This window comes from Novilysobacter longmucuonensis (genome assembly GCF_046600735.1).
Taxonomy (GTDB): domain Bacteria; phylum Pseudomonadota; class Gammaproteobacteria; order Xanthomonadales; family Xanthomonadaceae; genus Novilysobacter_A; species Novilysobacter_A longmucuonensis.
The window spans coordinates 113,419-171,089 of sequence record NZ_JBJMAW010000005.1 but is presented as its reverse complement, the minus strand read 5'-3'; the positions used below and the strand labels follow the sequence as shown (position 1 = coordinate 171,089).

47 protein-coding genes and 1 riboswitch (2 of these 48 only partly in view) are annotated in these 57,671 nt (G+C 68.0%); of the genes, 22 read left to right on the top strand and 25 right to left on the bottom strand.

The window, feature by feature from the left end; genetic code table 11:
* The 3 genes from treZ to treY all read left to right on the top strand — a co-directional run.
* Window positions 1-1,601, top strand: the 3' portion of a protein-coding gene (gene treZ, locus ACJQWM_RS07495) for a malto-oligosyltrehalose trehalohydrolase (protein WP_332702671.1). 193 nt of this gene lie to the left of the window's left edge; 1,601 of the gene's 1,794 nt are visible here — the last part of the coding sequence; its start codon lies beyond the left edge, outside the window; it ends in the stop codon at window positions 1,599-1,601.
* A gap of 157 nt (window positions 1,602-1,758) precedes the next feature.
* On the top strand, window positions 1,759-3,876 hold the full coding sequence (malQ, locus tag ACJQWM_RS07490) for a 4-alpha-glucanotransferase (protein WP_332702669.1): 2,118 nt from the start codon (window positions 1,759-1,761) through the stop codon (window positions 3,874-3,876).
* Between the two features lie 268 nt (window positions 3,877-4,144).
* Window positions 4,145-6,997: a malto-oligosyltrehalose synthase gene (gene treY / locus ACJQWM_RS07485; RefSeq protein WP_332702667.1), complete on the top strand. Its 2,853-nt coding sequence runs from the start codon at window positions 4,145-4,147 to the stop codon at window positions 6,995-6,997.
* Between the two features lie 191 nt (window positions 6,998-7,188).
* Here treY and ACJQWM_RS07480 read toward each other — a convergent pair whose 3' ends face one another.
* The 5 genes from ACJQWM_RS07480 to ACJQWM_RS07460 form a co-directional block, all read right to left on the bottom strand.
* Window positions 7,189-9,942 (bottom strand): MSCRAMM family protein, encoded by a 2,754-nt coding sequence (locus ACJQWM_RS07480; protein ID WP_332702665.1) that lies wholly within the window; start codon window positions 9,940-9,942, stop codon window positions 7,189-7,191.
* Between the two features lie 68 nt (window positions 9,943-10,010).
* Window positions 10,011-10,919: a fimbrial biogenesis chaperone gene (locus ACJQWM_RS07475; protein WP_332702663.1), complete on the bottom strand. Its 909-nt coding sequence runs from the start codon at window positions 10,917-10,919 to the stop codon at window positions 10,011-10,013.
* A gap of 55 nt (window positions 10,920-10,974) precedes the next feature.
* The gene (locus ACJQWM_RS07470; RefSeq protein ID WP_332702661.1) at window positions 10,975-11,439 is read right to left on the bottom strand and encodes a DUF4402 domain-containing protein; all 465 of its coding nucleotides are present in this window, start codon (window positions 11,437-11,439) and stop codon (window positions 10,975-10,977) included.
* Between the two features lie 130 nt (window positions 11,440-11,569).
* Window positions 11,570-12,097 carry a DUF4402 domain-containing protein gene (locus tag ACJQWM_RS07465; RefSeq protein ID WP_332702659.1) on the bottom strand — a complete coding sequence of 176 codons (528 nt, stop codon included), beginning with the start codon at window positions 12,095-12,097 and terminating at the stop codon, window positions 11,570-11,572.
* Between the two features lie 111 nt (window positions 12,098-12,208).
* Window positions 12,209-12,295, bottom strand: a riboswitch (cyclic di-GMP riboswitch).
* 89 nt (window positions 12,296-12,384) lie between these two features.
* Window positions 12,385-12,660, bottom strand: a complete 276-nt coding sequence (locus ACJQWM_RS07460; RefSeq protein WP_411306748.1) for an ATP-binding protein — start codon at window positions 12,658-12,660, stop codon at window positions 12,385-12,387.
* Here ACJQWM_RS07460 and ACJQWM_RS07455 point away from each other — a divergent pair.
* Window positions 12,650-12,904: an MgtC/SapB family protein gene (locus ACJQWM_RS07455; protein WP_411306747.1), complete on the top strand. Its 255-nt coding sequence runs from the start codon at window positions 12,650-12,652 to the stop codon at window positions 12,902-12,904. The genes ACJQWM_RS07460 and ACJQWM_RS07455 overlap by 11 nt on opposite strands.
* Window positions 12,905-12,984: 80 nt before the next feature.
* On the opposite strand, the gene ACJQWM_RS07450 is transcribed toward ACJQWM_RS07455, so the two are convergent.
* The 10 genes from ACJQWM_RS07450 to ACJQWM_RS07405 form a co-directional block, all read right to left on the bottom strand.
* Window positions 12,985-13,692 carry a YiaD family glycine zipper/OmpA-like lipoprotein gene (locus ACJQWM_RS07450; RefSeq protein WP_332702655.1) on the bottom strand — a complete coding sequence of 236 codons (708 nt, stop codon included), beginning with the start codon at window positions 13,690-13,692 and terminating at the stop codon, window positions 12,985-12,987.
* Window positions 13,693-14,013: 321 nt separating this feature from the next.
* Window positions 14,014-15,780, bottom strand: a complete 1,767-nt coding sequence (locus tag ACJQWM_RS07445) for a S8 family serine peptidase (RefSeq protein ID WP_332702653.1) — start codon at window positions 15,778-15,780, stop codon at window positions 14,014-14,016.
* A gap of 280 nt (window positions 15,781-16,060) precedes the next feature.
* Window positions 16,061-17,524: a cryptochrome/photolyase family protein gene (locus ACJQWM_RS07440; RefSeq protein ID WP_332702651.1), complete on the bottom strand. Its 1,464-nt coding sequence runs from the start codon at window positions 17,522-17,524 to the stop codon at window positions 16,061-16,063.
* Between the two features lie 26 nt (window positions 17,525-17,550).
* Entirely contained in the window at window positions 17,551-18,642 is a 1,092-nt protein-coding gene (alr, locus tag ACJQWM_RS07435; RefSeq protein WP_332702649.1) for an alanine racemase, read from the bottom strand.
* Window positions 18,643-18,829: 187 nt separating this feature from the next.
* Window positions 18,830-20,254, bottom strand: a complete 1,425-nt coding sequence (locus tag ACJQWM_RS07430; protein WP_332702647.1) for a replicative DNA helicase — start codon at window positions 20,252-20,254, stop codon at window positions 18,830-18,832.
* Between the two features lie 395 nt (window positions 20,255-20,649).
* Window positions 20,650-21,102, bottom strand: coding sequence for a 50S ribosomal protein L9 (gene rplI / locus ACJQWM_RS07425; protein WP_332702645.1), 453 nt, complete (start codon window positions 21,100-21,102; stop codon window positions 20,650-20,652).
* A gap of 156 nt (window positions 21,103-21,258) precedes the next feature.
* Complete coding sequence (gene rpsR, locus ACJQWM_RS07420; RefSeq protein ID WP_055899483.1) at window positions 21,259-21,489, bottom strand: 30S ribosomal protein S18; 231 nt, start codon at window positions 21,487-21,489, stop codon at window positions 21,259-21,261.
* A 12-nt stretch (window positions 21,490-21,501) separates the two neighbouring features.
* The gene (gene rpsF, locus ACJQWM_RS07415; protein ID WP_332702637.1) at window positions 21,502-21,981 is read right to left on the bottom strand and encodes a 30S ribosomal protein S6; all 480 of its coding nucleotides are present in this window, start codon (window positions 21,979-21,981) and stop codon (window positions 21,502-21,504) included.
* Window positions 21,982-22,328: 347 nt separating this feature from the next.
* Complete coding sequence (locus ACJQWM_RS07410) at window positions 22,329-24,128, bottom strand: DUF885 domain-containing protein (protein WP_332702635.1); 1,800 nt, start codon at window positions 24,126-24,128, stop codon at window positions 22,329-22,331.
* Window positions 24,129-24,347: 219 nt separating this feature from the next.
* The gene (locus ACJQWM_RS07405; RefSeq protein ID WP_332702633.1) at window positions 24,348-24,686 is read right to left on the bottom strand and encodes a HesB/IscA family protein; all 339 of its coding nucleotides are present in this window, start codon (window positions 24,684-24,686) and stop codon (window positions 24,348-24,350) included.
* A gap of 193 nt (window positions 24,687-24,879) precedes the next feature.
* On the opposite strand from ACJQWM_RS07405, the gene asnS reads away from it, so the two are divergent.
* From asnS to ACJQWM_RS07330, 15 genes are all read left to right on the top strand, one after another.
* Window positions 24,880-26,280, top strand: a complete 1,401-nt coding sequence (gene asnS / locus ACJQWM_RS07400; RefSeq protein ID WP_332702631.1) for an asparagine--tRNA ligase — start codon at window positions 24,880-24,882, stop codon at window positions 26,278-26,280.
* Window positions 26,281-26,374: 94 nt separating this feature from the next.
* On the top strand, window positions 26,375-26,680 hold the full coding sequence (locus tag ACJQWM_RS07395; RefSeq protein ID WP_332702629.1) for a hypothetical protein: 306 nt from the start codon (window positions 26,375-26,377) through the stop codon (window positions 26,678-26,680).
* Window positions 26,677-26,985: a hypothetical protein gene (locus tag ACJQWM_RS07390; protein WP_332702627.1), complete on the top strand. Its 309-nt coding sequence runs from the start codon at window positions 26,677-26,679 to the stop codon at window positions 26,983-26,985. Before ACJQWM_RS07395 ends, ACJQWM_RS07390 begins: the two co-directional genes overlap by 4 nt.
* Before the next feature lie 61 nt (window positions 26,986-27,046).
* On the top strand, window positions 27,047-27,832 hold the full coding sequence (locus ACJQWM_RS07385; protein ID WP_332702625.1) for an SDR family oxidoreductase: 786 nt from the start codon (window positions 27,047-27,049) through the stop codon (window positions 27,830-27,832).
* Between the two features lie 121 nt (window positions 27,833-27,953).
* Window positions 27,954-29,381, top strand: coding sequence for an aldehyde dehydrogenase (locus ACJQWM_RS07380; protein WP_332702623.1), 1,428 nt, complete (start codon window positions 27,954-27,956; stop codon window positions 29,379-29,381).
* Complete coding sequence (locus ACJQWM_RS07375) at window positions 29,382-29,621, top strand: hypothetical protein (RefSeq protein WP_332702621.1); 240 nt, start codon at window positions 29,382-29,384, stop codon at window positions 29,619-29,621.
* 7 nt (window positions 29,622-29,628) lie between these two features.
* Complete coding sequence (gene can, locus ACJQWM_RS07370) at window positions 29,629-30,291, top strand: carbonate dehydratase (RefSeq protein WP_332702619.1); 663 nt, start codon at window positions 29,629-29,631, stop codon at window positions 30,289-30,291.
* Window positions 30,292-30,336: 45 nt separating this feature from the next.
* Window positions 30,337-30,762, top strand: coding sequence for a RidA family protein (locus tag ACJQWM_RS07365; RefSeq protein ID WP_332702617.1), 426 nt, complete (start codon window positions 30,337-30,339; stop codon window positions 30,760-30,762).
* Window positions 30,763-30,866: 104 nt separating this feature from the next.
* Window positions 30,867-31,400 carry a 3-hydroxyanthranilate 3,4-dioxygenase gene (locus ACJQWM_RS07360; RefSeq protein WP_332702615.1) on the top strand — a complete coding sequence of 178 codons (534 nt, stop codon included), beginning with the start codon at window positions 30,867-30,869 and terminating at the stop codon, window positions 31,398-31,400.
* 166 nt (window positions 31,401-31,566) lie between these two features.
* Complete coding sequence (locus tag ACJQWM_RS07355) at window positions 31,567-32,577, top strand: amidohydrolase family protein (RefSeq protein WP_332702613.1); 1,011 nt, start codon at window positions 31,567-31,569, stop codon at window positions 32,575-32,577.
* A gap of 76 nt (window positions 32,578-32,653) precedes the next feature.
* Entirely contained in the window at window positions 32,654-33,931 is a 1,278-nt protein-coding gene (kynU, locus tag ACJQWM_RS07350; protein WP_332702611.1) for a kynureninase, read from the top strand.
* Window positions 33,932-34,066: 135 nt separating this feature from the next.
* On the top strand, window positions 34,067-35,446 hold the full coding sequence (locus tag ACJQWM_RS07345) for an FAD-dependent oxidoreductase (protein WP_332702608.1): 1,380 nt from the start codon (window positions 34,067-34,069) through the stop codon (window positions 35,444-35,446).
* A gap of 102 nt (window positions 35,447-35,548) precedes the next feature.
* The gene (gene sbcB / locus ACJQWM_RS07340) at window positions 35,549-36,997 is read left to right on the top strand and encodes an exodeoxyribonuclease I (protein ID WP_332702606.1); all 1,449 of its coding nucleotides are present in this window, start codon (window positions 35,549-35,551) and stop codon (window positions 36,995-36,997) included.
* Between the two features lie 226 nt (window positions 36,998-37,223).
* Window positions 37,224-37,910, top strand: a complete 687-nt coding sequence (locus ACJQWM_RS07335; RefSeq protein WP_332702604.1) for a DUF2461 domain-containing protein — start codon at window positions 37,224-37,226, stop codon at window positions 37,908-37,910.
* A gap of 156 nt (window positions 37,911-38,066) precedes the next feature.
* A complete protein-coding gene (locus ACJQWM_RS07330) occupies window positions 38,067-38,627 on the top strand; it encodes a DUF2939 domain-containing protein (RefSeq protein ID WP_332702602.1) in 561 nt (186 codons plus the stop codon).
* 14 nt (window positions 38,628-38,641) lie between these two features.
* Here the strand turns inward: ACJQWM_RS07330 and ACJQWM_RS07325 are convergent, their stop codons facing one another.
* The 4 genes from ACJQWM_RS07325 to ACJQWM_RS07310 form a co-directional block, all read right to left on the bottom strand.
* Window positions 38,642-39,565: a 5'-nucleotidase gene (locus ACJQWM_RS07325; protein ID WP_332702600.1), complete on the bottom strand. Its 924-nt coding sequence runs from the start codon at window positions 39,563-39,565 to the stop codon at window positions 38,642-38,644.
* 164 nt (window positions 39,566-39,729) lie between these two features.
* On the bottom strand, window positions 39,730-40,503 hold the full coding sequence (locus ACJQWM_RS07320; protein WP_332702598.1) for an NAD kinase: 774 nt from the start codon (window positions 40,501-40,503) through the stop codon (window positions 39,730-39,732).
* A gap of 180 nt (window positions 40,504-40,683) precedes the next feature.
* Entirely contained in the window at window positions 40,684-45,723 is a 5,040-nt protein-coding gene (locus tag ACJQWM_RS07315) for an NAD-glutamate dehydrogenase (protein ID WP_411306746.1), read from the bottom strand.
* 168 nt (window positions 45,724-45,891) lie between these two features.
* Entirely contained in the window at window positions 45,892-47,109 is a 1,218-nt protein-coding gene (locus ACJQWM_RS07310; RefSeq protein ID WP_411306750.1) for an acyl-CoA dehydrogenase family protein, read from the bottom strand.
* A gap of 190 nt (window positions 47,110-47,299) precedes the next feature.
* Between ACJQWM_RS07310 and ACJQWM_RS07305 the strand changes: the two genes are divergently transcribed.
* The 3 genes from ACJQWM_RS07305 to metH all read left to right on the top strand — a co-directional run bounded on the left by ACJQWM_RS07305 (window position 47,300) and on the right by metH (window position 52,574).
* Window positions 47,300-48,247: an ArsR/SmtB family transcription factor gene (locus ACJQWM_RS07305; RefSeq protein WP_332702596.1), complete on the top strand. Its 948-nt coding sequence runs from the start codon at window positions 47,300-47,302 to the stop codon at window positions 48,245-48,247.
* A gap of 153 nt (window positions 48,248-48,400) precedes the next feature.
* Window positions 48,401-49,498: a homocysteine S-methyltransferase family protein gene (locus ACJQWM_RS07300; protein WP_332702594.1), complete on the top strand. Its 1,098-nt coding sequence runs from the start codon at window positions 48,401-48,403 to the stop codon at window positions 49,496-49,498.
* A gap of 262 nt (window positions 49,499-49,760) precedes the next feature.
* Window positions 49,761-52,574 carry a methionine synthase gene (gene metH, locus ACJQWM_RS07295; RefSeq protein WP_332702592.1) on the top strand — a complete coding sequence of 938 codons (2,814 nt, stop codon included), beginning with the start codon at window positions 49,761-49,763 and terminating at the stop codon, window positions 52,572-52,574.
* On the opposite strand, the gene ACJQWM_RS07290 is transcribed toward metH, so the two are convergent.
* From ACJQWM_RS07290 to ACJQWM_RS07265, 6 genes are all read right to left on the bottom strand, one after another.
* Window positions 52,571-53,713 carry a glycosyltransferase family 9 protein gene (locus tag ACJQWM_RS07290; protein ID WP_332702590.1) on the bottom strand — a complete coding sequence of 381 codons (1,143 nt, stop codon included), beginning with the start codon at window positions 53,711-53,713 and terminating at the stop codon, window positions 52,571-52,573. The two genes, metH and ACJQWM_RS07290, sit on opposite strands and share 4 nt — an antisense overlap.
* 81 nt (window positions 53,714-53,794) lie before the next feature.
* Window positions 53,795-54,493, bottom strand: a complete 699-nt coding sequence (locus tag ACJQWM_RS07285; RefSeq protein WP_411306745.1) for a DUF2058 domain-containing protein — start codon at window positions 54,491-54,493, stop codon at window positions 53,795-53,797.
* Between the two features lie 8 nt (window positions 54,494-54,501).
* Window positions 54,502-54,732: a SlyX family protein gene (locus ACJQWM_RS07280; protein ID WP_332703187.1), complete on the bottom strand. Its 231-nt coding sequence runs from the start codon at window positions 54,730-54,732 to the stop codon at window positions 54,502-54,504.
* Window positions 54,729-56,075: a UDP-glucose dehydrogenase family protein gene (locus ACJQWM_RS07275; RefSeq protein ID WP_332703189.1), complete on the bottom strand. Its 1,347-nt coding sequence runs from the start codon at window positions 56,073-56,075 to the stop codon at window positions 54,729-54,731. Before ACJQWM_RS07275 ends, ACJQWM_RS07280 begins: the two co-directional genes overlap by 4 nt.
* Window positions 56,076-56,213: 138 nt before the next feature.
* Window positions 56,214-57,002, bottom strand: coding sequence for an FKBP-type peptidyl-prolyl cis-trans isomerase (locus ACJQWM_RS07270; RefSeq protein ID WP_332703191.1), 789 nt, complete (start codon window positions 57,000-57,002; stop codon window positions 56,214-56,216).
* A 166-nt stretch (window positions 57,003-57,168) separates the two neighbouring features.
* Window positions 57,169-57,671: the 3' portion of an FKBP-type peptidyl-prolyl cis-trans isomerase gene (locus ACJQWM_RS07265; protein WP_332703193.1), read on the bottom strand. It continues 445 nt past the right edge of the window; only the last 503 of its 948 coding nucleotides appear in the window; the start codon falls outside the window, past its right edge; its stop codon occupies window positions 57,169-57,171.

The window sequence follows — 57,671 nt, the reverse complement described above, 5'->3', positions numbered from 1 at the left end:
ACGTACTCGAGGATGGCAGCGCCGTGGCCGATCCGGCCGCGCGTGCGCAGGACGGCGGCGTGGACGCTGCAAGCCTGGTGGTGGATCCGGCGCACTACTCGTGGCAACACGCCGACTGGCGCGGGCGGCCGTGGGCGGAGGCGGTGATCTACGAGCTCCACGTCGGCGCGTTCGGCGGCTTCGCCGGCGTGCAGGCCCGGCTGCAGGAGTTAGCCGCGCTGGGCGTGACGGCCATCGAGCTGATGCCGATCGCGCAGTTCCCCGGCGAGCGAAACTGGGGCTACGACGGTGTGCTGCCGTTCGCCCCGGCCGCGTGCTACGGCACGCCAGACGAGCTCAAGGCGCTGGTCGACGCTGCCCACGGCCACGGGCTGATGGTGCTGCTGGACGTGGTCTACAACCACTTCGGCCCCGACGGCAACGTCATGCCGCGCCTGGCGGCACCATTTTTCAGGGATGACGTCGACACGCCCTGGGGTCCGGCGATCGACTTCCGGCGCCCGCAGGTACGCGACTTCTTCGCCCAAAATGCGCTGTATTGGCTGATGGAGTACCGCTTCGACGGCCTGCGCCTGGACGCGGTGCATGCGATCACCGAGCGCGACTGGCTGCCCGAGCTCGCCGCGAAGATCCGCGCCACCGTGGAGCCCGGCCGACACGTGCACCTGGTGCTGGAGAACGAGCACAACGACGCCGGGCTGCTGCAGCAGGGTTTCGATGCACAGTGGAACGACGACGCCCACCACGTCCTGCACGTGCTGCTGACCGGCGAGCGCGACGCCTACTACGCGGACTACGCCGACGACCCGACCGCCGGCCTGGCCCATTGGCTGGGCGAGGGTTTCGTCTACCAGGGACAGCCCTGCGCGTACCGCGACGACGCCCCGCGCGGCCAGCCCAGCGCCCACCTGCCGACCAGCGCGTTCGTGAATTGCCTGCAAAACCACGACCAGATCGGCAACCGAGCGCTCGGCGAGCGACTGTCGACACTGGCCGATCCGGCCGCCCTGCGCGCGGCGACCGCGCTGTTGCTGCTGACACCGCAGATCCCGATGCTGTTCATGGGCGAGGAATGGAATTCGCGGCAGCCGTTTTTGTATTTCACCGATCACCACGGCGAGTTGGCCGAAGCCGTGCGCGAAGGCCGCCGACGCGAGTTCACTCGGTTCCCGGCGTTCCGCGATCCGGCGCGTCGCGAGGCGATTCCCGATCCCAATGCGCCACGGACGTTCGCAAGCTCGATCCCGGACTTCGAGCAGTCGCGGTCGGATGAGGACTCGGCGCATCGTGCGTTCGTCCAGCACCTGCTTCGGCTGCGGCGCGAGGAGATCGTCCCGCGCCTGCCGGGAACCCGTTCAATCGGCGTCGATGTCCTGGCTCAAGGCGCGGTGCACGCGCGCTGGCGCATGGGCGATGGCAGCGTCCTGTCGGTGCTGGTCAACCTGGGCGCCGGGTCGATTTCGCACGCGCCGCCCGGCACGGGGCGCGTGCTGTATGAAACCACCGCCGGCGCCACCGATGACGCCCGGCGCGGCGAGCTTGCTGCGCACACTGTGGTGGCGTGGCTGGCGCCGGACGGCACAGCCGAGGTGACGCCGTGAGAATCGTTCCGACGCCGTCCCCGCAAAGGCCGTCATCCCTCCGTAGGGTGGGCACGCTTCTGGTGCCCTCCGTCACCGGCTGCGGTGGGCACAAACAACGTGCCCACCCTACGGCGGCTTGCCCTCCGGCCGCGAACAAAGCCAGCGCGAAATCGCCATGAGCAACGCCACGCAAGCCGATCTTGACGACCTGGCAAAGCGCGCCGGCATCTCACCGCGTTGGGACGACTTCCGCGGCAAGACCCACGAGGTCGCGTCCGACACGCTACGCCACCTGCTGTCGGCGCTCGAGCTGCCCTGCGACAGCGCCGGCCAGCTCGCCGACAGCCGCGCACGCCGGGAGGCCGCCTCGCAGTCGCGCGAGCTGCCGCCGCTGATCACCGCTGCCTGCGGCGAGCCGACCGTGCTGGCCGGGCAGAAGCTCGGCAGCAACGCCGCTTTCGAGTTGACGCTGGAACGCGGCGGCCGCCTCGGCGGCCGCCTGCACGAACGCGACGGCGATGCCGTGCTGCCGGCCATCGACACGCCCGGCTACCACCACCTGCTCATCGGCGATACCCGCACGACCGTGGCGGTGGCGCCGCGGCAATGCATCGGCGTGCCCGAGCTGTGCGGCCCGTCATCGGATCCGTCGCGGCCGCCCCGCCCCTGGGGCCTGGCCGCGCAGTTGTACGGGCTCAACATGCCGGGCGATGGCGGCATCGGCACTTACGGCGCACTGGGCCATCTTGCCGCCCGCTTGGCGCACGACGGCGCCGCGGCGCTGGCGGTCAGTCCAGTGCACGCAATGTTCTCGGCCGAGCCGGCGCATTGCAGTCCGTATTCGCCCTCCAGCCGGCTGCTGCTCAATGCACTGCACGTCGATCCGCGCGAAGCCTTCGGCGATGCGGCAGCGCATGCACGCGAAGCGCTCGGGCTGGGCTCCGCGATCGCGCGTCTGGAGGCCGATCCGTTGATCGACTGGAAGGCGGCCGGTGCTGCGCGACTCGCGGTGCTGCGGCGGCTGTTCGATGAGGCGCTGGCGATGGAGCCGGCACTGGTCGCCGCGTTCGAGCAGCATCGTCGCGACGCCGATGCCGCGCTTGAAGACCATGCACGCTTCGAGACCCTGCACGCGCACTTCTTGAGCGAGGGCATCTGGAGCTGGCGCGACTGGCCCGAACCCTATCGCGACCCGCGCAGCGCGGCGGTCGAGCGTTTCGCGCATGAGCATGTCGGCACGGTGCGCTTCCACGCGTTCCTGCAATGGCTCGCCGCGCGCGGGCTGGGCAAGGCGCAACGCGACGCACGCAGCGCCGGCATGCCGATCGGCCTGCTCGCCGACCTTGCGATCGGTTCGGACCCCAACGGCAGCCATGTCTGGTCGCGCCAGCGCGAAACCCTGGTCGGACTCTCGATCGGCGCCCCGCCGGACGAGCTGGCGATGCGCGGCCAGGTCTGGGGCCTGGCGACGCTGTCGCCTACCGCGATGCGCGAGACCGGCTTCAGCGCCTTCATCGAACTGCTGCGCGCCTGCATGCGCCACGCCGGCGGCATCCGCATCGATCACGTGATGGGGCTGATGCGGCTGTGGCTGGTGCCAGAGGGCGCCTCGCCGCTGGACGGTGCTTACCTGGCCTACCCCAAGCAGGACCTGCTGCGGCTGATCGCACTGGAGTCGTGGAGGCACCGCTGCCTGGTGGTCGGCGAGGACCTGGGCACGGTCCCGGCCGGCTTTGGCGACACCCTGGCGGAGGCCGGCGTGCTCGGCATGAGCGTGCTGTGGTTCGAGCGTGATGCCCGCGGCGGTTTCGCGCCGGCGGCGGCATGGCGCAGTCAGGCGATCGCGATGACCACCACCCACGACCTGCCGACCGCGGCCGGCTGGTGGCTCGGGCGTGACATCGAGGTGCGGCGCGAGCTCGGCCTGGCCGATCCCGGGGAGCTCGACGAGCAGCTGGCGCAACGCGAGGACGACCGCGACCGGATGTGGCGCACGATCCACGCCGATAGGCGCGGCGACGGCGACAGCGAACCGCCGCAGCCGGAGAGCGCCGCCACCGCGGAATTCGTCAACGCCGCGGTTGCGCATGTCGGACGCACCCCGGCGGCGCTGACGCTGGTGCCGGTCGAGGACGTGCTCGGCCTGACCGACACGCCCAACGTACCCGGCACCCGCGACGAGCACCCGAACTGGCGACGACGCCTGCCGGCCGATATCGACACGGTGTTCGACTCGCAGCCGGCGCGGCAACGGCTGTCGGCGCTCGATGTGGCCCGCCGGGGGACGCCATGACAGCCGCTGCGGTTGCTTTGAAGCCCTCCTCTTCAAGGGGAGGGTTGGGTGGGGATGGGTTGGCCCTCAAGCGCCAAGTCGACGTCAAACCCAACAGCCAACCCATCCCCATCCCGGCCTTCCCCTTGAAGGGGAAGGAGACAAGCCCTGAAGCCCTCCCCTTCAAGGGGAGGGTTGGGTGGGGATGGGTCGGGCGGGGACGGATCGGCGCTCGACGGCAACAGCAGACTCCCAACAACCCGCTGTCGAGGGGTGCCCAGGGTTCACCATGACCGTACCCGACCCACCCCGCGCCACTGCGCGCCTGCAGTTCAATGCCGGCTTTACCTTGGACGATGCCGCCGCCACCGTCCCCTACTACGCCGCGCTCGGCATCAGCCATATCTACGCCTCCCCACTGCTGGCCGCACGCGCCGGTTCAAGCCACGGCTACGACGTAATCGACCCGGGCCGCATCAATCCCGAGCTCGGCGGTTTAGAGGCGCTGCGGCGGCTGGTCGCCGCACTGCGCGCGCACGGCATGGGCCTGGTGCTGGACATCGTGCCCAACCACATGGCCGCGAGCATCGAGAACCCGTGGTGGCGCGACGTGCTCGAGTGGGGCCGCGACAGCGACTACGCCGACTATTTCGACATCGACTGGAACTCGCCGGACGCCGACCTGCACGGCCGGGTGCTGGTACCGACGTTGGGCCGCGAGCGAGACGACATTCTGGCCGAGGGTGGGTTCCATCTGCAGCTCGATGCAGACGATGCGCAAGCCGGCGCACGCGCAGACCTCATCGCCTCCGCATCCCCTACCGCCCCCGCGCAGCCGCAATCCACGGCGCAGGTGCAGCCACGCCACGGCGGCAGCACCGCCCGGATATACCTCGTCACCGCCGACCAGCGCTTCCCGCTTGCGGCAAGGGCGTATGCGAGGGTGCTCGGCGGAGTCGACGAACTGGTCGGACTCGCACGCCTGTTCGACAGCGCCGCACCCGGCGAGCCCTTCGAGCGGGCGCTCGCCGCGTTGCACGTGCACGCGCGGACCGGCCATGGACGCGCCGCGCTCGATGCCGCGCTCGCGCGCTACGCGTCGGCATCGCCCAGCGGCCGCGAGCGCGTCGACGCGCTGCTCTCGCGCCAGCCCTACCTGCTTGCGCACTGGACCGACGCCTGGCGCCGGATCAACTGGCGCCGGTTCTTCGATATCAACGAGCTGGTCGCGATCCGTCCCGATCGCGAGCACGTGTTCGAGGCCAGCCACGCACTGGTGCTGCAGCTCTACGCGCAGGGGTTGGTCGACGGCCTGCGCATCGACCACATCGACGGCCTGGTCGACCCGCGTGGTTACTGCCGGCGGCTGCGCGAGCGCCTGCATGCAGTGCAGCATCAGCGTCCGGCCGAGGCCGCGCGCGGGCCGGCCTGGCTCATCGTCGAGAAGATCCTCGCGCCCGACGAAACGCTGCGCGGAGACTGGCCGGTCGATGGCACCACTGGTTACGAGTTCATGGATCAGGTCGGCGCGTTGCTGCACGACCTCGATGGCGCGGCGCCAATGGCCCAGCTGTGGCAAGAGCTGGCCGGGCCGGCCGACTACGCGACGCAGGCATTGGCCGCGCGGCGCCAGATGACGCTGCAGAACTTCGCCGCCGATCTCGACGCCACCGTCCGCGCCCTGCAGGCGCTGTCCGGACGCGCCGATGCACCGATCGCCCCGGAGGCGCTGCGCATGGCGCTGGTTGAGTTGATCGTGCACTTCCCGGTGTACCGCACCTACGTGGATGCGGCCGGATGCGATCGGCTGGACGTGCAGATACTGGCCCGGGCCGCGCGATCGGCCCGCGTGTCCGGCGCCGAATTCGACGACGCTACGATGGCGCTGCTGCTGCGTTGGCTGTCGGGCGATGCCCCGCCCGGCGCCGCGGACGAAACCGCGTACGCGATCACCTGCTTCCAGCGCCTGACCCCGCCGGTCGCGGCCAAGGCGATCGAGGACACCACCTTCTACCGCTACGGCCGGCTGCTCTCGCGCAACGAAGTCGGCGCCGAGCCGGACCACTTCGCGCTGTCGGTCGATGCTTTCCACGAGGCTTGTCGGCAACGGCAGCGCACCACGCCGTACACCCTGCTGGCCACCGCCACCCACGACCACAAACGCGGCGAGGATACGCGGGCGCGGCTGGCGGTGCTCAGCGAACTGCCGCAGGTGTGGTCGACCCGGGTGCATGCCTGGCGCGCACGCAATGTGGGCCTGCGCAGCGACGTGGATGGCGCGCCCGCGCCCGATGCCGCTGACGAGCTGATGCTGTACCAGATGCTGGTCGGCGCCTGGCCGCTCGGGCTCGCAGCGGACGACGGCGGCGGCGCGGACGCGTTTGCCGCACGCATTGGCGGCTGGCAGCAGAAATCGCTGCGCGAGGCCAAACGCCATTCCGGCTGGGCGCAACCCAACGAACCCTACGAAGCGGCTTGCCAGAGGTTCCTGCACGCCTGCCTATCATGCGAACCGGGCAACGGGTTCGTTAGCGAGCTGGCGCACTTCGCACAGTCGATCGCCGCAGCCGGCGCTCTCAACAGCCTGACCCAGTCCGTGCTGCGCCTGACCACGCCGGGTGTGCCGGACCTGTATCAGGGCACCGAGTTCTGGGACTTCTCGCTGGTCGATCCGGACAACCGTGCCGCGGTCGACTACCCAGCGCGCGAGGCTGGCCTGCGCGAGCAGCCGCCGCTTGAGCAGTTGTTCCATCAGTGGCGCGACGGGCGCCTGAAACAGCGGCTGATCGGGCGCGTGCTGGCCACACGCCGCGAATGCCCCGCGCTGTTCGCCGACGGCGACTACCACCCGCTGACGCTGCGTGGTGCGCGCGCGACCCACGCGATCGCGTTCCAGCGACGGCACCGCGACGAGGTCGCGGTAGTCATCGCACCGCGCCTGGGCTGGCCGCTGCTGGGACCGGACGCGCAGACGCCCCGGATTGACCCGCAGCGCTGGGAAGATACGACGCTCGACCTGCCGCCGGGCCAGTGGCGTGAAGCCCTGACCGGACACACGCGCCGCCTCGCAGGCGCCACATTGGTGCGGGAACTGCTCGATCCTTGGCCGATGAGCGTGCTGATTGGACAAGCTCGCGGCTGAAGCCGCTCCTATAAATGGTTCCCGGTCCTGTAAGGTGGCCGGGGCTTCACCGCGACCTGCATCGCGCCCATGGGGCGCTCCTACAAAGGCCCGCGTTATTGTAGGAGCGGGCCATGCCCGCGATGTGGAGTGACGCGGCCGCGTGCGTAGCGCCCATGCGGCTCTCCTACAAAGCGCACACCCCGGCCCGCTCAATCGGACGCGGTGGCGCGCACCTCGACATCGACCCCACTGACGAACCAGCCGTCGCGGGTCACCGACACCTCCTGAGTGCCGACGCTGGCCATGCCCAGGCGCTGCATCTGCCCGGGGGAGACCCTCACCCGGTACTCGCCGACCGGCACGCCGGTCACCACGTAGTAGCCGTCGGCGGCGCTGGTGCCGGTAGCCACCACGCGTCCGGCGCCGTCCACCACTTCGATCACCAGGTTGCCGATCTCGCGCCGGCGCTGGTCCTCGAGCAGATAGACGGTGCCGTCGACCTCGCTGGTCATGATCACCGGAAACTGCAGCTGCGCGACTGCGCCCGGCCGCGGTACCACGCGCACGCCTTCGCGGGTGGGCAGCCACTGCGGGTCCTCGAGAGTGTCGGTCAGCACCGCCACATCGGCGTGCCGCAGCACCGGCAGGCGCTCCAGGTAGGCAATGCCCTGCGCGTTCGTCGCAACCGCCTGCCTGCCGTCGTTGATGGAAAAACCGGCGCCTTCAATCGGCTGTTCGCCACGATCAATGCGGCCGTTCATGTTGTCGTCGAGGAACGCCAGTGCCGACACCGCCCCGGTGTTGGCCATCGGCAGCGCATCGAGGTGCCAGTGGCCGGTCCTGGGCTCCCTGCCCATCGCCAGGAACAGGCGCAGGCCGATGCTGAGGTCGCCGCTGGAAGAATAGCCGGCGTTGATGCCCAGCCCGAAGCTGCCGAGACTCTTGGTCAGGCCGGTGGTGTAGAGCGTTTCGGAGGAATCGAACAGGCGGGTCGCCCCGAAGCTCTGCAGGTAGCCGGCGCCAAGGCGCCGATCGGCGGCGATCGCCACGGAAGTCAGGCGGCTGTCGGGCGCGATGGCGTAGTTGAGTTGGCTGCGTACGCTGAACCCATGCACTCGCCGACTCAGCTGCACGGTTGCGTCGGCCAGCTCCTGCGCGTTTGCTCCCTGGCCGTCAAACTCCCGCCAGCGCAATTGCCCGGTCACCGCGGTGCCGCGCACGTTCGCCGACAGTCTGCCGGCAAGATCGATTTGGCTTGCACCGGACTCGCGCACTTCGTGGCCGAGATCGATCGTGAGCGGCAGCCGGACCGAGCCCGACGGCCACGGCAGCCGGCCGTCGGCGCGCAGCGTGGTGCTGGAGCGCACCGGGTCGCCGGCCGGCAGGAACCATTCGCTGGTGAAATCATCGAGCCGCGCATGGCCGGCATTGATCGCCCACCTGCCCAGCCGGGTGCGCAGCGTCGCCTGGACCAGCGAACCGCCATCGCCCGAGCGGGCCAGTTCGGCGCCGACGATCAGCGACCGCCAGTGCGCACGCAGCCCCACGTTCGCGTAGTCCTGCACGATTCCGGCCACGGGTGTCCGCACGATGCCGCCGGTCGCGCCGAGGTGTTCGGTCAGCCCCCAGTCGAACTGCGCCAGTGCGCGCGCGTGGCCATCTTCGTCGCGCTGCTGGGCCACGCTGTAGAAGAACTCGCCGGGCCGGGTCAGCGACTGCTCCAGCAGGAAGGTCTCGCGTTCGACCCGCACCTCGCCCAGTGGGCCGTGAAACACCAGGCGGAACTCGTTGGGCCCGAACAGCAGTTGCAGGTCGTCGAAATGGTAACGCCCGTCGGTGCCGGAGGCCTGGAAACCGACCAGGGCCTCGTTGAAGTACAGCTCCACGTCCCAGCCCGGCGGCAACGGCCCCTGCAAGCTGTGCTGGCCGAAGCTGTCGGGCTGCGACAGCAGCCGGTTGCTGATCACGTAGCCCTCGCCCAGCGCACTGCTGCGGGAGATGTGGGCGACCGCGGGCACCGGCACGCTGCCGACCAGGGCCGTGCGCGCGCGCAGCGGTCCCAGCAGCGCCGCGTCCGGATCCTGCCGCCCCAGCGTGAAGCGGGCGCCGGGCGCGTCGCCACCCGAGGCGGCACTGACGTAGAGCGCGCCCTGCATCCCGAGCACGTCGCCGGTGGCATACGCGGTATAGCGGCTGTCTAGGCTGTTGCGGCCGTTTCCGCCGCGATAGTCCAGGCTCAGGGTCTGATCGATGAAAGGGGTGCCGACCAGCCGGTACGGAATCTCGTGGCGCGGATAGCCCGGATCGGGTCGAGAATCGCGCCCGCCTGCGCGCGCGCCCCTGGCTTCGCGCTCCAGCCGGAACTGCAGCGGCAGCCGTTCGCGCGGCCGCACCTCCAGCGACAACCGCGACAGGTCGACTTCCACGTCGATCGGCAGCCAACGCGCCAGCAGGCGGGTGGAAACGTAGATGTCGTCGGTTCGCAGCTCTACCTGCGCCGGATCGAAGGTTTCGCTCTGCCCCGCCAGCACCACTGTGGCGCGCGCGAGGTCGAGGCCGAAGCTGCGGCCCTGCTCGAGCACGAAGCCACTCGCGGTGCCGCGCCCTGGGTCGGTGGTGATCGCCAGGGTGAGCAGGCGCGACAGTTCGCCCAGCGGCAGCAGGATGTGCTCGCCGGACTGGTAGGCGACGACTGCCTCGGAGACCAGTTGCCGATCGACCCGCACCTCCAGCAGCAGCATGTCCGATTCGCTCGCCGCCTGCTGCGCGGGCGCGGGCGCGGGCGCGGGCGCGGGACGGGCCGGTGCAGGTGCCACGGGTTGGGGTTGGGGCTGGGGCTGGGTTTTAGCCTGCGCCTGGGCGTGCCCGGTCTGCGCCACCAGCAACCCCAGCGCGAGCGCCAACGCACCGCGCCTCAGCGCCACGGCCACACGCGCGCGCGGTGCGAAGTCCGTCCGGTGCATGTGTCGGGCTTCGAGGCTCCTCGCAGCAGGACGACCCGCACCGGCATGAGATCCATCGAGGATGCGGCTCAGGGGAGCCGCAGCGAGGCCTCGGCCAGCAGTGCCCCGCCCTGCTCGGGTTTCTCGCGATAGCGCACCGTGAGCACGCCATCAGCCAGGACCAGGCCGTCCGGCGGGTCCAGCAGCAGCTTGACCTGCCGCACCGCGTTGGGCGTGTACACCGCCACGCCGCCTGCACGTCCGACCACCTGCGCCGCGCCGCCCGTCGGCGCAAAGCTGACAGTGAGGTCGCCGTATACCGATTGGTTGCCGCTGCGCTGCATGTCCAGCGACAGCATTGGTGGCTGGCCGGCGACGGCGCCCTGCAGAGCCAGATCGGTCAGCGACACCTCGGCCGCCGTCTCGCCGTGGCGCACGATCACCGGAATCGATACGCCGATCAGCGCGGTAAGGGCGACGCCGATCTCCTCGGTCTGGCCGGCATCGGTGGTCCCGGCATCGCGCGTTCCGATCGGATCGGGCTGCTGGGCGAACAACAGGTGCGAGCGGTATTCGTCCGGTGCGAGCCCGGCCGGTTTCCTCGCCATGATGCGGATCACCTGTCCCGCACCGGGCGCGAGCCTCACCCGCCGCGGCGAATAGCGCAGCATCGGGTCGGCGAACAGCTCGCCGGCGGCGGGCTCATCGACCTCCGAAAACCCGCCGTGCTCGTCCATCCGCCGGTTGACCAGCGTGATCAGGTAGGTCGCGGCCTCGTCGCTGTTGTTGATGATCTCCATCTGTGCCGAGCGCTGGTTCTGCTCCAGCACGATGCGGGTCGGATGCACCATCAACTGCGCCGATGCCGGAGCGGCGAACAGCGACAGCAGTGCGAGTAGTGCCGTCACTGCCGGCCAGCGCCGCTGGATGCGGGTCATCGGGCCCGCGCCCTGCATGGTGGCTGCGGTCGTGGTTACGGGGTCCATCAAGGACGGCATGGCGTCTTCCTGTTGGCGGGGCTGACACGCCAGACCATAGGCGCATCCGGGTGAATCAGTTGTAGTTGACGACCACCGTGAAGCTGCCTGAGTAGCCGCCGGCGGACTGACCGGCGGCGACCTCGAGTGTGGCGCCTACGTTCAAGGTCAGGCTGCCGCCACCGGACAACACACCGGTGGATGCGGGGCTGCTGGTGAAAGCGTTCACCGGCATGTTCAGGCTGCCATTGCCGAGCGTCACCACACCGTCGGCGGGCAGCGTCACCGCAAAGCTGGTGTTGGCATCGCCGGTGACGACGAACTGCGCTGCCTGGCCGGGGTCGGTGCCAAGCACCACCACGTTGCCCGATGTCACGCGGGCACCATCGGCACCCACGGTGACCGAACCGGGGCCGGCGGTGAAGCTGCCAAAGGCCAATGGCTGGACGTTGCTGATGACTACCTCGGCGGCGGCCGCAGGCCCAAGAGCCGCAGCACATGCCAGTGCGATCAGGAGACGATGCGGATTCGCGGAATGCATCACACCGATCTCGTCAGCAACCGGGATTCACTGCTCGCCAGTCTAAAGAAACAAGGCGGGACATGCCCGCCTTGCTCCGCCAGATCGCGCGGCATCAATGCCGCGCCATTTTCGCTGTCGTGCCGAACGCTCAGTTGTACTCGACGGTGACCTTGACGTTGCCGCTGTAGGTGCCGGCGGCCTGGGTTGCACCGACGGTCAACTTGCCGCCGACATAGATCGACTGCGCACCGGCAGTCAGGGTGCCGGTCGCGACGTTACCGGTGACCGCGTTGCCAGCGGTCAGGTCGCTGAAGGTTTCCAGCGCCATCGTGTTCGGCGTGGTGGCGGTATCCGCCAGGTTGGCGGACGGGGCGATCGCGATGCTGTAGGTGGCATCGGCCTCGCCGGTGACGTCGAACTTGGCTGCGGTAGGCGAGCTGCCGACGGTCGAGAGGATGGCGCCGGTCGCGGTGCGCGCACCGCTGGTGCTGACGGTGACACTGCCGCCTGCACCCGGCGCGAACTCACCAAAAACGAGGTCGACCGCCTTGACGATGGCGATCGGCTTGATGACGGTACCGGTGCCACTGGCGGTGGCCTCGGCCGCGATGCTGGTGGACGCAAACGCGGCAGCACTCAGCGCGATGGCGCTGACGACGATGGTTTTCATGCTCATGGGAATAGCCCCTGGTTAATTGCGAAGTGGTACTCGCGTGGTAGCGAGGCACGGCAACCTGGGCTCATCGGTGCAGGCCGGTGCGGCCTGTCGAGGAATCGCTGAGTTGCATTCGGTAGCCCCGCTGCCATGGGCGAATCGCCTGTAGGCCGGTAGCTTTGCGTCCCGTTCTTTCGAACCGGTATGCCGTTATCGTGCAGGCGCATCATCGGCGCATTCGACGGCCGGTACTGTGTCGAATGTCAAGTTTTCGTTATCTGGTGGTCGGCCCGATGCAATCGGCCGGTTCAAGGCGGCTCAGCGCTCTTTGTAGGAGCGGCTTCAGCCGCGAAGCTGTACATGGCTGCCCGCAGGCGGAAATTTTCGCCGGCCGGATCGAAGAGCTCGCGGCTGAAGCCGCTCCTACAAGGGCGGCGTGCGCGGCTGATGCGGCTCCTACAGGTGCTTGTTGATGCTGGCGAAACCTCGGCCTGCTGAAAGGACTGGAACAGGTGCGCCCGCGCCGCCTGCGGGATTCCGACGCCGTTGTCGGTAGAGGCGGTGGTCGCCGGGGTGTCGTTCATCGGCGCCGGCACCATCTTCGCGCGCCGCGGCAGCGGCACCATCGCCGGCATCACCACCGCCGCCTCGCTGCTCATGGTGGCGGTCATCGGCGTGGCCACCGGTTTCGGCCACTATGTGCTGGCCATGGCAGCGACCGCCCTGACCTTGATCGTGTTGACGCTGTTGAATGCGTTCGAGCGCCTCAAGCTCGGCAAGGATGCGCGCGACGAGCCGGAGGATGGAATCCGCCAACGCGACCGGTAAACGCCGCGGTCCGTCACGTGCGCCAAAAAGAACGGGCCGCTGCGTGCGGCCCGTTCGATGCAATCCATGACTCGCCAGGATCAGCTGCGGATCGGCACCAGGGTGATCTCGACCCGGCGGTTCTGCGCCCGGCCGGCCTCGGTGTCGTTGCTGGCGACCGGGCGGGTCTCGCCGGCACCTATCAGGATGAAACGGTCGCGCATCAGCCCCTGCCCCATCAGGTGGTTGCCGACAGCGGCGGCGCGGCGCTCGGACAACTGCTGGTTGTAGGCATCGGTACCGACGCTGTCGGTATGGCCGGCGACCTCGACGATAGTTTGGTTGTATTCCTGCAGGGTGCCGGCGACGCCGTCGAGCACGTTGTGGAACTGCGGCTGCAGGCTGGCGCTGTCGAAGCCGAAGGTGATGTTGTTGGGCATGTTCAGGGTGATGTTGTCGCCCTGGCGCACGACGTCGACACCGGTGCCCTGCATGCGTTCGCGCAGGGCGCGCTCCTGGCGGTCCTGGTAGTTGCCGATCGCACCGCCGGCCAAGCCGCCGACGCCGACGCCGACCAGTGCACGCTGGCGTCGTTCGGTGGCATCGTCGCCGCTGAGCAGCCCGGCCACCGCCCCGACCGCCGCGCCGATCAGGGCGCCGCGCTGCGTGCGGTTCATGCCGTCCTGTTCCTCCTGCGGTGGATACTGTTGCGGCTGTCCGCCGTAGTAGCCGCCGCCGGTGGTGGCACAGCCGGCCAGCATCGTGGTCATGGCGGCTGCGGCGAGCGCAAGTCTGGTGTGTTTGATCATCGGATTTTTCCCTGACGGTTGGCTGCGGTACTGAATGCGGCACAAGCTAAGCACGCGACCGTAACGGGCGGGTGACGACGCGCTCGCTTCATTCAGATCAACGTTCGAGCAGGGCGAAATACGGCGCCCCATGTGCTGGAGCCTATGTGCCTTTGTAGGAGCGGCTTCAGCCGCGATCCGGGCCCACCAAGCCCACCGGTGCTCCGATCGCGGCTGAAGCCGCTCCTACAGAATTTCGGCACGCGACGGTGCGGACCAAAAGAGAAAGGGCCCGGATTCCGGGCCCTTCCAATGCATCAGGCGTGATGCTTCGACAGTGCTTTAGTTGACGGTGATCGTCGCGGTGCAGGTCGTGGTGCCGGCTTCGCACACCTGGTACTGCAAGTTGACGCTGCCCTTCATACCGGTGTTGTCGGTGTAGCTGGAACCGCCCACGGTCGCGATCTGGCCGCCATCGCGGTAGACGTCAAAGCTGGTGGCGGTCGAGCCGGCCCAGCTGAGGTCCACGTGGATGACGCCCTTCACCTTGTACGAACTGCCGCTCAGGGTGAACGTCGGATCGGGCTCCGGCTCCGGCTCGGTGGTCCCGCCGCCGCTCTGCAACTCCGCCAGCGCGGCATCGGCCTGGATCAGGCCCCAGCCGTAGGAGTCGTCCCGACCGGCATCGCCCAGGTCCTCGGCGGTGACGGCCAGGGCGTTGCGCACTTCCTGGTTGGTCCAGGCCGGGTTGGCGCTCCACACCAGCGCGGCGACGCCGGCCACGTGCGGGGTCGCCATCGAGGTGCCGTCGTAGTAGGCGTAGCCGTTGCCCTGGTTGTCCGGAATAGTGCTGACCGAGGCGCTTGCGCCGATCTTGTTGGCCACCAGGTACTGGCCGTCTTCCTGGCTCATGCTGACCGCCGGGATCGCAGGGCCGGCCGTACCCAGGGTGCCGCTGAAGCCACCGGGCGCGTTGTTGTAGACTACCGCCGCGGCGCCACCGCCGGCGAAGACATTGTTGACCTTGTCGGCGAAGGAAATTGAACCGCGCTCGCACAGCACCACCTGGCCGGTCCAGCTGCCGGCGCTGTCGCACAGACCGCCGTTGACCGTCGCGCCGCTGGCGCTGCCTTCATGGGTGAACTCGAGCGACGAGACGATGTAGGAAATCCCGTCGACCGATGCACTGGCCGAGATCTGCGGCACGGTGCTGAGCACGCCCACGCCCGGCGCCGCCAGTTCGACCTGGTTGGTGCGCTGGGAGAACGTCGCAAGCTGCTTGGTGCTGTCCAGCGCCGCGACCGACACCACGCTGTCGTACGAGGCCGGGTAGCTGTGCGAGGTGTTGCCGTCGTTGCCCGCGGCCGCCACGTGCAGCACGCCGGCGTCGTAGAGCGACTGGAAACCGTTCTCCTCGGTCACGCTGGCGCGACCACCGCCCAGGCTCATGTTGATGACCTTGGCACCGGCCTCGGCGCAGCGGTTGGCCGCATCGATCAGGGTCGAGCTGTAGCTCCAGCCGCAGGTCTCGCCATCGAACACCTTGAGCGTGTACAGCGAAATGGCGCCGGTGTTGACGCCGACCACGCCGACCTGGTTGTTCTTGGCCGCGATCGTGCCGGCCACGTGCGAGCCGTGGCCGCAGGTGTCGTTGTCCCAACCGGTCGGATAGCCGCCGGCCAGGTTGACACCCTGAAAATCCTCGTGGGCGGAATGGATGCCCGAATCGATCACGCAGACGGTGATGCCATCGCCGGTGACGCCCTGCGACCAGACCTGCGGCGCACGCACCATGTCGATGCCGTAGGGCTGCAGCTGCGCCATCGGGTAGCGCGGGGCATCGGATTCGACGTACTCGACGTTTGGATTGTTGCTGATGCCCTGCAATGCCTGCGGCGGCAGGCTGACCGCGAATGCGCGCAGGTTGTCGAAACTGTGGTGGACCGTGCCGCCGGCGCTGCGCAATGCAATTTGCACCTGCGCCTTGCTGCCGGGTTTGAACTTGACCCACACCCGGTCCGGGTCGGGTCCGTCGGCCATCGCCGCGCCGCTGCCAATTGCCATCGTTAAGCCCAGCGCAAGCGCGCTGACGAGTTTCGTGTGCTTCATCGTTTTTATGACTCCCCGCAGAAAATAAAAGTGATGCACGTCTCTAATCTGATGTGCCCGGTCGCTCCCGCGACCTGCACGAACATAGCACCGGATGGGCGCAGCCCCGTGCTGCGCTGCAATATGCGGCGCCGTGCGACAGTGCTGAAAGTACCGGAAACGCGGGTTTCAACGGGTCACTTTGCGGGTTTGCGCCACAACTAAGCCAAGCAGCGCAGCTGCAATTGGCGCGGCAGGCAGCACATTGGACGGACCGGTCGCCCGCGAGCGGCCCGGAGCTTCAGCCACGCGACCGCGCGTAGGCCGCCAACGCAGCCGCTCGCCCCTGCCCCAGATCGACCAGCGGCCGCGGCGGATAGCCGGGCGCAGCCTGGCGCAGTGCGTCGACATCGCGCCACGGGGCGAAGCGCAACGGCACCGGCAGCGACGCGAGCTCCGGCACCCATCGGGCGATGTAGCGGCCATCGCGGTCGAACCGCTCGGCCTGGGTGACCGGATTGAATATGCGGAAGTACGGCGCGGCATCGGCGCCGGTGCCAGCGACCCACTGCCAGCCAAGCGTATTGCTGGCGAGGTCGGCGTCCACCAGGGTGTCCCAGAACCAGCGCGCACCGTGCAGCCAGTGATAGCGCAGGTGCTTGGTGAGATAGCTGGCGACGATCATGCGCACGCGGTTGTGCATCCAGCCGGTGGCCCACAGCTGGCGCATGCCGGCGTCGACGATCGGCACGCCGGTGCGGCCGCTGCACCAGGCATCGAGTGCGTGCTGGCCGACCTGCGCCCAGTCGAAGGTGGCGAACCGCGGGTTGAGGTGTTCTTCGGCCGAGTGCGGGAAGTGGTGCAGCAGGTAATGCGCGAATTCGCGCCAGCCCAGCTCCTTGATCGCGACGTCGATGTCGCCGCCACTGCCGCGGCCACGCTCGGCTTCGAGCATGGTGACCACGCGCCACGGGGCGATCTCGCCGAAGTGCAGGTGCGGCGACAAACGCGAGGTGCCGGTGCGGTCGGGTCGGTCGCGCTGGCCGGCATACCCGCGCAGGGCACCGTCGGTAAAGGCGTCCAGCGCCGCGTGCGCGCCGGCCTCGCCGGGCTGCCACTCGTCCCAGAACTGCTGGTCCCAGCCGCGCAGCGGTGCGAGCTTGAGCGCTTCCAGCGGCACGCCCTTGAGGTCGATCTCGGCGGTGGGCAGGCGCGCCGGCGCCTCATGCGTCTGCGCCAGCCGCCATGAAGCCAGCGCGCTGCGCCAGAACGGGCCGAACACCTTGAACGGCGTGTCCTGCTTGGTCTTGAGCTCCCACGGCTCAAACAGCAGCGCGCCGTTGAAGCTCTCCGCGCGCACGCCGCTGCCGCGCAAGGCGCGCTTGATGCGGATGTCTCGTTGCTGGATCCGCGGTTCGTAGCGCCGGTTCCAGAACACCGCCTCGGCGCCGGTGGCGGCCACCAGCGTCTGCAGGCTCGCCATGCTCGGCCCGAAGAACCGGCGCAGGCGAGAGCCGCGTGCGACCAGGTCGGCATCGAGCGCCGCCAGCGAGCGGTGGCGCCAGGCGTTGGAGGCCGCGCCCGGCGCCCAGGTGCCGTGCTCTTCGGGGGCATGGATATAGACCGGGACCGGCACATAGCCACCCTCCAGCGCCGCCTGCAGCGCCGGGTTGTCGGCCAGTCGCAGGTCGTTGCGGAACCAGACCAGCGCGAGTGGGCGGCTGTCGCGGCGCGTGTGCCCAGCGGTGGTGGGGGTGGTCGGCATCCGAGGCGCCCGGATCGCAGCGCGACCTATCGCTCGACCAACCGGACGCGCCGTGTGAGCGCGCAGGTCAACTCGTAGCCGATCGTGCCCGCCGCCAGTGCCACCCGCTCGACCGGCAGCTCCGGCCCCCACAGCGTGACCGGCGCGCCGACCTGCGCGCCTTCGATGCCGCGCAGGTCAACCGTCATGAGGTCCATCGACACCCGGCCGATAACCTGCGACGACTGTCCGCACACCAGCACCGGGGTGCCGGCGGGCGCGGCACGCGGATAGCCGTCGCCGTAGCCGGCCGCCGCCACGCCCACCGGCATGTCCTCCGGGCACTCCCAGGTGGCCGAGTAGCCGATCCGTTCACCCTTGCACACGCGCTTCACTGCGATCAGCCGCGTCGACAGCGTCATCGCCGCGCGCAGGCCGAAGTCGGCGCCGACCGTACCATCCACCAGTGACATGCCGTACAGGGCACCGCCGGGGCGGATCCAGTCGGCATGCGCGGCGGGCCAGCCGAGCACCGCGGCCGAGTTGGCCAGCGAACGCGCGCCGTCCAGCCCGGCGGTCGCCTCGGCGAACACGCGCAGTTGCGCGCGCGTCTGCTCGCCACTGGAGCCCTCGCGGTCCAACGCGTCGGAGCTGGCGAAGTGGTTCATCAGCACGATGCCGGGGGCGACGTTCGGCGATGCCGACAGCCGCGCATGCGCCTGGTGCACTTCGTCGGGGGCGAAGCCGAGCCGGTGCATGCCGGTGTCGAGCTTGAGCCAGCAGCGGATCGGCTCGCCCGCATCGGCTTGCTCGAGCATCTCGAGCTGGCTGGCGTGGTGGATCACGGCGTCGGCATTCAACGCACGCAGGCGGGCGATGTCGACCGGCTCATTGATGCCCGGCAGCAGCAGGACCGGCTGCGACATGCCGATGGCGCGCAGGCGCTCGACCTCCGACAGGTCCGCGACGCCGAAAGCGTCGGCGCCGGCCAACGCGCGCGCGACGCGCTCCAGCCCGTGGCCGTAGCCGTCGGCCTTGACCATCGCCATGACCCGGCTGTTCGGTGCGCGCTGGCGCATCTGGCCGAGGTTGTGGCGCAGGGCGTCGGTATGGATGGTCGCGCAGATGGGTCGGGCCATGGACCGATTCTAGCGGGCCCGCCCCTGTAGGAGCGGCCATGCCCGCGAGCTTTCCGATCCGAGCACGGGAAGCTACCGACGTCCAGGCAAATCTGGCGCTTCCCTGATCTGGACCATGGCTTCGGCGACCGGTTCTGGATCGCGGCTGAAGCCGCTCCTACACGTTGGGCCTGATGTCTCCGCCGGGTTATTCGAAGCTGCCGATCGAATCGTGTGAAAGGTTGTCGAAGCGGGTGTACTCGCCGAAGAACTTCAGCTTGATCGAGCCGGTGGGGCCGTTGCGCTGCTTGCCGATGATGACTTCGGCCAGGCCCTTGTCGGGCGAGTTTTCCTTGTTGTAGTAGTCGTCGCGGTAGATGAAAACGATCACGTCGGCGTCCTGCTCGATCGCGCCGGACTCGCGCAGGTCGGCCATCACCGGGCGCTTGTCGGCGCGGCTTTCCAGCGAGCGGTTGAGCTGGCTCAGCGCGATCACCGGCACGTTGAGTTCCTTGGCCAGGTGCTTGAGCGAGCGCGAGATCTCGGAAATCTCGGTGGCGCGGTTCTCGTTGTTGCCCGGCACCGCCATCAGCTGCAGGTAGTCGATCACGATCAGGCCGACGTCGTGCTCGCGCTTGAGCCGGCGCGCCTTGGCGCGCAGCACGTCGGGCGACAGGCCCGGGGTGTCGTCGATGAAGATCTTGGCGTCGCGCAGCATGCGGATCGCGCTGGTCACGCGGCTCCAGTCCTCGTCCTCGAGCTGTCCGCTGCGCAGGCGCTGCGCGTTGACCCGGCCGTTGGAGGAGATCAGGCGCAGCGCGAGCTGGCTGGCCGACATTTCCATCGAGAACACCGCCACCGCCTTCTTGGTGCGGATCGCGGCATGCTCGGCCATGTTGAGCGCGAGCGTGGTTTTGCCCATCGCCGGACGCGCCGCGAGGATCAGCAGGTCGGTCGGCTGCAGGCCGGCGGTCATCTCGTCGAACTCGGTGTAGCCGGTCGGCAGCCCGGTGACGCTGCCGCCGGCGGCGAAGCGCGTCTGCAGCACGTCGAAGGCCTCGGTCAGCGCCTTGTTGACCGGCACGAAATCGGTGCGTCCGCGCGCGCCGGCCTCGGCGATCGCGAACACCTGCTGCTCGGCGCTCGACAGGATCTCGCTGCTGTCGCGGCCGTCGGGCTGGAAGCCGTCGTTGACGATGCCGGTGCCGACCTCGATCAGCTGCCGCAGCACCGCCTTGTCACGCACGATCTCGGCGTAGGCGACGATATTTGCCGCCGACGGCGTGGTGCTGGCCAGCTCGATCAGGTACGCGCCGCCGGCGACCTGCTCGGCCTCGCCGATCGACTCGAACCACTCGCCCAGCGTGACCGCATCGAACGGCTTGTTCTTCTCGGCCAGTTCGCGGATCGCGCGGTAGATCAGCTGGTGATCGCGGCGGTAGAAATCCTGTTCGGTGAGCTGATCGGCGACGCGGTCGTAGGCGTCGGGCGCGAGCATCAGTCCGCCGAGCACCGCCTGTTCGGCTTCCACCGATTGCGGCGGTACCCGGAGCTGGTCGACGCGCTGCTCGGCGCGGGTCTCGAAGCGTTTGTCACCACGAAACTCACCACGCAGACCCGGACGTACGTTCATCGGTAGCTTGACTCCCCTGGGCGGCCGGGTCCGTGGCCATGAACTCGACAGCGAGGCTGCATCCTAGGGACTCCGGCTGTGGGTACGCGACGGAACATCCTGTGGATAACCCGGATTTTTATCGGTTCTGCGTCTCAGCCGTTCAGAACGGACGTGTACCTCGCCAAAGTCGCTCGGTCCCCTAAGCCGTCATCCCCGCGAAGGCGGGGATGACGGCATAAAAACGGGGGTTATGACTCATAAAAGCGGGGTTGCCCGCGGCAAAGCGGGTTGACGGCATAAGAGCGGGAACGACGGCTAGGAGCGCGGGGGAACGGCGAATGCCTGGGACCGGGCGCGCCAAAAACGAAGGGCGCCTTGCGGCGCCCTCGTTCAAACCCTGCAATGGACCCGGATCAGGCCGCTTCCGGCGCCACGGTGACCTTGACGGTGGTCTCGATGTCGGCGTGCAGGTGGACGACGACGTCGTACTCACCGGTGCGTCGGATCGCACCCTCGCCCATGATGACCTCGGACTTCTCCACCGGGTGGCCGGCCTTGGTCAGGGCTTCGGCGATGTCGCGCGTGCTGACCGAGCCGTACAGCTTGCCCTCGGCTGCTGCGTTGACGTGGATCGTCACCGCGGCGCCTTCGAGCTTGCCCTGGCGGGCTTCGGCGTCGTCATGCGCGGCCTTGGCCCTGGCTTCGTAGTCGGCGCGCTTGGCCTCGAACTCCGCCAGGTTGGCTTCGGTCGCCGGCGCGGCCTTGCCCTGCGGGACCAGGAAGTTGCGGCCGTAACCGGGCTTGACGGTGACCTTGTCGCCAAGGTTGCCGAGGTTCTGCACTTTCTGCAGGAGGATCAGTTGCATGGTGTTGCTCCGTATTCGTTAGCGACGCCGATGCGCCGCAGCGGGTTGCGCTGTCCGAAAAGTGGCCGCGCTCGAAGTGGCGCTGCCCTCACCCCTGCCCTCTCCCGCAGGCGGGAGAGGGGGAGGTGGTGTCGTCCTGGCGGACGACAGCTTTACTCAAGCATTGTGGTTATCCGTGTACGGGATCAGCGCGAGGAAACGCGCGCGCTTGACGGCCGTCGAGAGCTGGCGCTGGTACTTGGACTTGGTGCCGGTCACACGGCTCGGCACGATCTTGCCGGTCTCGGTGAGGTACTGGCGCAGGGTGTTGAGATCCTTGTAGTCGATCTCCTTGACACCCTCGGCGGTGAACTTGCAGAACTTGCGGCGGCGGAAAAACTTGGACATGGGGGGCGTTCCTTATGCGGCTTCGGCGTCGTCGTCGGCAGGCTTGGCGGTGTCGCCTGCGTTGCCGCCTTCGCTATCTTCGTCACGGCGGCGGCGCTCGCCGCGCTCGGGGCGGTCGCCCCGATCACCGCGATCACCGCGATCACCGCGGTCGGGCTTGTCGCCCTTCTCGTCCTTGAACTTCATGATCAGCGACTGCTCGGTGTCGGCATCGTCGCGCTTCATGACCAGATGACGCAGGATCGCGTCGTTGAAGCGGAACCCGTCGACCAGCTCGGTCAGCACGGCCTGGCTGCACTCGATGTTCAGCAGCACGTAGTGGGCCTTGACCAGGTTGGCGATCGGATAGGCCAACTGGCGGCGGCCCCAGTCCTCGAGCCGGTGGATCTTGCCCTCGCCCGCTTCGATCAAGCCCTTGTAGCGCTCGATCATGGCCGGCACTTGCTCGCTCTGGTCCGGATGGACCAGGAACACGACTTCGTAATGACGCATGGCGTTTTCCTTATGGATATCGGCCGGATCAACGCGATCCCGGGCCGGGTCAGCCCCCCGCCACCCCATCTAAACGGTTCCAGCGGGCGCGGTGGGGCAAGGTTCCCTCGACCGGAGCCGAAGGAAGCCGCGAATTATGGCAGAGTCGACACCTCAGAGGCAATGTGTCTCGAGCAGGTGTAGGAGCGGCGTCAGCCGCGATCGCGAAACCGATCGCCTGGACGGCTTCCATTCGCAGGCCTGTAGGCGGGTTTCAACCCGCCAGCGACAGCCCGCCGCAGGGCGGCGGCGGGTCAAGACCCGCCCTGCCCGTCTGGCGGTGGATATCCGGCTGGCCCAAGTGCCCGTCAGCCGTCCGCAGCTTCGGCCTTCCGCGCCGCGATCCACGCCCGCATATGCGTCTCCAGCGTCTGCAGCGGCACCGACCCGGTCACCAGCACCGCATCGTTGAACGCGCGCAGGTCGAAGTCCTCGCCCAGTTCGCGGCTGGCAAGCTCGCGCAGCTCGGAGATCTTCAGCTGGCCGACCTTGTAGGCCAGCGCCTGGCCGGGCCAGCCGATGTAGCGGTCGATCTCGTTGACCACGTCCTGTTCGGTCTTGGGCGCGTTGGCCATGAAGTAGTCGATCGCCTGCTGGCGGCTCCAGCCCTTGCTGTGCATGCCGGTGTCGACCACCAGCCGCACCGCGCGCCACATGTCGTAGGCGAGCTGGCCCATGCGATCAAAGGGGTCGTCGTACAGGCCCATGTCGTAGCCCAGGCGCTCGGCGTACAGACCCCAACCCTCGCCATAAGCGGTGAAATAGCCGACCCGGCGGAACATCGGCACGTCCGGCAGCTCCATGCCGCGGGCGAACTGGAAGTGGTGCCCCGGCACCGCCTCATGCAACGACAGCGCCATCATTTCCCACTTCGGCCGGACTTCGGGCTTGTACAGGTTGACGTAGTAGTAGCCCGCGCGGCTGCCGTCGACCGCACCGGGCTGGTAGTACGCGGTGGTGGTGTCGGGCGCGATGTTGTCTGGGATCGCCCGCACGCCGTACGGCAGGCGCGGGATCATCCTGGAGATCTTCACCAGCTCCGGGTCGATGCGCTTGGACATCGCCTGGTAGGCCTCGAGCAGCTCCTCGGGGGTCTCGTAGAAGAACTCCGGCGCGGTCCGCAGGTGCTCGAAGAACTCGTTCAGGCTGCCGTCGAAGCCGACCTCGGCCTTGACCTGCTCCATCTCGGCGCGGATGCGCGCGACCTCGCCCAGGCCGATTTGATGGATTTCGTCGGCGGTCAGGTCGGTGGTGGTGAAGTGGCCGGCGAGGAAGTCGTAGTACTCGGCGCCATCGGGCAGATCCGCCGCGGCGATGGTCTGGCGCGATCCCGGCAGGTAGTCGTCCTCGAAAAACACGGCGAAGTCGCGATACGCCGGCACCACGTGCTCAGCGATCACCGCGCGCGCCTGGGTCTGCAGCGCATCGCGCTCGGACGCCGGAATGCTCTCGGGCATGTCGGTGAACGGCTTGTAGAACGGACTCTGCGCCGGGTCCTCGACGATCTGCGCGTCTATCTGGCCGGTCACGCGTTGCATCAGCACCTGCGGCGGTGTGTTGCCGGCCTCCAGACCTTCGCGCATCAGCGCGGTGGTCTGCTCGACCATGGTCGGCACGCCCTCGAGGCGCGCGAGCCAGTCGCGATAGTCCTCGGCGTCGGAAAACGGCAGCACCTCGGCGATGCCCTCGGCGTTCTGGACGCCGCCGCGCTGGTTCAGCGGCCGCTGCCATTCGTTGTACTTCTGCCGCTGCACCGAGCGCTCGAGCTGCCATACGAACACATCGAAGCTGAGCTGGTCCTGGGCCGTGAGCGCATCCCGGTCGATCGCGCGCAACCGCTGCAGCACCGCGCGGTCGGCGGCCTGGCGGGCGCGGAGCGCGTCAAGGCTCAGGTCGGTCCAGCGGTCGTTGTAGCGCTTGTCGCCGCGATAGCTGGCAGTCTCCGGGCTTTCGCGCAGGCCGCGCTCCCATTCTTCCTGAAACAGCTGGTGCAGGGCCTGGCTGGCCGGCGCAACGGCGGTGGCAGGCGCTCTTTCCGAATGGGCCAGCGCCGGCGTGGCGGACAGTGCGGTCGCGATGGCGACGGTGAGCAGCAGGGATCGGATCAAGGCGAAACCTCCGGTGGACGTAGCGGCCGAGTCTAACGCCGCCAAGGCCCCGCACCCCCATGACGAAAGTCGTGTGGTCTCGGCGCTACCCGGGATTTGTAGGAGCGCCCCATGGGCGCGATTGCTCTTGCCGACGAACCGAAGGTAAGGCCATCGCGCCCATGGGGCGCTCCTACAGGGAGACCGCCGGCGCGTCGACCGCCGGACTCGGCAAAGTGCTCAGGCCGTATCGGCGCTGGTGGTGAAGCTCTCGCCGCAGCCGCACTCGTCGGCGGCGTTCGGGTTGCGGAACACGAACTGCTCGCCGAGGCGCTGCTTGACCAGGTCGATCCGGGTGCCGTCGACCAGCGGCAGGCTGGTGTCGTCCACGTAGATGCGCACGCCGTCCTGCTCAAATACGTGGTCGCCCTCGCGCTGGTCCCGGGCCAGGTCGGCGATGTGCTGCCAGCCGGAGCAACCGGTCCGGCTCACTCCGAAACGCAGACCCAGCGCCTCCGGCGTTTCCACCAGGTAACGCTGGACGCGGGCAAGGGCGGCGGGACTGAGCGAGATGGACATGCGCGACTCCGTAATGTTCGTTGATTGTAGCGCTGCCATCCTTGGCGCAGCCTGACCGTCTTCGGCTACTCCTGCCCGGCCATCCGTGGCCGGGCGTTCGCAGACGCGCGAGGCAATGCCTCGCAAGCGCGCCTGCTCACCCGGTAAACTCCGACCTCTCCCATATCGGCCCGAACAGGCCAGGATTCAAGGCATGACGGTGGTCAGCGTCGAACACGCGCTCACGGGCAAGATGCCCGCCGGTGGCGAAGTCACGGTCCGCGGCTGGGTCCGCACCCGGCGCGATTCCAAGGCGGGGCTGAGCTTCGTCAACGTCAGCGACGGCTCCTGCTTCGCGCCGATTCAGGTGGTCGCGCCCGATTCGCTGCCCAACTACGAATCCGAGGTGAAACACCTCACCGCCGGCTGCGCGGTGATCGCCACCGGCACGCTGGTTGCCTCGCAGGGCAAGGGCCAGGGCTACGAGATCCAGGCCGAAAAGGTGGAGGTGGTCGGCTGGGTCGACGACCCGGAAACCTACCCGATCCAGCCCAAGGCGCACTCGCTGGAGTTCCTGCGCGAGGTCGCCCATCTGCGCCCACGGACCAACCTGTTCGGCGCGGTCACGCGTATCCGCCACTGCCTGGCGCAGGCGGTGCACCGGTTCTTCCACGAGCACGGCTACTACTGGATCAACACGCCGATCGTGACCACCAGCGACGCCGAGGGCGCCGGCCAGATGTTCCGCGTTTCGACGTTGGATTTGGCCAACCTGCCGCGCGACAAGAGCGGCGCGGTCGACTTTTCGCGCGACTTCTTCGGCAGGGAAGCGTTCCTGACGGTGTCCGGCCAGCTCAACGTCGAGGGTTACTGCCTGGCGCTGAGCAAGGTCTACACCTTCGGCCCGACCTTCCGCGCCGAGAACAGCAACACCACCCGGCACTTGGCCGAGTTCTGGATGGTCGAGCCGGAGATCGCCTTCGCCGACCTGATGGAGAACGCGCAGGTCGCCGAGGACTTCCTCAAGTACCTGTTCCGCGCGGTGCTGGACGAGCGCGGCGACGACATGGCGTTCATCGCGCAGCGCGTGCAGAAGGACGCGGTCACGCGGCTGGAGAGCTTCGTCAACGCGCCGTTCGAGCGGATCGACTACACCGACGCGATTGGATTGCTGCAGAACTCCGGGCACAAGTTCGAGTTCCCGGTCGAATGGGGCCTAGACCTGCAGACCGAGCACGAGCGCTGGCTGACCGAGCAGCACGTCGGGCGCCCGGTGGTGGTCTACAACTATCCCGAGCACATCAAGGCGTTCTACATGCGCCTGAACGACGACGGCAAGACGGTCGCGGCGATGGACGTGCTGGCGCCGGGCATCGGCGAGATCATCGGCGGTGCGCAGCGCGAGGAGCGCCTGGACGTGCTGGATTCGCGCATGGCGCAGTTCGGCCTGGATGTCGAACACTACGGCTGGTATCGCGACTTCCGCCGCTACGGCACGGTGCCGCACTCCGGCTTCGGCCTGGGGTTCGAGCGGCTGGTGGTGTATGTCTGCGGCCTGTCCAACATCCGCGACGCGATCCCCTACCCGCGCGCGCCGGGCAGCGCGGAGTTCTGATGTGGCGTGCAAGGTGGTCCGAAGGACGCCCTGCCGCATCGATCTTCCTTTTGCGCCTCTCGCGACCTTTGCGGACAAAAATGCCTGAGACCCCATGATCCTGTTCTTCGCCCTTGTCAGCCTGTCGCTCGCCATCGCCGGCGCGACCGCGTTCGTGATCTTCTGGCCGCTGGCACTGGTGCATATCCGCGATTGCCATCCGGCGGTGCTGGCCGAACTCGGCGTCGGCGCCTTCCTCAATCCCGTGGCCCTGCTGTGGCTGCTGCGCGGCGGCTACCGACGTACCGGCGACCGCAACCTCAGCGGCCTGGCGACGCCGGCGCGGCTCGCGCTAATGACGATCATCGCCGGCCTGATCGGGGCCGGCATCCTGTGGCTGCTTTCGACGGTGCTGTCATGAATGAACGATGCGACGAATGGTGGCTGGCGACGCTCGGTCGCACCGTGGTCTGGGCCCGCCTGCGCGTACTCCAGGCCGGCACTGCCGAGGTGTTCGACAGCGACGGCAACATCCTGCCCTACGACAGCGAGGACAGCGCCCGCGCCGCGCTGATGGACGCCGAGTTCGTGGCGCTCGATGGGCTCGACGAGCACGATGCGCAGGATCGCGGACTGGCGCTGGAGGAACTGGCGCCGCCGCAGGGCGACAACGACGACGCGCTGCGCCCACTGATGATGCAGAAGCTGCCGCAACCGCGGCACTGACGCGCCGGGGCTGAACCGACGTTCCCGCCCGCGCCCCAATCCAACACTCGGGAGACAACACATGGACCTGGACCTGACCGGCAAGCATGCGCTGGTGTGCGGCGCCTCCGAAGGCATCGGCCGCGCCGCCGCCCATGAACTCGCCCTGCTCGGCGCCGATGTCACCGTCCTGGCCCGCCGGCCCGAGGCACTCAAGGCGGTGGTGGCGGCCTTGCCGTGCACCGATCGCCAGCGGCACGACTGGATCGCCGCGGACATGGGCGACACCGGGGCGCTGCGCAGCCAGGTCGAGTCGCTTGCGAGCGGGCACCCGGTGCACATCCTGGTCAACAACACCGGCGGCCCGCCCGGCGGACCGGTCAGCAGCGCGGCCGCCGCCGCATTCCTGGATGCCTTCGGCAAACACCTGCTCGCCAGCCACGCGCTGGTGCAGTCGGTGCTGCCGGGCATGCAGCAGGCGAACTGGGGCCGCATCGTCAATGTGGTCTCGACCTCGGTGAAAGAGCCGATCGCCGGCCTGGGCGTGTCCAACACCACGCGCGGCGCCGTGGCGGGCTGGGCCAAGACCCTCTCGCGCGAACTCGCCGCGCAAGGCATCACGGTCAACAACGTGCTGCCGGGATTCACCGAGACCGGGCGCATCGCGCAGATCGTCGGCGACCGCGCCCGCGCCAGCGGCCAGTCCGAGCAGGCGGTCGCCGACGGCATGCGCAGCACCGTGCCGGCCGCACGCTTCGCCCGGCCCGAGGAGACCGCCGCGGCCATCGCGTTCCTGTGCTCGCCGGCGGCCGCCTACATCAACGGCGTCAGCCTGGCGGTCGATGGTGGGCGGATGCAGTCGATCTGACGCTTCGCCAACTGTAGGAGCGGCTTCAGCCGCGATCCGCAATGATCATTGCCGCGTCACTCTCCGATCGCGGCTGAAGCCGCTCCTACAGTTCGTCCCGCGCCCGCGTTAAGCTTGCGAAATGCGCCTGGCACACTGGATAGACGGCAACCCTCGCGACCCCGCCGACGGCCGCTGGCTGGAGGTGTTCGACCCGGCCAGCGGTCGTCGCTATGCCGAAGTGGCCGCGGGCGACGCGACCGTGGTCGAGGACGCGATCGAGGCGGCCGAGCGCGCATTCCCGGCCTGGTCGGGCCTGCCCAACAGCGAGCGCGCGCGCTGGCTGGAAAAGCTCGCCGACGCGCTCGAGGCGCGGCTGGAGTCCTTTGCCCACGCCGAGTCGCGCGATGCTGGCAAACCGATGAAACTCGCTCGCGAGGCCGAGATCCCGCGTGCGATCGCCAACCTGCGCTTCTTCGCCCACGCCGCCACCCAGTTCGCCAGCGAGTCGCACCACGGCCAGGCCGGGCTGAACTACACCCTGCGCCGGCCGCTCGGCGTGGTCGCCACGATCTCGCCGTGGAACCTGCCGCTGTACCTGTTCACCTGGAAGATCGCGCCGGCACTCGCGGCCGGCAACACCGTGGTGGCCAAGCCCTCGGAAGTCACCCCGGTCACCGCGACCATGCTTGGCGAACTTGCCGCGGAGATCGGGTTTCCCAAAGGCGTGCTCAACGTCGTCAACGGGCTGGGCCCGGAGGTCGGCGAGCCGCTGGTGACGCACCCGAAGGTGCGGGCGGTGTCGTTCACCGGCAGCACCGCGGTCGGCCGTCGCATTGCCGGTCTGGCCGGTCCGTTGCTGAAGAAGGTTTCGCTGGAACTCGGTGGCAAGAACCCGACGCTGGTGTTCGCCGACAGCGACTGGCGCGCGCACCTGGACACCATCGTGCGCTCGGCGTTCCAGAACTCCGGCCAGATCTGCCTGTGCGGCTCGCGACTGCTGGTCGAGCGCCGCATCTACATCGAGTTCCGCGATGCGCTGGTCGAACACGCGCTCACGCTGCGCGTCGGCGACCCGATCGACGAGGATAACCAGCTCGGCCCGCTGGTCTCGCAGGCGCAGTTCGACAAGGTGCTGGCTGCCCTCGCCCGTGCCCGCGAGGAAGGCGGCAAGGTGCTGTGTGGCGGCACCGCACTGGACCGTCCCGGCTGGTTCGTCGCCCCTACGGTGATCGAGAACCTCGGCCCCGACTGCGCGAGCAACCGCGAGGAAATCTTCGGGCCGGTGGTGACGCTGCAGCCGTTCGACGACGACGATCATGCGCTAGCGCTGGCCAATACCGGCGACTATGGCCTGGCCGCCTCGGTGTGGACCTGCGACCTCAACCGCGCGCACCGCTTCGGCGCCGAGCTGCGCGTGGGCATGGTCTGGATCAACACCTGGCTGCAGCGCGATCTGCGCACGCCGTTCGGCGGCAGCGGCGCCTCGGGCCTGGGCCGCGAGGGCGGCTTCGAAGCGATGCGGTTCTTCACCGATGCCACCAATATCGGCATCCATCTGGAGTCCTGAATGAAAAAGACCTCGGTTATCGATCTGCTGGGCGTCCTGCGCACGGTCGGCTACGCCATCGCGTTGCTGGCTGCGGCCGTGGCAGTCGGTGTGTGGTTGCTGGGCATGCAGTGGCCGGTCGCGCGGCTGTTCGCCGCCGCGCTCGCCCCCTGGGTCTTGTCCGGACTGATGCTGGCCTGGGTCGGCGGCGTCAGCCGGTGGTTTGTTCGCCGCATGTCTTTCGAAAGTCCGCAGGAGTAAGCCGCTGATGAACTCCCTGTCCGAACTGCTGCGCAAGAACCGCGAATGGGCCGACCGCGTCAACGCGGAAGATCCGGGCTTCTTCGAGCGCCTGTCCCGCCAGCAGGCCCCGAAGTTCCTGTGGATCGGCTGCTCCGATTCGCGGGTGCCGGCCAACCAGATCATCGACGTGGCGCCGGGCGAGGTGTTCGTCCACCGCAACATCGCCAACGTCGTGGTCCATACCGATCTGAACTGCCTTTCGGTCATCCAGTTCGCGATCGACGTCTTGAAGGTCGAGCACATCCTGGTGGTCGGCCACTACGGCTGCGGCGGCGTGCACGCGGCGCTGCACCGCAAGCGGGTGGGCTTGGCGGACAACTGGATCCGCCACGTGACCGACGTCGCCGAAAAGCACGCGCCGGCCCTACGCGCCTTCGCCGACGAGGAGATCCGCCACGACCGCCTGTGCGAGTTGAACGTACTCGAGCAGGTGGTGAATGTCTGCCACACCACGGTCGTGCGCGACGCGTGGAGCCGCGGCCAGCCGGTGTCGGTGCACGGCTGGGTGTACACCCTGCGCGATGGCCGCGTGCATGACCTGGGGATCGACATCGATGCGCCCGACCGGCTGCCGGATACCTACGCCGACGCGCTGGCGCGCATCCAGACCGATCGCGAAGACCGATGACCATGGAGCACCGCTGCAAGATGGGCACCACCCTGGAGCCGCACGATGGCTGACGCGATCCACGCCTCCGGCGCACCCGCGCCAGTCGGCCTGTACCCGCACGCGCGCCGGGTCGGCGGACTGCTGTTCCTGTCCGGTATCGGCCCGCGCGACCCGGCCAGCAACGCCATCGCCGGCAACGTGCACGATGCCGAAGGTCGCCTGGTCGACTACGACATCGAAGCCCAGACCCGCGCCGTATTCGCCAACGTACGCGCGGTACTGGAAGCCAGTGGCGCGCGCTGGGACGACCTGGCCGACGTGACCGTCTACCTCACCGACATGGCGCGCGACTTCAAGGCCTACAACGCGATCTGGGCCGAGTATTTTCCCGACGCCGGCGCCGCCCCGTGCCGCACCACGCTCGGCATCAGCGCACTGCCGACCCCGATCGCGATCGAACTCAAGTGCATCGCCCGACTGAAGGACTGAAATCGGATGCGCCCCTGTAGGAGCGGCTTCAGCCGCGATCATCGGCCCCGGAATGTCCACCGCGGCTGAAGCCGCTCCTACGAAAGCAACGACGAGAAACCAACATGTCTCTTCCCGCGGCGTTCAACCTGCAAGCCTGGATCGACGAAAACCGGCACCTGCTGAAGCCGCCGGTCGGCAACAAATGCATGTTCGACGGCGACTTCATCGTGATGGCGGTCGGCGGCCCCAACCAGCGCACCGACTACCACGTCGACGAGGGCCCGGAGTGGTTCTACCAGTTGGAAGGCGAGATGGTGCTGCGTATCCAGGAGGACGGCCGCGTACGTGACATCCCGATCCGCGCCGGCGAGACCTTCCTGCTGCCGCCACGCGTCCCGCATTCTCCGCAACGAATGCCAGACTCGGTCGGCCTGGTGATCGAGCGCAAGCGCCTGGCGCACGAGGACGACGGCCTGATGTGGTTCTGCGAGCGCTGCAACACCAAGCTGTACGAGGAGTTCTTCCATCTGCACGACATCGAACGGGACTTCCCGCCGGTGTTCGAGCGTTTCTACTCCTCGCGCGAGCACCGCACCTGTGGCAATTGCGGGCATCTGAATCCGGCGCCTGACAAGTACGACGCGCCGGATGCCTAAGAGCTTCTGACGCGGATCGACGCGGATGAAACGCGGATAAGCAGATAAGGATGATAGAAACTGGGGCGGTGACACCGCGGCACCCGTCGTATCCGTTCGAACCGCTTTCATCCGTGTCCATCCGCGTTGATCCGCGTCAAAACAGCCTTTTGAGCACCACCCACCCATGCTGAAAATCGACATCCACGCCCATTACCTGCCGCGCGACTGGCCTGATCTGGCGCGCAAGTACGGCGATGCGCGTTTCCCGGTGATCCATCACACCGACGACGGCCGCCACCGCATCTACAAGGATGGCAAGTTCTTCCGCGAGATCTGGTCCAAGACCTGGGATGCGACCGAGCGCATGGAGGACTACGCGCGTTTTGGGGTGCAGGTGCAGGTGCTGAGCACGGTGCCGGTGATGTTCAGCTATTGGGCGAAACCGCACCACGCGCTGGAGCTGCACCAGGCGCTCAACGACCACATGGCCGACGCCTGCAACGCCCATCCGCGGCACTACGCCGGCATTGGCACCGTGCCGCTGCAGTCGCCGCGCCTGGCGGTGCAGGAACTGGAGCGCTGCATGGACCAGCTCGGGCTGCAGGGCGTGCAGATCGGCAGCCACGTCAACGACTGGAACCTGGACGCGCCGGAGCTGTTCGAGTTCTTCCAGGCCGCCAGCGAACTCGGCGCGGCCATCCTGGTGCATCCCTGGGACATGATGGGCACCGCATCGATGCCCAAGTACTGGCTGCCCTGGCTGGTCGGCATGCCGGCCGAGCAGTCGCGCGCGGCCTGCAGCCTGGTGTTCGGCGGCGTGCTGGAGCGCCTGCCGAAGCTGAAGATCTGCATGGCGCATGGCGGTGGCAGTTTTCCCTACACGATCGGCCGCATCGAACACGGCTTCAACATGCGCCCGGACCTGGTCGCCACCGACAATCCACGCAACCCGCGTGAGTACCTGGAGCGCATGTATTTCGACTCGTGGGTCGCCGATGATCGTGCGCTGCGATACCTGCTCGACACCTGCGGCGTGTCGCGGGTGATGCTGGGTACCGACTATCCGTTCCCGCTGGGCGAACAGGCGCCGGGCGCAGGCATCGCTTCGCTCGATCTGAACGAAGCCGAGCAAGCTCGGCTCTACCATGGCACCGCGCTGGAGTGGCTCGGTTTGCCGAAGTCGCGGTTCGCCTAGCGGCGCCCCGACCTGCGCGAACACCCGAAGCAGACAATCGCGCCCATGGGGCGCTCCTACAGGAAACCGCTGCACCGTGACCGATCTTTTCTCCCAAGACCACGCCCGCGCGCTCGACGCCAATGATCCGTTGCCGACGCTGCGCGACCAATTCCATATCCCCCGCCACGGCGATGCCGAGCAGGCCTACTTCGTCGGCAACTCGCTCGGCCTGCAGCCGCGCGGTGCGCGTGCCCATGTCGAGCAGGTGCTCGACAGCTGGGCGAGCGCTGCGGTCGAGGGCCACTTCACCGGGCCGGCGCAGTGGATGACCTACCACGAGCTGATGCGCGAGCCCCTGGCGCGCGTGGTCGGCGCGAGGCCCTCGGAAGTGGTGGCGATGAACTCGTTGACCGCCAACCTGCATTTCATGATGGCCAGCTTCTACCGGCCCACTCGCGAGCGCCCGGCGATCCTGATCGAGGCCGGCGCATTTCCATCCGACCGCCACGCGGTCGCGTCGCAGCTCACCCACCACGGCTTCGATCCGGCCAGCGAGCTGATCGAACTGCAACCCGACGAGCCCGAGGGCACGTTCTCGATGGCCGCGATTGCAGGCGCCATCGCCGAACACGGCCCGCGCCTGGCGCTGGTGTTATGGCCGGGCGTTCAGTACCGCAGCGGCCAGGCGTTCGATATCGCCGAAATCGTCCGGCTGACCCACGCCCAGGGCGCGGTGTGCGGCTTCGACCTGGCGCACGCAGTCGGCAACCTCGAGCTGGCGCTGCACGACAGCAACGCCGATTTCGCAGTGTGGTGCCACTACAAGTATCTCAACAGCGGGCCGGGCGCGGTCGCCGGCTGCTTCATCCATGAGCGCCACGCGCAGACCGAGCGGCCGCGCCTCGCCGGCTGGTGGGGCCATGAGGCCTCGACCCGCTTCCGCATGGCACCGGAGTTCGTGCCGACACCCGGCGCGGAAGGCTGGCAGCTCAGCAATCCGCCGATCCTCGGGCTGGCGCCGCTGCGCGCCTCGCTCGAGCTGTTCGACCGTGTCGGCATGCGGGCCCTGCGCGACAAATCGCGCCGACTGACCGGATACCTGGAAGCGCTGATCCGTGCGCGCCTGCTGGACACCCTGCAGATCGTGACGCCGGCCGGGCCGGAGAGGCGCGGCTGCCAGCTCTCGCTGCGCGTGGTCGGCGGCCATGAACGGGGGCGCGCGTTGTTCGACTATCTGGCGGCGAACGGCGTGCTCGGCGACTGGCGAGAGCCCGACGTGATCCGCATCTCTCCGACCCCGCTCTACAACACGCATGCCGATGTGTTGCGGTTTGCGCGGGTAGTGGAACAGTGGCAGACAGCCAGCTCTTGAAGCCGTCCGCGCCTGGAAGCGTCGGCTGATTCAGGCAAGCAATCCTTGGTGGCAGGATCTCTGGTCCGCGATCATCGGATAGGTCTTCGGCAAGGAGTCCCGCCTGCGCGGGAATGACAGCATAAAGGGAGCACCTTGAAGTCCAATCAGAACCGACACATCACCCTTATTGGCGCCGGTCTCGCGGGCGCCCTGCTCGCGACCCTGCTGGCGCGGTACGGTTGGCGGGTCGATGTCTACGAGAAGCGCGGCGATCCGCGCCTGAAGGGCTACGAAGGCGGCCGTTCGATCAATCTGGCCCTGGCCGAGCGCGGCCTGCATGCATTGCGGCTGGCCGGCGCCGACGATGCGGTGATGGCGCAGGCGGTGATGATGCGCGGCCGCATGGTCCACTTCGCCGATGGCCGGACCGCCCTGCAACGTTACGGCCGCGACGACAGCGAAGTGATCTGGTCGGTCCACCGCGGCCAGCTCAACGTGGTGTTGCTCGACATCGCCGAGCGCGCCGGGGCGAGGCTGCACTTCAACCGCGCTCTGGCATCGGTCGATTTCGATGCGCGGACCGCATGCCTGGCCGATGACCGCGATGGCAGCAGCCACGTCATCGACTTCGAGAGCCTGGTGGGTGCCGACGGCGCGGGATCGTCGCTGCGGGGTGCGATGAAGGCACGCTGTGAACTCGGCGAGCGCACCGAGTTCCTCGGGCACTCCTACAAGGAGCTGGAGATCCCGCCGACCGCCGATGGCGGCTTCAGCATCGAGCCCAACGCGCTGCACATCTGGCCGCGCGGCCGCTACATGTGCATCGCGTTGCCCAACGACGGGCGCACGTTCACCGTGACGCTGTTTCTACCAAACGAAGGCGACCCGAGCTTCCAGACCGTCCGCACCGGCGCGGACGCACGCGCGCTGTTCGCCAGCGACTTCAGCGATGCGCTGCCGCTGATACCGCAGCTGGAGCGCGACTTCGAACGCAATCCGACCGGCCTGCTGGGCACGCTGTACCTGGATCGCTGGCACCTGGATCAACGCGCGGTGCTGCTGGGCGACGCCGCCCACGCGATGGTGCCGTTCCACGGCCAGGGCATGAACTGCGCGTTCGAGGACTGCGTCGCCCTGGCCGAGCACCTGGATGCCACGGATGACCGTGCCTCCGCATTTTCCGGATTCCAGGCCGAGCGACTGCCCAATGCGCGGGCGATCCAGGCCATGGCGCTGGAGAACTATCTTGAGATGCGCGATCGCGTCGATGACGACGACTACCTTCTGCAGCGGGCGCTGGAGCGGCAGCTGGCCGAACGGCACCCGGAGCGGTTCGTGCCGCGCTACGCGATGGTCACCTTCCAGCGCCTGCCTTATGCACTCGCGCTGCAGCGCGGCAACGTCCAGCGCGAGCTGCTGGTCGAGCTGACCCGCGGTCATGACAACCTGGAGACGCTGGATTGGGATGCGGTCGATGCGATCGTGGCAAAGCGATTGCCGCGCCTGCCCGCCGGAACTGCCTCGCCGCTGTAGGAGCGGCTTCAGCCGCGAAGAGATGGCGGCCACCGACGCCGGCTCACGATCCTCTTCGCGGCTGAAGCCGCTCCTACAGCGCATCAATGCGAAGATGGACGTATGCCCGCCAGCTTTCTGTTCTACGACCTGGAAACCTTCGGCGCCGACCCGCGCCGGACGCGCATCGCACAATTTGCCGCGATCCGCACCGACGCCGAACTCAACGAGATCGGCAAGCCGATCAGCATCTTCGTCAAACCCGCGGGCGACCTGCTGCCCTCGCCGGTCGCCACCCTGATCACCGGCATCGCCCCGCAGCAGGCGCTTCGCGATGGCATGACCGAAGCCGATGCGTTCGCCCTGATCTTCGAGGAAATGTCGCGCCCGGAGACCTGCAGCCTCGGCTACAACTCGCTGCGTTTCGACGACGAGTTCATCCGCCACGGCCTGTTCCGCAACTTCTTCGATGCCTACGAGCGCGAATGGCGCGGCGGCAACTGCCGCTGGGACCTGCTCGACGTGCTGCGCCTGGCCCACGCCCTGCGCCCCGAGGGACTGGTCTGGCCCAAACGCGAGGACGGCGCCACCTCGTTCAAGCTCGAGCACCTGGCCGAGGCCAACGGCGTACGCCAAGGCGATGCGCACGAGGCATTGTCGGACGTGCGCGCGCTGATCGGCCTGGCCCGGAAGTTCAAGGCGGCCCAGCCGAAGCTGTGGGGCTACTCGCTGCGGCTGCGCGACAAGCGCCATTGCGCCACCCTGCTCGACACGATCGCAATGACGCCGGCGCTTCACGTCTCGCAGCGATTCCCGGCCAGCCGCATGTGCGCCGCGCCGATCCTGCCGCTGGCGCGCAACCCGCGCATCGACAGCCGGGTGATCGTGTTCGACCTGACCCAGGAGCCGGATCGCCTGATCGCGCTGGACGCCGATCAGATCGCCGAGCGCCTGTACATCCCGGCCGCCGATCTGCCGGAGGGTGAAAGCCGCATCGCGCTCAAGGAAGTGCACCTCAACCGCTGTCCGGCGCTGGTCTCCTGGTCGCACCTGCGCGAGACCGACTTCGCGCGGCTCTGCATCGATCAGGCCGAGGCCGAGCTGCGCGCGGCACGCATTCGTGAAGCCGGGCCGGCACTGGTCGAAAAAGTGCGACGGGTGTTTGCCGGCGAACGCGAACGCCTGCCGTCGGACGTCGATGCCGCGCTCTACGATGGCTTCATAGCCGACGGCGACAAGCGCCTGTTCCGCCAGGTGCGCGGCACGCCGCCCGAAGCACTGGGGCAGCGCGCGTTCGGTTTCCGCGACCCGCGCATGCCGGAGCTGCTGTTCCGCTACCGCGCACGCAACTGGCCGGAGACGCTGTCGACCGACGAGCGCACGCGCTGGGACGACTACCGCCGACGCCGACTGCAGGAGCCTGGCGTATTGTCGGAGTACAGCTTCGATAGCTTCGATGTCGAACTTGCGCTGCTGCGCGCGCAACGGTCCGGAAGTGCTTCGGCGCTCGCGCTACTGGACCGGTTGCAAGACTGGCGACTGGAGCTGGAACGCGAACTGTCGCCGCCGTAGGGTGGGCACGCCTTTGGTGCCCACCATCGCAGCACCGGGCCACGACGGTGGGCACAGAGAGCGTGCCCACCCTACGGCTCGACCCGGCCGTTTGTAGGAGCGGCTTCAGCCGCGATCTGGTCGGTGCGCCGGCACTCGCAATCGCGGCAAAAGCCGTTCCTACGGTCGAATCGGGCCGGTGCTTTGTGCCACCCTGCAGGCTGCTTGCAAATCCGGCGCCCGTGCTTTGGCCATCTACTTCACTCCCGCCAGCTTCAAGTTCCTGCGCGGCTTGGCGCGCAACAACCATCGCGAGTGGTTCCACGCGCACAAGCCAGACTACGAGGCGCACGTGCGGGCGCCATTCCAGCGCCTGCTGGGCGACCTGCAGCCGGTGCTGGCCGGAGTGAGCCCGCACTACCGATCCGAGCCGAAGACGGTCGGCGGATCGTTGTTCCGCATCCAGCGCGATACCCGCTTCGCCAACGACAAATCGCCTTACAAGTCATGGCAGGGGGCGCGCCTGTTCCACGCGCGCGGGCGCCAAGTCCCAGCCCCTTCCTTTTATCTGCACTTGCAGGCGGGCAAGTGCTTTGTCGGCGCGGGGCTGTGGCATCCCGACTCCGCGACGCTACGCCGGTTGCGCAAGTTCATCCTGGACAACCCCGGCAGCTGGCAAGCCGCCGCGCATGCGAGCACGTTCCGAAAACGTTTCGATCTCGACGACAGCGAGATGCTGACGCGCATGCCACGCGGGTTCCCGGACGACTTCGAATTTGCCAGCGATCTCAAGCGCAAGAACTTTGTTGCGCTGCGCGCACTCGACGACGCCACCATGACCGGGCCGCGCCTGCTGAGCACCCTGCAAACCGATCTTGTTGCGCTGGCGCCATTGGTCGACTATCTGTGCGCTGCGCTTGATCTGGAGTTCTAGGTGGAAACGATGTCGAGATAGGCTGGGCTGACAAGCCCAGCGTTCTGGCGTCGAAGCACGCGGGCATCCGGGAAGAGCTGGGCTTGGCAGCCCAGCCTACGAGAGCTGGATTCTGCCGTGGCGTAAGCTCGACCTTCCATCGACCGGACCACTGCAATGAAGAAATGGATCGCCCTGCTCGCGCTCACCGCCCTGCTGCTGCTCGGCTATGTCGCCGCGGGGCCGTTCCTGACGGTCAACGCGATCCGTGATGCGCTCCGCAGCCACGACACCGCGGCCCTGGCCAAACACGTGGACTTTCCGGCGGTGCGCGCCAGCCTCCGGGTCCAGATCGATGACTACCTGGTCAGGCGCGCCGGGCCCGACATGCAGTCGCATCCGTTCGGCGCGTTCGCGGTGCGGATCGCCAGCGGCATGGCCGGCGGCGCGGTCGATGCCATGGCGACGCCGGCCGGCATTGGCGCGATCCTGGAAGGCCGCAGCGTTCTTCATCGGGTACGTGGCGACGGCATCCGGATCGACGACTCATACGCGCACGCACCACCACGCGACCCGCTGGCAGACGCCCGGTACGGCTTCGAATCGCCCGCACGCTTCACCGCGACCGTAACCAACGAGGACGGCGCACCAGTGGTGCTGGTGCTCACCCGCCGGGGGCTGCGCTGGAAACTCAGCGACATCCGCTTGCCCTTGGGGAGTGCCGAGCTCAGCCGTTGACGGCGCCCGCACGATCAACGCCGGTTGGCCACACCATGCGGTACATGACCGGCGGCGACCAGGCCGCGCGCCGACTCGATATTGTGCTGGGAATCATCGAAGAAGATGTCCGCGCCGAAGGCTTCCAGGAACGGCCCCTTGGGCCGGCCGCCCAGGAACAGAGCCTCGTCGAGGCGGATGCCCCACTCGCGCAGCGTGCGGATGACCCGCTCGTGCGCCGGGACCGAACGTGCGGTCACCAGCGCGGTGCGGATCGGCGAATCCAGCCCGGTCGGCAGCGCGGCCTGCAGGCGGTGCAGCGCATCGAGGAAGCCGCGGAACGGGCCGCCCGACAGCGGCTCCCCCGCACGGCTGCGTTCGTACTCGGCGAACGCCGCGAGCCCACCTTCGCGCGAGACCCGCTCGCCCTCGTCGCCAAAGATCACCGCATCGCCATCGAACGCGATACGCAACTGGTCGTGGCGGTGCTGCGGCGCCGGCTTTGAGGAGTTTGTCCCCGGGAGCAGCGTCGCCGCCGCGACCCCCGCCGCGAGCGCGGCGGTCACGTCCTCGGCATTGGCCGACAGGAACAGGTCGGCGCCGAACGGGCGGATGTACGGGAACGGCGGCGCGCCGTTGCTGAAGGCGGCGCGCTTGATCGACAAGCCGTGGTGGGCGATCGAATTGAAGATGCGCAGCCCGGAATCAGCCGAGTTGCGCGAGATCAGGATCACCTCGACGTGCGGCGCCTCCGGCGGTGAGCCGTCATTGAGCCCGAGCAGCTTGCGCACCAGCGGGAACGCGATGCCCGGCGCCAGCAGATCGTCCTCATGGCTGCGCTGGAACGCGGCATAGGCGTTGATCCCCTCCGCCTCGAACACCGTGTGGCTGTCTTCCAGATCGAACAGGGTGCGCGAGGAGATCGCAACGATCAGCGGATTGGCGGCGGCGTCTGGCATGCGTGCATTGTGCCTTCACGGCGTCGCATGCGCTGCGACGGTCGACCTGGAACTTACCCGTAGGGGCGACGTGAGTCGCGAGCTTCTCGTCCGACCTGAACGTCACTTCCGAAGCAGAAGCTCGCGACTTACCTCGCTCCTACAGAACGGCGCAACGCCGGCCCTCAGCCGCTGGTGAACTGCTCAGCCAGCATGCGCTCCTCGAGGTTGTGCTCGGGGTCGAACAGCAGCGTCACGGTGCGGTCGTGCGACTCGCGGATCTTCACCTCGACCACGTCGCGGACCTCGTGCGAGTCGGCCGTCGCGCTGACCGGACGCTTGTAGGGGTCGAGCACCCGGAAACCCACCTCGGTGTCGGCCTTGAGCACCGCGCCGCGCCAGCGCCTGGGCCGGAAGGCGGCAATCGGGGTCAGCGCCATGACGTTGCCGCCCAGCGGCAGGATCGGCCCGTGCGCGGAAAAGTTGTAGGCGGTGCTGCCGGCCGGAGTCGCGACCAGCACGCCGTCGCAGATCAGTTCCTCTAGCCGGGTCTGGCCGTTGAGGTCGATCGACAGGTGCGCGGCCTGGCGGGTCTGGCGCAGCAGCGATACCTCGTTGTAGGCCAGTGAGCCGACGGTGGCGCCCGACTCGGTCTGCGCGACCATCTCCAGCGGCCGCAGCACCGCCGGCTCGGCCGCGTGGAGGCGCTCGATCAGGCCCTCGCAGCGCTGGTGGTTCATCAGGAAGCCGACGGTGCCGAGCTTCATCCCGTACACCGGCTTGCCGAGGCTGCCGTGGCGGTGCAGCGTCTGCAGCATGAAGCCGTCGCCACCGAGCGCGACCAGCACGTCGGCCTCGCCCGGCTCATGCTGGCCGTGGGCGCCGACCAGTTGCGCGAGCGCGTCCTGTGCGTCATCGGCAGGGCTGGCTACGAAGGCAATGCGGGGGGGCGCGGTCATCGGCGGCTCCGGAGGCATGGACGGCAGGATAACGCGACACGGTCAAGACGTGACCTTCTGTAGGAGCGCCCCATGGGCGCGACCGTCGCCTCCGGTTCGAGCCGCATCCGCCCGAAGGGCTCGCGCCCATGGGGCGCTCCTACAAAAACGGGCGGCGGGTAAAGACCGCCGCCTTTTGCCCTACTCCCCGGCGGCCGCCACCTGGGCCAGCCGGCGCACCGCCACCGATACGGTCGGATAGTCGAGCGTCTTCTGGTTGAGCAGGTCCGACAGCATCGTCTGGGCGAAGCGCAGCGAGATGTCGTCGCGCTGCAACCACGCCGCGACCTTCTCCTCGGCCGGTTTCCTGCCACCACCGGCGAGTATCTGGTTGGCAAGCGCGCGCTGCTGGGTCCCGAGTTCGTCGCGCAGTGCGCCGCGGGCGAGCGCCTGCCAGCGCCCCTCGACCGGCAGTGCATCGATCTGCTCGTGCAGCCATGGCAGATGCAGCGCCGCACCAAGCGCGAAGTAGGCACGCGCCACCTCGGCCGGGGGAAGCTTGCGGGCGTGCGCGACCTCGACGATGTCGCAGCCGAACTCGAGCAGCGGCAGGGTTGCCAACTGCGTCGCCAACGGCGTCGGGAAGCCCTTGTCCTTCCAGTCGCGCAGGCGTGCCTCGAAGCCCTCGCGCCGCACGTCCGACATCGCGGTCGGCAGCGCCTCGCGGACGGTCTTGAGCCCGTCGCCGAAACGCGCCATCGCGGCCGCTATCTCCGGCACCTTGCCCGGACGCGACAGCAGCCAGCGCGACATGGTGCGCAGCAGCTGCCAGATCGTCTGCAGCGCGTCGATCTGCGCCGCTTCCGGCACCCGGCCGTCGAGCGCGTCGATCTGCGCCCACAGATCGCGTGCGTCCAGTGCCTCGCGGCTGATCGTGTAGGCCTCGGCGATTTCCGCCGGGCTGCGGCCGGTGTCCTCGTGCATGCGCATCGCGAAAGTCGCGCCCATGCGGTTGACCATCGAGTTGGTCACCGCGGTGGCGATGATCTCGCGCTTGAGCCGGTGGTGCTCCATCGCCTTGGCGTATTTCGCCTGGAGCGGCTGCGGGAAGTAGCGCACCAGTTCCTTCGACAGGTACGGGTCCTCCGGCACGTTGGAGTCGACCAGTTGCTGGAACAACACCAGCTTGGCGTAGGACAGCAGCACCGACAGCTCCGGCCGGGTCAGGCCTTGGCCGCGGGCCTTGCGGTCGGCGAGTTCGGCGTCCGACGGCAGGTATTCGATCTGCCGGTCGAGCAGGCCCTGCGACTCCAGCGTGCGGATGAAGTGCTGCTTGGATCCGATGCGCGACACGCTCATCCGCTCCATCAGGCTGATCGCCTGGTTCTGGCGGTAGTTGTCGGTCAGCACCAGCGACTCGACCTCCGCAGTCATCTCCGCCAGCAGCTTGTTGCGCGCCGGCAACGTGAGCTTCTTCGCCTGGACCTGGGCGTTGAGCAGGATCTTGATGTTGACCTCGTGGTCGGAGGTATCCACGCCGGCGGAGTTGTCGATGAAGTCGGTGTTGAGCAGCACGCCGTGCTGGCCGGCTTCGATGCGGCCCAACTGGGTCAGGCCGAGGTTGCCGCCCTCGCCCACCACCTTGCAGCGCAGGTCGCGGCCATCCACGCGCAGCGCGTTGTTGGCGCGGTCGCCGACATCGGCGTGGGTCTCGCTGCTGGCCTTGACGTAGGTGCCGATGCCGCCGTTCCAGAGCAGGTCGGCCGGTGCCTTCAGGATCGCACTCATCAGGTCCGACGGGCTCATCGCATGGATGCTGCCGTCGATCCCCAGCGCCTGCCTGACCTCCGGCGTCAAGGCGATCGACTTGGCGCTGCGCCGATGGATGCCGCCGCCCTTGCTGATCAGCGAGGCGTCGTAGTCCTCCCAGCTCGAGCGCGACAGCTTGAACATGCGCTGGCGCTCCTTGTAGGTGCGCGCGGCGTCGGGGTTCGGGTCCAGGAAGATGTGGCGGTGGTCGAACGCGGCCAGCAGGCGGATGTGCCGGCTCAGCAGCATGCCGTTGCCGAACACGTCGCCGGACATGTCGCCGATGCCGACCGCGGTGAAATCCTGTTTCTGGCTGTCGCGGCCCATCGCGCGGAAGTGGCGCTTGACCGACTCCCACGCGCCCTTGGCGGTGATGCCCATGCCCTTGTGGTCGTAGCCGACCGAGCCGCCGGAGGCGAACGCGTCATCGAGCCAGTAGTTGTGCTCGCGGGCGATGCCGTTGGCGATGTCGGAAAACGTGGCGGTGCCCTTGTCGGCGGCGACCACCAGGTACGGGTCGTCCGCGTCGTGCCGCACCACCTCGGCCGGATGCACGACCTTCCCATCGACCAGGTTGTCGGTGATGTCGAGCAGGCCGTTGATGAACATCTTGTAGCAGGCGATGCCTTCGGCCCACACCGCATCACGGTCGCTGGCGGCATCGCCCTTGGGGGCCGGCGGCTTCTTGCTGATGAAGCCGCCCTTGGAGCCGACCGGCACGATCACCGTGTTCTTGACCATCTGCGCCTTGACCAGGCCCAGCACCTCGGTGCGGAAGTCCTCGCGGCGATCGGACCAGCGCAGGCCGCCGCGGGCCACCGGGCCGAAGCGCAGGTGGATGCCCTCCACGCGCGGGCCGTAGACGAATATCTCGCGGTACGGACGCGGCTTGGGCAGGTCGGGCACGAGGTGGGAGTCGAACTTGTAGCTGACGTAGCCCTTCTCGGCGCCGCCGGCGCCGGTCTGGTAGTAGCTGGTGCGCAGCGTCGCCTCGATCACGCCGATGAAGCTGCGCAGGATGCGGTCCTCATCGAGGCTCGATACGCGGTCGAGCAGGGTCTTGAGCACCCGCCGGGTCACGTCGACCTGCAGCTCGCGACGGCCCAGGCGCGATTCGATCACCGGGTGCAACGCGGCCATGGTCGCGGCGTCGCCGCCGGCGAGGCTGTCGAGTTGCTGGCGCAACTGCGCCATGCCCGCCTTCACCTCGGCCTTGCTCTCGCCGCCGGTGCGCGGATCGAAGCGCGCCTCGAACAGCTCGACCAGCAGTCGCACCAGCAGCGGGTAGCGGCTGAAGGTTTCCTCGACATAGGCCTGCGAGAACGGCACGCCGACCTGCTGCAGGTACTTGCAGTACGCGCGCAGCATGCCGACCTGGCGCCACGACAGCCCGGCGGCGATGATCAGGCGGTTGAAGCCGTCGTTTTCGACGTTGCCGCGCCAGATCTGCGCGAACGCCTGCTCGAAATTGACATCGAGCCGGTCGATGTCGAAATCGGCCGTGGTCTCGACCTCGAAATCCTGGATGTAAAGCAGCATGCCGTTGGCGTGCAGGCGGTACGGGTGCTCGGTGATCACCCGCAGGCCCATGTTCTCCATCATCGGCAGCGCATCAGACAGCGGGATGTCGTCGTGCTGGCGATAGAACTTGAAGCGCAGCCCGCCGGTGCCCTGGTGGGCACGGAACAGGCTCAGGCCGAGGTCGTCGGGACTTTCGAGCGCGGCCAGGTGCTCGACGTCGGTCGCGGCGACCTTGGCCGACACGTTCTCGATGTAACCGGCCGGCAGCGCGCGGCCGTAGCTGCTGGCCAGCGCCAGGCCGCGCTCCTCGCCGTTGCGCTGGACCAGCTGCTCGCGCAGGTCGTCCTGCCAGTTGCGCACGATCTCGGCGAGCTCCGCCTCGATCGCGGCGTTGTCGACCTGGATCGCCTCGCCCGACTTGGGCCGCACCAGCAGGTGCAGCTGCGCCAGCGGTGATTCGCCCAGGACCACGGTGGTATCGACGTGCTCGCCGTGCAGCACGCGCCTGAGCATCGCCTCGATCCGCAGGCGCACGTCGGTGTTGAAGCGGTCACGCGGGATGTAGACCAGTCCGGAGAAGAACCGGCCGTAGCGGTCGCGGCGCAGGAACAGCTTGCTGCGCACGCGCTCCTGCAGGCCGAGGATGCCGGCGCTGGTGCGCAGCAGCTCGTCGCCGGTCGACTGGAACAGTTCGTCGCGCGGCAGGCTCTCGATGATGTGGCGCAGCGCCTTGCCGCTGTGGCTGTTGGCTGGCAGCCCGGACTTCTCCATCACGTAGTCGTAGCGCTGGCGCACGATCGGAATGTCCCACGGGCGACGGTTGTAGGCGCTGGAGGTGTAGAGGCCGAGGAAGCGCTCCTCCCGCACCGGTTTGCCATCGGCATCGAAGGTCAGCACGCCGATGTAGTCCATGTAGCCCGGGCGGTGCACGGTGGCGCGGGCGTTGGTCTTGGTCAGGATCAGCGCATCGACCGACCCCGACTGCGGCATGTAGTGGGCGGCCAGCGAGGTCAACGGCCGCGGCTTGCGCGTGTCTTGACCACGCAGCAGGCCCAGGCCGCTGCCTTTGACCGCGGTCAGCACTTCCTCGCCGTCCTTCTTCACCACCTCGTACTCGCGATAGCCGAGCAACGTGAAGTGGTCGTCCGCAGCCCAGCGCAGGAACTCCTGCGCCTCCTCGCGGCCGGCCTCGCTGACCGGCAGCTTGCGCGAACCCAGATCCTCGGCGACCTCGCGCATCCGGCCGCGCATCTGCGACCAGTCGCGCACGATCGCGCGCACATCGGCGAGCACCGCCTGCACCGCCTGCTCGATCTTCGGCATCGCCTCCAGTGGCTGGCGATCGATCTCCAGGTGCATCAGCGATTCGGGTACACCCTCGCCGACCGCGCGCAACTTGCCGCCCTTGTCGCGCTGGAACAGGACCACCGGATGGCCGAGCACATGCACGCCGATGCCCTGCTCGGTCAGCGCCATGGTCACCGAATCGACCAGGAACGGCATGTCGTCGTTGGCGATCTGCAGCACTGTGTGCGGCGAATCCCAGCCGTGGGTCGCCGCGGTCGGGGTGAACAGGCGCACCAGCGCGGTGTCGGGTTTACGCGAACGTGCGAAGTCGAGAAAGTCGCTGGCCAGCGCGGCCCAGCCGGCGGCGGTGTGCTGCGGCAGTTCGTCCTGGCCCATGCGCTGGTAGAACGCCCGCGCGAACGCCTCGCCTTCGGCATGGCGGGCTTTGGGCAGGCGCTTTCGCATCGCCGCGATGATCGGACCGAGGGCGACGGCGTCGGACTTCTCGCCCGAGGCGCGCGCGGACCAACGCGGGGCGGAGCTGGCGGGCGCGGCGCCGGTCTTGCGTGCACGGGTCTTGCCTGCGGGGGTTTTGCCTGCGGGGGGTTTGCGCGTAGTGCTCATGGGAAACGTGAGGTCCGATGCAATGAGGCCCACGCTTTGGCGCGGGCCAGGAACAGGTTCAGGACAGGCAGCGATCGCGACGCGGCGCTGCCGGACACGACACTTCGCAAGTGTCTTGCGCAATCTCTTCGGCGGGACGGATCAGCGGCATTGCGGCGCGGGCCTGCATCAGCGAATGCCGGTCTCGTTGCGCGCGATGACCAGGCGCTGGATTTCGCTGGTGCCCTCGTAGATCTCGGTGATCTTGGCGTCGCGGAAGTAGCGCTCCAGCGGCATCTCCTTGGAGTAGCCCATGCCGCCGTGGATCTGCACGGCCTGATGGGTGATCCACATCGCCGCCTCGGACGCGGTGAGCTTGGCGATCGCCGCCTCGTTGCTGAAACGGCCGCCGTTCTTCTCGGTCTCGCCCTTCTGCCAGGCCGCGCGCAGGGTCAGCAGCAATGCCGCGTCAAGCTTGCACTTCATGTCGGCGATCTTGGCCTGGGTCATCTGGAACGCGCCGATCGGCTGGCCGAAGGCCTTGCGCTCGGTGACGTACTCGAGCGTCGCCTCGTAGGCGGCGCGGGCGATGCCGATGGCCTGGCTGGCGATGCCGATGCGACCGGCGTCGAGCACGCTCATCGCGATCTTGAAGCCGTGACCTTCCTCGCCGAGCATCTCATCGGGTTTGGCGACGTAGTCGTCGAACTCGATCTCGCAGGTCGCCGAGGCGCGGATGCCGAGCTTGGGTTCGGTCTTGCCGCGGGAAAAGCCGGCGCGGTCGCCATCGACCAGGAAGGCGGTGATGCCGCGCGCGCCCTTGTCCGGCGCAGTCATCGCGAACAGCACGAAATACTTGGCGTGCGGCCCGGAGGTGATCCAGCTTTTCTTGCCGTTGATCACGTAGCTGCCGTCGTCCTGCCGGACCGCCTTGCAGCGCATCGCGGTGGCGTCGGAGCCCGACTGCGGCTCGGTCAGTGCGAACGCCCCGATCTCCTTGCCCTCGGCGATGGCGCGCACGTAGAGCTGCTTCTGCTCCTCGCTGCCGAACTTCAGGATGCCGTTGCAGAACAGGGAGTTGTTCACCGACATGATGGTCGAATGCGCGGCATCGCCGGCGGCAATCTCGACCATCGCCAACACGTAGGAGATCGGATCCATCCCGGCACCGCCGTACTCGGCCGGTACCTCGATGCCCATCAGCCCGTTCTCGCCGAGCGTGCGGATGTTCTCCAGCGGGAAGTCGCCGGTGCGGTCGTGGTGCTCGGCACTTGGAGCGATCTTTTCCTGGGCGATGCGACGCGCCACGTCCTGGATCATCAACTGCTCTTCGGTAAAGCGGAAATCCACGTCGGCACCCTCGATTCGGCTGTCTGTAAGCGCGAATTGTAGCGGTGCCGGGGCGATAACCCCATACGCCGACGTTCCTGTAGGGGCGCCTCTTAGGCGCGATGGAAACTGGCAACCCGCGCCCGCACCGGTTCCTGATCGCGCCTGAGAGGCGCTCCTACAGAAACGGGCCGACCACCTTGACCGCCGCCGCCCGCACCACCACACTTATCGCTGTATCGCGATAAATTGATAGAAGGTAATCCGCATGGATCTGGAAGGCTGGTCGTCCCGGCTCAAGGTATTTGCCGACGCCACCCGGGTGCGCCTGCTGGCCCTCCTGGAAACCGAGGAGCTGACCGTGGCGGAGCTGTCGGCGATCACGCGGCTGGCGCAGCCGCGGGTGTCCACCCACCTGTCCAAGCTCAAGGAGGCCGGGCTGGTCCGGGATCGACGCTCCGGCGTGTCGGCCTATTACCGTTTCGACGATGCCGCGCTCGACGTGGCGCAACGCGCGCTCTGGCAGACCCTGCGCGAGGGCAGCGACGACCCGCTGCTGCGCCAGGACGCCGAACGCGTGTCGGCGGTGCTGGCGACCCGTGCGGCCGACCAGAACTGGGCCGATTCGGTCGCCGGCGACATGGAGCGCCACTACTCGCCCGGCCGCACCTGGGAGGCGATGGCGCGCTCGGCCTTGCCGCTGCTGGAGCCCGGCGACGTGCTCGACATCGCCTCCGGCGACGGCGTGATGGCGGAGCTGCTTGCGCCCCATTCCCACCGCTATGTCTGCCTGGATTCCAGCAGCAAGGTGGTGCTGGCCGCCTCCGAGCGCCTGCGCCGGCTGAAGAACGTCGAGGTGCAGGAAGGCGACATGCACGCGCTGCCGTTCGCCGACGCGCATTTCGACCTGGTCGTGCTGATGCATGCGCTGACCTATGCCGACCAGCCGGCCGATGCGGTCGTTGAGGCCGCACGCGTGCTGCGCCCCGGCGGGCGCCTGCTGCTGACCAGCCTGGCAAGGCACGAGCACCGTTCGGTGGTCGAGGCTTTCGGCCACGTCAATCTCGGCTTCAGCGAAAAGGACCTGCAGAAGTTCGCCGGCAAGGCCGGCCTGGAGGTCGCCAGCTGCGAAACCGTCACCCGCGAGCGCCGCCCGCCGCACTTCGCCGTAATCGCGCTGATCGGCCGCAAGCCGGGGCGCCGGAAGGGTTCTTGAACGGCTTTTTGACGCGGATCAACGCGGATGGACGCGGATAAAAAGCGCAGAAGGACGAATCTGAAAAACCCGATCTTCTTTATCCATTTTTCGCTCTGCTCTATCGGCGTGTATCCGCGTTGATCCGCGTCAAATTTTTTCTGGACCCGCCACATGACCACTCTGCCCTGGCTCAACCCCGACCGCACCGAAGCGCTGCAGCATGCGCTGCGCAACCGCATCCTGGTGATCGACGGGGCGATGGGGACGATGATCCAGCAGCACTCGCTGGAGGAGGCCGACTACCGCGGCGAGCGCTTCGCCGAAGGCTTCGACCGCCATTACACGCCGGCCGGTCACGCCCATGGCGCGGGCTGCGGCTGCGCGCACGACCAGCGCGGCAACAACGATCTGCTGAGCCTTAGCCGACCCGAGCTCATCCGCGACATCCACGCGCAGTACCTGGACGCCGGCGCCGACCTGGTCGAGACCAACACCTTCAACTCCACCACCATCTCATTGGCTGATTACGGCCTGCAGCACCTTGCACGCGAGCTCAACCAGACCGGTGCGCGGCTCGCACGCGAAGCTTGCGATGCGGCTCAGGCAGTCACGCCGGACCTGCCGCGCTTCGTGATCGGCGTGCTCGGCCCGACCAGCCGCACCGCCTCGTTGAGCCCTGACGTCAACCGCCCCGGTTTCCGCGCGATCGGCTTCGACGAGCTCGGCACGGCGTACCGCGAAGCGGCCGAGGGACTGATCGACGGCGGCGCGGACGTGCTGATGGTCGAGACCGTGTTCGACACGCTCAACGCCAAGGCGGCGCTGTTCGCGATCGCCGAGGTGTTCGATGCCCGCGGCGCGCGGTTGCCGGTGATGATCTCGGGCACGATCACCGACGCCTCCGGCCGCACGCTGTCGGGCCAGACCGCGGAGGCTTTCTGGTACTCGCTGCGGCATGCGCAGCCGCTGGCGATCGGCCTGAACTGCGCGCTGGGCGCGAAGGACCTGCGGCAGCACGTCGACGTGCTCGCGCAGGTGGCCGACACCTACGTCAGCACCCACCCCAACGCCGGCCTGCCCAACGCGTTTGGCGGCTACGACGAGACGCCCGAGGACATGGCCACCGTGCTGCGCGACTTCGCCGAAGCCGGATTGCTGAACCTGGTGGGCGGCTGCTGCGGGACCACGCCTGCGCATATCACCGCGATCGCCGAGGCGGTGCGGGGTATCGCGCCGCGCGATGTTCCGTCGCTGGCGGATGTTGCTTGATTTTTTGACGCAGATGCACGCGGATGAGCGCGGATAGAGCAAAAAGAAGTCTTTACGTCTTGCGCATCGCGCCGGGGTCGTCGTCCTGAGCAAAGTTGATCTGCTGCTGCGCGGCAAGGCCAAAGCAGATATGCCGCTTCGCCCGGGATGACAAGTCCCGTTCTCCCCTAAACGACAAGTTCCGCTTGTCCTTTTCCAAATTGCTTTTGCCTTATCCGTGTCCATCCGCGTCAATCCGCGTCAAAAAGGCTCTGCCGTGCACATGCCCCCCACCCTCCTCCGCCAGACCCGCCTCAGCGGCCTCGAGCCCCTGCAGATCACGCCGGAGAGCAACTTCATCAACGTCGGCGAGCGCACCAACGTCACCGGCAGTGCGCAGTTCCGCAAGCTGATCAAGGACGACCGCTTCGACGAGGCGGTCGCGGTCGCGCGGCAACAGGTCGAGAGCGGCGCGCAGGTGCTCGACGTCAACATGGACGAGGGGCTGCTCGACTCCGAACATGCGATGGTGACCTACCTCAACCTGATCGCCGCCGAGCCCGACATCGCGCGCGTGCCGGTGATGGTAGACAGCTCCAAGTGGAGCGTCATCGAGGCCGGACTGAAATGCCTGCAGGGCAAGGGCATCGTCAACTCGATCTCGATGAAGGAAGGCGAGGCCGAGTTCCTGCGCCAGGCGCGGCTGGTACGCCGCTACGGCGCGGCGGTGGTGGTGATGGCGTTCGACGAGGACGGCCAGGCCGACACGGTCGAGCGCAAGGTCGCGATCAGTTCGCGCGCGTACAAACTGCTGACCGAACAGATCGGTTTCCCGCCCGAGGACATCATCTTCGACCCCAACGTGTTCGCAATCGCCACCGGTATCGACGAGCACAACGACTACGCGGTCGCCTTCATCGAGGCCACGCGCGAACTCAAGCGGCGCTTCCCCTACAGCCATATCTCCGGCGGCGTCTCCAACGTCAGCTTTTCGTTCCGCGGCAACGAGGCGGTGCGTCAGGCGATCCACGCGGTATTCCTGTACCACGCGATCAGGGCCGGCATGGACATGGGCATCGTCAACGCCGGCGCGCTGCCGCTGTATGACGATCTGGACGCCGAGCTGCGCGACGCGGTCGAGGACGTAGTGCTCAACCGCAATGCCGAGGCCACCGAATCGCTGCTGGCGTTGGCCGAGCGCTACAAGGGCCGCAAGGGCGAGAAGAAGGTCGAGGACCTGGGCTGGCGCGAGCAACCGGTGCGCGCGCGCCTGAGCCATTCGCTGGTGCACGGCATAGACCAGTGGATCGTCGAGGACACCGAGCAGGCGCGCACCGAAGCCAGCCGCCCACTCGATGTGATCGAGGGCCCGCTGATGGACGGCATGAACGTGGTCGGCGACCTGTTCGGGGCCGGCAAGATGTTCCTGCCTCAGGTGGTCAAGTCCGCGCGCGTGATGAAGAAGGCGGTCGCCCACCTGCTGCCCTACATCGAGGCGGAAAAGCTGCGCACCGGCGACACCGGCAAGCCCAAGGGCAAGATCGTGATGGCGACCGTCAAGGGCGACGTGCACGACATCGGCAAGAACATCGTCGGCGTGGTATTGGCGTGCAACAACTTCGAGGTGATCGACCTGGGGGTGATGGTGCCGGCGCAGGTCATCCTTGACCGGGCCCGCACCGAGAACGCCGACCTGGTGGGTCTGTCAGGGCTGATCACGCCGTCGCTGGAGGAGATGAGCCATGTCGCCCGCGAGATGCAGCGACAGGGCCTGGAAATGCCGCTGCTGATCGGTGGCGCGACCACCTCGCGCGCCCACACCGCTCTCAGGATCGACCCGCACTACAAGGCGCCGACGGTCTGGGTGAAGGACGCCTCGCGCGCGGTCGGCGTGGTGCAATCGCTGATCAGCGCCGAACTGCGCACGCCGTTCGTCGCCGCCAACGCCTCCGATTACGCCGAAATCCGCGAGCGCCACAGGAACCGCGGAGACGGCAAGCGCCTGGTGCCGCTGGCGAAGGCACGTGGTCAACGTTTCGACGGCGACTGGACGCACTACGACCCGCCGGCACCGAAGCAGCCGGGGCTGCACGTGTTCGAGGACTACCCGTTGCAGGAGTTGGTCGAACTGATCGACTGGACCCCATTTTTCCAGGCCTGGGAACTGGCCGGGCGATACCCGGCGATCCTGACCGACGAGATCGTCGGCGCGCAGGCGACCGAGTTGTTCAGCGACGCCCGGGCGATGCTCAAGCGCATCGTCGACGAGAAGTGGCTGACCGCGAAGGCGGTGCTGGGACTGTGGCCGGCGAACAGTGTCGGTGACGATGTGCTCGTTGCATCTGTCCCCCAAGGGGACTTCGTTCGGGGCGTAGGAGCGGCTTCAGCCGCGAAGCCGGTTCAGACCGATGCTGAGGTTGTGCCGGGGTCCGGAAATCCGATCGCGGCTAAAGCCGCTCCTACAGGGATGGCGGACCCGACCACGCTTAACTTTCTGCGCCAGCAGGCCGACAAGCCGGCCGAGCGCCCCGACTTCTGCCTGGCCGACTTCATCGCGCCGCAGGACTCGGGCAAGCAGGACTGGATCGGCGCGTTCGCGGTTACCGCCGGCATCGGCATCGAGGCGCACGTGGCCCGCTTCGAGGCCGACCACGACGACTACAACGCGATCCTGCTCAAGGCGCTGGCCGACCGCCTCGCCGAAACCCTGGCCGAGCGCATGCACCAACGGGTGCGCACCGAGTTCTGGGGTTATGCCGCCGACGAGTCGCTCGATGCCCAGGCGCTGATCGACGAGCAGTACCGCGGCATCCGCCCCGCCCCGGGCTATCCGGCCTGCCCCGAGCACAGCGAGAAAGCGACGATTTTCCGGCTGCTGGACGCAGAAGCCAATGCCGGCATGCAGCTGACCGAGAGCTTCGCGATGACCCCGGCGGCGGCAGTGTCGGGCTACTACTTCAGCCACCCGGGCAGCCAGTACTTCGTGGTCGGACGGGTCACCAGGGAGCAGGCGGCGGACTACGCAAAACGCAAGGGCGTGGACCTGGCACAGGCCGAGCGCTGGCTGACGGCGAATCTGGATTACGACCCGGACTAGCCTGCAGGCAGCACTGCACGAGCGATAACGGCCGCCGCGCGGGCAGGCGCGACATCGCCGTTCGCGATACGGATGAGCTCTCTTGCGACCTCGGCCGGCGCCATGTCGTACGCACGGATCACATGGTTGCCCGGACCGTAACTGCCCCATTCGTCGGCATCGGTCGCAGTGAAGATGCCGTAGGTCGGCACGCGCGATGCGCAGGCGAGATGCATGACCCCGCAGTCGGCGCTTGCGTATACCGACAAGGCGGACAACACGCTGGCGAGCTTGCGCAGGTCGCTGGAGAAATACGCCGGATAGCGCGACCCGAGCAGCGAACGGCCAAACGCGGGCACGATTTCGACGATGTGATAACCCTCGCTGAGCGGTTCGAGGGTCTGCAGGAACTGCGCCCACCAGTCGGAGGGAAGCAGCTTGCCGCCGGTCGCATTTGCGAAGACTCCGATCACACCGTGGGGCGCCGGCGACAGTCCATGCGATGCAAGCAACCGCGCGAGCGCTTCGCGCCCCTGTTCGCGCTCGCGCGCGTCGAGGCGGATGTCGGGCACCGGATACGATGCACGCTCGGGCACCTGGCCGAGCGCGGCACGTAGCAGGAACACCGAACGTTGCCCGACGCTTCGCGGCGCATCGGCGATGGCGACCGAATGCGTCACATTGCCGCTCTTCTTGGGGCTGTCGAAGCCAAGCGTGCGCCGGCCCTTGGCCATCATCGTCAGCAGCCGCCCGGTCTGCGACTGCGGATCCGGATCGACCACCAAGTCGTAGTGCTCGCGGCGCAGCCTGCGCCATTCGCGCAGGTATCGCCACGGGCGGCCGAAGCCGTGCCCGGGCAGCTTGAAGATGCAACCGACGTTAAAGTAGCGGCCGTAGATCGCCTCGGCCACCGGACTGCGGGTGACGATGTCGATCCGAGCCCCCGGGTAGACCGCTTGCAGCTCCTGGATCAGCGGCGTCAGCAGCAGCGCGTTGCCTAGCGTGTGGCTGATGTGACAAACCAATATTCGATGGATGCCCGCACTCGGCAGCGGAGCGCCACGCGATGGTTTCGATGTACTACCGAACACGAGCCGCATCGCCGATTGCGCGATGCGCCGACGCAGCCGTGCGAGCCGGAGAGACGAGGTTCGCGACATGGGAAGAAGGTTCTGGTGGAAACCTGAGTTTATCAGTGGCAACCACGGCGGCATCCAGCCTCACCGGTGCTCCGCCAGCGTTTACCAGACCAGGTCGTCGGGCACCTGGTACTGCGGGTCGGCGTACGGGTCGTCCTCGGCCGGCGCGTCGGGGTCGACCTTCAGCGCGACCGCAGGTGCAAATACCTGCTCGGCCTGCGCCAGCAGCTCGGCGGTCACCAGCAAATAACGGCCGTCCATCTGCAGCACGCCCAGCTCGCCGGCATTGAGCGACTTGAGCTGCGCTGGCGTGACATGGATGCGCTTGATCTTGCCGCCATAGGGGAAGTGCCGCGCGATCTCGGCATCGGCGGCGTTGAGCGTCTTGCCGTTGACCAGTTCGGCCAGCTTGGCCCGGGCTTCGCGGCGCTGGCGCGCTTCTTCCTGCCGGGCCTTTTCCGCCGCGATGCGCTCGTCCTTCTCGCGCTGGGCACGGATCGCATAGGCCTTGGCCAGATCGATGTCCTCGCGCGAGCGCGGCTTGCCCTGCCCCGGCCGGGCCGGGCCCGGCCTGGCCGCGCTTCGTGGCGGGGCTGCATTGCGCGCGCCCGTAGGAGCACCGGCGTCACCGCCGCGGCCGCGGCCGCTCTCATGGGGCCGTTGCGGCTGCCCCTCGTGGCGTACGCGCTTCGGGGCGGGCTTGCGCGCGGGCCCGCCGTCGGCGCTGCGCGCCGGCTTGGCTTCGGGCTGGGGAGGCTTGAAGCCCAACCCCATCAACTGGTTGCGAAGGCTGTCGGTCATTGCGGCGTTCAGTAGTGCGGGGGCGGCGGTTCACTGGCCGGGTCGGGCGACTGCGGATCGGCGGACATCAACATGCGCAGTTGCCGCAGCTCCTCCAGCGCCCGGTGCAGCAGCAGAGTATTGCGCGCTTCCTCGTCGCGCGCAGCCGCCAGCGCGTCGCTCAGCTCACCCAGCGCATGTTCCTGGAACGCCAGGCGGGTTTCCAGTTCGACCACGCGCTGCTCGATCGCCGCAGTCATTGCCGGGGATGGGTAATCGAGCGGCCACGGCCGATGCCGTAGTAGCCGATCCCCGCCGCCTCGACATCGTCGGGCTGGTAGAGGTTGCGCCCGTCGAACATCACCGCGTCACGCAGCGACCCACGCAGGCGCTCGAAATCGGGGCTGCGGAACTGCTTCCACTCGGTCACCACCACCAGCGCGTCGGCATCGTCCACGGCGGCGTACTCCGAATCGCACAGCATCAGATCGTCGCGCTCGCCGAACACGCGGCGGGCTTCTTCACCGGCTTCCGGATCGTACGCACGCACGCGCGCACCGGCCTGCCACAGCTGGGTGAGCAGGCGCCGGCTGGAGGCCTCGCGCATGTCGTCGGTGTTGGGCTTGAACGCCAGTCCCCACACCGCGAATGTCTTGCCGGCCAGGCTCTGGCTGTAGTGCCGGGTGATCAACTCGAACAGGTGGCCCTTCTGGCGTTCGTTGACCGACTCGACCGCGCCGAGCAACTGCGGCTCATAGCCGAGGCGCTGCGCGGTGCGTGCCAGCGCCTGCACGTCCTTGGGAAAGCACGAGCCGCCGTATCCTGCGCCGGGGTAGATGAACTGCCAGCCGATGCGCTGGTCCGAGCCGATGCCCTGGCGCACCATCTCGACATCGGCGCCGACGCGCTCGGCGATGTTGGCGATCTCGTTCATGAAACTGATCTTGGTGGCGAGCATCGCGTTGGCGGCGTACTTGGTCAGCTCGGCCGAACGCACGTCCATCACCACCACCCGGTCGTGGTTGCGGTTGAACGGCGCGTACAGCCGCTTGAGCGGCTCGACCGCGGCTTCGCTGCTGGCGCCGATCACGATGCGGTCGGGGCGCATGAAATCGCCGACCGCGTCGCCTTCCTTGAGGAACTCGGGATTGGAGGCGACCTCGAAATCCACTGCCACGCCACGCGCATCGAGCTCCCCGGCGATCGCCGCGCGCACCTGGTCGGCGGTGCCGACCGGCACAGTCGACTTGTCCACCACCACCACCGGCTCCTGCAGGTGCTGGCCGATGGTGCGGGCGACCGCAAGCACGTACTTGAGGTCGGCGCTGCCGTCCTCGTCGGGCGGCGTGCCCACGGCGATGAAGATGATCTCGGCCTGGCTGATCGCGGCGGCCGCGTCGGTGGTGAAATGCAGCCGACCGGCCGCGTGGTTGGCCGCGACCATCGGCTCCAGGCCCGGCTCGTAGATCGGCACGACACCGCGATTGAGGCCATCGACCTTGGCGGCGTCGATGTCGACGCAGGTAATGTCATGGCCGACGTCGGCCAGACAGGTGCCGGTGACAAGCCCGACATAGCCAGTACCGAAGATGGAGACGCGCATTCTGTCGAGATCCTTTCTTTTCTGGTGGAACGACCGCAAGCGCGGGCCGGCACCTGAGGTTACCGGTCGCTACTAAGGGGGGCTTGAGCGCCGGGCATGCGCACACGCGCCCGGCACGTGCGTGGGGGCAGGCGCGGACTATTGCGCGGCAGGCGCGTCGACGATGTCCAGCAGCTCGACCTCGAACACCAAGGTGTCGTTCGGACCGATCGGGCCACCCGGCGTGCCCTGCTCCCCATAGCCGAGCTCGCCGGGGATCCAGAACCGGTACTTGCTGCCGACCGGCATCAGCGCGATGCCTTCCTGCCAGCCAGGCACCACCGCGGCCAGCGGAATCTCGGCGGGCTGGCCGCGATCGTAGGAACTGTCGAAGGTGGTGCCGTCGAGCAGCGAGCCCTTGTAGTGCACGCTGACGGTATCGCTGACGTCCGGCGTGGGGCCTTCGGCGGGGGTCAGCACCTGGTACTGCAGCCCCGACTCGGTGGTCTCCACGTTCGGCTTGCCGGCGTTTTCGGCCAGGAACGCCGCGCCTTGCTCGGCGTTCTCCTCGGCCTGTGCCAGGCGCTCGGCGACCTGCTTGGCCTGCATCTTCTGGGTGAAGCGCTGCTGGACCTGCGCGACCTGCTCCTCGTTCATCAGCGGTGTCTCGCCCGCGAGTGCGGTGGTCATCGCCTCATGCAGGGTGTCCAAGTCGATTTCCTCTTTCAGCGGCTCCAGCGACTTGGCCATCTCCATGCCGATCATGTAGCTGGCCTGCTCTTTCTCGTCGGCCAGCCCGGGGATGGTCAATGCGCCTTCGGTGTCGGCGCCGGCCTCAGCGGCCGCATCGGCGGTCTCGGCATCATCGGCAGTCTGGTTGCAGCCCACGGCTAGGGCCAGGGAGGCTACGGTGAGTACGGCGGCGGTCGAACGCAGGAAACGGGACATCACAACTCCTCGAGAGGGAAAACCAGGCCACCGGCGGACGCAATCCGGTGGCGATCATGCCGGGGGCCATGTTTTAGCAGGTCAGGCGCAACAGGCCGTGCACGGCGGTTGGGGCTGGCGCAGGTCAGTCGGCGCCCGGTCGAGCCGGGTGCGCCGTCCACCGGCGTCAGAGGATCGCCTGCAGCTCCACATCGAACACCAACGTGGCATTGGGCCCAATGGGGCCGCCCGGGGTTCCGCGGGCACCGTAGCCCAGCTCGCCCGGCACCCAGAAACGGTACTTGGCACCGACCGGCATCATCGCCACGCCTTCGGTCCAGCCGGCGATGACTTGGTTCAACGCGAACTCCGCCGGCTGCCCGCGCTCGTAGGAACTGTCGAACACGGTGCCGTCGAGCAGGGTGCCTTGATAGTTCACGCGGACCCGGTCGGTCGCTGTCGGCATCGGGCCAGAGCCCTGGCGCAGCACCATGTACTGCAGGCCGGAGCCGGTGGTGAAGACGCCCTTGACGCTCTTGTTCTTGGCCAGGAACGCCTCGCCTTCGGCCTGGTTGGTCTCCGCGGCGGCCTGGGCCTGCGCTTGGGCGCGGGCCTGCGCCTGCTGGGAGAAATCGCTCAGGACGCTCTGCATCTCCTCCTCGGTCAGCAGGGTCTGCTGGCCCGACAGCT

Excerpts from the sequence above, each read along its gene's own strand:
- ACJQWM_RS07285 (WP_411306745.1), bottom strand. The coding sequence starts at position 54,493 with ATGACCGACAGCCTTCGCAACCAGTTGATGGGGTTGGGCTTCAAGCCT.
- rpsF (WP_332702637.1), bottom strand. The coding sequence starts at position 21,981 with ATGCGTCATTACGAAGTCGTGTTCCTGGTCCATCCGGACCAGAGCGAG.
- can (WP_332702619.1), top strand. The coding sequence starts at position 29,629 with ATGAACTCCCTGTCCGAACTGCTGCGCAAGAACCGCGAATGGGCCGAC.
- ACJQWM_RS07380 (WP_332702623.1), top strand. The coding sequence starts at position 27,954 with ATGCGCCTGGCACACTGGATAGACGGCAACCCTCGCGACCCCGCCGAC.
- sbcB (WP_332702606.1), top strand. The coding sequence starts at position 35,549 with ATGCCCGCCAGCTTTCTGTTCTACGACCTGGAAACCTTCGGCGCCGAC.
- ACJQWM_RS07440 (WP_332702651.1), bottom strand. The coding sequence starts at position 17,524 with ATGCCGACCACCCCCACCACCGCTGGGCACACGCGCCGCGACAGCCGC.
- metH (WP_332702592.1), top strand. The coding sequence starts at position 49,761 with ATGCCCCCCACCCTCCTCCGCCAGACCCGCCTCAGCGGCCTCGAGCCC.
- rplI (WP_332702645.1), bottom strand. The coding sequence starts at position 21,102 with ATGCAACTGATCCTCCTGCAGAAAGTGCAGAACCTCGGCAACCTTGGC.
- treY (WP_332702667.1), top strand. The coding sequence starts at position 4,145 with ATGACCGTACCCGACCCACCCCGCGCCACTGCGCGCCTGCAGTTCAAT.
- ACJQWM_RS07275 (WP_332703189.1), bottom strand. The coding sequence starts at position 56,075 with ATGCGCGTCTCCATCTTCGGTACTGGCTATGTCGGGCTTGTCACCGGC.
- ACJQWM_RS07405 (WP_332702633.1), bottom strand. The coding sequence starts at position 24,686 with ATGTCCATCTCGCTCAGTCCCGCCGCCCTTGCCCGCGTCCAGCGTTAC.
- ACJQWM_RS07365 (WP_332702617.1), top strand. The coding sequence starts at position 30,337 with ATGGCTGACGCGATCCACGCCTCCGGCGCACCCGCGCCAGTCGGCCTG.
- ACJQWM_RS07355 (WP_332702613.1), top strand. The coding sequence starts at position 31,567 with ATGCTGAAAATCGACATCCACGCCCATTACCTGCCGCGCGACTGGCCT.
- ACJQWM_RS07460 (WP_411306748.1), bottom strand. The coding sequence starts at position 12,660 with ATGAACGACACCCCGGCGACCACCGCCTCTACCGACAACGGCGTCGGA.
- ACJQWM_RS07300 (WP_332702594.1), top strand. The coding sequence starts at position 48,401 with ATGACCACTCTGCCCTGGCTCAACCCCGACCGCACCGAAGCGCTGCAG.
- ACJQWM_RS07360 (WP_332702615.1), top strand. The coding sequence starts at position 30,867 with ATGTCTCTTCCCGCGGCGTTCAACCTGCAAGCCTGGATCGACGAAAAC.
- ACJQWM_RS07280 (WP_332703187.1), bottom strand. The coding sequence starts at position 54,732 with ATGACTGCGGCGATCGAGCAGCGCGTGGTCGAACTGGAAACCCGCCTG.
- ACJQWM_RS07385 (WP_332702625.1), top strand. The coding sequence starts at position 27,047 with ATGGACCTGGACCTGACCGGCAAGCATGCGCTGGTGTGCGGCGCCTCC.
- rpsR (WP_055899483.1), bottom strand. The coding sequence starts at position 21,489 with ATGTCCAAGTTTTTCCGCCGCCGCAAGTTCTGCAAGTTCACCGCCGAG.
- ACJQWM_RS07465 (WP_332702659.1), bottom strand. The coding sequence starts at position 12,097 with ATGAGCATGAAAACCATCGTCGTCAGCGCCATCGCGCTGAGTGCTGCC.
- asnS (WP_332702631.1), top strand. The coding sequence starts at position 24,880 with ATGACGGTGGTCAGCGTCGAACACGCGCTCACGGGCAAGATGCCCGCC.
- ACJQWM_RS07450 (WP_332702655.1), bottom strand. The coding sequence starts at position 13,692 with ATGATCAAACACACCAGACTTGCGCTCGCCGCAGCCGCCATGACCACG.
- ACJQWM_RS07320 (WP_332702598.1), bottom strand. The coding sequence starts at position 40,503 with ATGACCGCGCCCCCCCGCATTGCCTTCGTAGCCAGCCCTGCCGATGAC.
- ACJQWM_RS07375 (WP_332702621.1), top strand. The coding sequence starts at position 29,382 with ATGAAAAAGACCTCGGTTATCGATCTGCTGGGCGTCCTGCGCACGGTC.
- alr (WP_332702649.1), bottom strand. The coding sequence starts at position 18,642 with ATGGCCCGACCCATCTGCGCGACCATCCATACCGACGCCCTGCGCCAC.
- ACJQWM_RS07325 (WP_332702600.1), bottom strand. The coding sequence starts at position 39,565 with ATGCCAGACGCCGCCGCCAATCCGCTGATCGTTGCGATCTCCTCGCGC.
- ACJQWM_RS07480 (WP_332702665.1), bottom strand. The coding sequence starts at position 9,942 with ATGCACCGGACGGACTTCGCACCGCGCGCGCGTGTGGCCGTGGCGCTG.
- ACJQWM_RS07330 (WP_332702602.1), top strand. The coding sequence starts at position 38,067 with ATGAAGAAATGGATCGCCCTGCTCGCGCTCACCGCCCTGCTGCTGCTC.
- ACJQWM_RS07475 (WP_332702663.1), bottom strand. The coding sequence starts at position 10,919 with ATGCCGTCCTTGATGGACCCCGTAACCACGACCGCAGCCACCATGCAG.
- ACJQWM_RS07445 (WP_332702653.1), bottom strand. The coding sequence starts at position 15,780 with ATGAAGCACACGAAACTCGTCAGCGCGCTTGCGCTGGGCTTAACGATG.
- ACJQWM_RS07430 (WP_332702647.1), bottom strand. The coding sequence starts at position 20,254 with ATGAACGTACGTCCGGGTCTGCGTGGTGAGTTTCGTGGTGACAAACGC.
- ACJQWM_RS07470 (WP_332702661.1), bottom strand. The coding sequence starts at position 11,439 with ATGCATTCCGCGAATCCGCATCGTCTCCTGATCGCACTGGCATGTGCT.
- ACJQWM_RS07290 (WP_332702590.1), bottom strand. The coding sequence starts at position 53,713 with ATGTCGCGAACCTCGTCTCTCCGGCTCGCACGGCTGCGTCGGCGCATC.
- ACJQWM_RS07270 (WP_332703191.1), bottom strand. The coding sequence starts at position 57,002 with ATGTCCCGTTTCCTGCGTTCGACCGCCGCCGTACTCACCGTAGCCTCC.
- ACJQWM_RS07305 (WP_332702596.1), top strand. The coding sequence starts at position 47,300 with ATGGATCTGGAAGGCTGGTCGTCCCGGCTCAAGGTATTTGCCGACGCC.
- ACJQWM_RS07390 (WP_332702627.1), top strand. The coding sequence starts at position 26,677 with ATGAATGAACGATGCGACGAATGGTGGCTGGCGACGCTCGGTCGCACC.
- malQ (WP_332702669.1), top strand. The coding sequence starts at position 1,759 with ATGAGCAACGCCACGCAAGCCGATCTTGACGACCTGGCAAAGCGCGCC.
- ACJQWM_RS07315 (WP_411306746.1), bottom strand. The coding sequence starts at position 45,723 with ATGAGCACTACGCGCAAACCCCCCGCAGGCAAAACCCCCGCAGGCAAG.
- ACJQWM_RS07395 (WP_332702629.1), top strand. The coding sequence starts at position 26,375 with ATGATCCTGTTCTTCGCCCTTGTCAGCCTGTCGCTCGCCATCGCCGGC.